This window comes from Atopococcus tabaci DSM 17538 (assembly GCF_000429585.1).
In the GTDB taxonomy this organism is placed as follows: domain Bacteria; phylum Bacillota; class Bacilli; order Lactobacillales; family Carnobacteriaceae_A; genus Atopococcus; species Atopococcus tabaci.
Map to the genome: position 1 here is coordinate 1 of NZ_AUCD01000012.1, position 41,527 is coordinate 41,527.

The window sequence follows — 41,527 nt, forward strand, 5'->3', positions numbered from 1 at the left end:
CAAATACATACTTCCGCTTGGTATAATACGGCGTAGCTCTTTCCCATAGAAACATCTAATGCCAGTACATAGGTCATTTGGGTTCCTCTCTTTCTTCTTCACATTGAAAGACCCTCACTGCTTCATTTCGTATCCCATTTCCTTTACCCGGACTCATGGTCCCACATACTTAAACCTAATTGAGAAATGACAGTGAAGGAGCTCTGTTTTTGTTTTGGACTCGTGGTCCTCGAGAGCTTGTTCGAGCTTCCTTTCACCCTTACTATACTTCTATAAAAGAAAAATAGTAGGCAGAAACCCCCGTCGAGGTTTCTACCTACTAATTTTAGTATGTTTTTATTTATTTTTACTGTCAACGAGGACCGTCACCGGACCGTCATTGATAAGAGAGATTTGCATGTCTGCACCGAACTCTCCTGTTTCCACTTTGAATCCTTCTTTTCGCAAACCTTCATTCAGCGACTCGTATAACGGAATCGCTTTTTCAGGTCTAGCAGCATTGATGAAGCTGGGGCGGTTCCCTTTTTTCGTGTCCGCATGGAGGGTGAATTGTGAAATTGACAATATCTCCCCGTCCACTTCTTTCAAAGACAAGTTCATCTTTCCTTCATCGTCTTCAAAAATGCGCATTTTGGCCACTTTTCGAACAAGGTAATCTACATCGGGTTGTTCATCGTCTTCGCCGATTCCAACCAACAACACAAATCCCTTGTTTATCTCGCCGACCGTTTCTCCACTAATTTTTACACTTGCTTCACTGACTCGCTGGATAACAACACGCAAAACTATCGCTCCTCTGACTGTTGATTCAAGATGTCACTCTCTTCACGCTGTAGACATCCGGAATAGATTTTATTTTATCGACGATTTTTTCCAACTCATCCAAGTTTTGGATGCCAATGGTCAAGCGAACCGTCGCAATTTGATTGTGATCCACTTTCCCGTTCACGTTACTCAACTTTTTCGTTTGGTTACTGAAAACTTGAAGGATTTCATTTAATAGACCAGAACGATCATAGCCTTCAATTTGAAGTTCAGCGTCATACTCTTTGTGTGCTGTTTGATCTGTTTCCCATTCCACTTCAATCAGGCGGTTTTCAGGATCATCTGCTGACTGCACATTCGGACAATCTTTTCGGTGGATGGAAATGCCTCGTCCACGAGTGATATACCCGATGATTTCATCCCCTGGAACGGGACTGCAACAACGGCTCAACCGAATCAACATATTGCCGGAACCTTGTACAACAACACCGCCTTCATGACGAATTTTCATTTTTTCCGGTTCTTTTTTCTTCATTTCCAACTGTTGGATATCCGATTGGATGATTTCTTTCTCTTTTTCTTGTTCTCTTTCACGGCGTGCTTTTTCCGTCAAGCGGTTCGCAACCGTGTATAGTTTGACTTCGCCATAGCCAATAGCGGCATAGAGATCGTCTTCATGTTGGAAATTGAATCGTTCCGAAAGTTTCTTCAAATTTTCCTTCGTGAGCATTTCTTTCGGAGAAAATTCCATAGCTTTCAGTTGCTGTTCCAGCATTTGACGCCCTTTTTCAATGTTTTGTTCTTTGTCCTGTGTTTTGAAGAACCGTTTGATTCTATTGCGGGCTTTGCTCGTGTTGACGTACTTCAACCAATCTTGGCTCGGTCCAAACGAAGAAGGAGACGTCAACATTTCCACAATGTCCCCTGTTTTCAATTTATAGTTCAACGGAACAATCTTTCCATTGACTTTGGCGCCGGTGGATTTATTGCCTACTTCTGTGTGTACATGATAGGCGAAATCCAATGTACTGGAACCGGCAGGAAGTTCCATGACATCCCCTTTAGGCGTAAAGACGTATACTTTGTCTTTTAAAATATCTTCTTTGATGCTGTCCATGAAGTCAGACGCATCACTGGATTCGGTTTGATATTCCAAAATGTCGCGGAACCAGGAGAGATGCTCATTCAATTCATCGCCTTGGATTTGTTTCGTGATGCCTTCTTTGTATGCCCAGTGTGCAGCAACCCCGTATTCAGCAATTTCATGCATTTCCTGCGTACGTATCTGCACTTCCAGCGGTGTCGCATTTGGTCCTAGAACCGTTGTGTGCAACGATTGGTACATGTTGGCTTTAGGCATGGCAATATAGTCTTTGAACCGCCCCGGCATCGGTTTCCAACGTGTGTGGATAGCACCCAACACCGCGTAACAATCTTTGAGGGATTCAACGATAATGCGGATAGCCAACAAATCATAAATCTCATTGAATTGTTTCTTCTGGTCGCGCATTTTTCGGTAAATGGAATAAATGTGCTTCGGTCTACCGGTGATATTCGCTGTGATTCCCAACTCTTCGATGGAGGTTTCGATGATGCCGATTGCGTCTGCAATATATTTTTCCCGTTCGTCTCTTCGGGAATTCATCAAATGAACAATGCGGTAGTATTGTTGGGGATTCAAATACCGCAATGCAGTGTCTTCCAGCTCCCATTTGACTCGGCTGATCCCCAACCGGTCTGCCAATGGAGCGTAAATTTCCAACGTTTCCATGGAAATGGTCCGCTGTTTTTCCGGACGGTGAAAGCGCAAGGTGCGCATGTTATGAAGGCGGTCGGCCAATTTCACTAAGATGACACGAATGTCTTTCGCCATCGCCAGCAACATTTTACGGTGGTTTTCCGCTTGTTGTTCTTGTTTGGATTTAAATTTGATTTTACCTAATTTGGTTACCCCGTCCACCAACTCTGCAACTTCAGGAGAAAATTCCTCACTCAACTGCTCGAATGTCACGGACGTGTCTTCCACTACGTCATGCAGGAAGCCTGTCGCTACAGTGACCGGATCCATTTTCAGCTCAGCCAGGATACCTGCCACTTGGATTGGATGGACAATGAACGGTTCTCCGGATTTCCGGTACTGATCTTTATGGGCTTCAGCAGCAAGATCGTAGGCCTTTTTTATAAATGCTACATGGGAAGTATTCATATAGGTCAGGCATAAAGCCATCACTTCTTGTGCTGTATAGTCTCTTTTAGCGGCCATTCTTGCCACCTTCTTTCTTTGGAGTGCTCTTTTAATATTGGGATACATCTCGATGAAAATTAACTTTTCATAACATGCAGACATAATTTCAAAAACGAGGCTGAAATTTCTCTCAGCCTCTGACATGTATATTTGATTCGATGTCCCTTGACGAAGCGGTTAGAAACAAATGACTTTCATACCATCCGTCTGCGAAACTCACCTTAATCGAAGTCGTTACTATTCTGTATTAGTATAAGGTTTTCTATGCCAAATAGCAATACCTCGGACCCCTTTAGGATTATTCTCCCAAAAGCGCAATACCATTGGAGGTGCCTATGCGTGTCGCGCCTGCTTCGATGAAATCCAGCGCTTCTTGGTAAGTGCGGACACCGCCGCTGGCTTTCACGCCCATATCAGGACCCACTGCTGCACGCATTAATTTTACGTCTTCAATGGTTGCACCGCCTGTTGAAAAACCGGTTGAAGTTTTTACGTAATCTGCGCCTGCTTCCTTGGCTAATTCACATGCTTTCAATTTTTCATCTTTTTCCAACAAGGATGTTTCAATAATGACTTTCACCAATGCTTTGTCTTTGGAAGCATCCACTACAGCTTGGATGTCTTCTTTTACAACGTCGTACAATCCGCTCTTCAACGCCCCGATATTAATCACCATATCAACTTCAGTAGCGCCTTTTTCAATCGCATCTTTTGCTTCAAATGCTTTTGTCTCAGGGGTGGAAGCACCTAGTGGGAATCCGATAACCGTACATACCTTTGTCGGTGCACCTTCCAATAATTGTGCGCTTGTCTGAACCCATGCCGGATTGACACACACAGACATAAATTCGTGTTCTCTCGCTTCTTCACAAAGTTTTTCGATTTGTTCTTTCGTTGCTTCTGGTTTCAATAAAGTGTGATCGATATATGTTTTCATATCTTTTGTCATTGTGTTATCCTTCTTTCAATACTTAATTATCTTCTGGTTTTTGTGCAATAATGGCAATCCAGTCTTTCATTTGCAAAACTTGCTGGATGTCAAAGCCTTGTTCTTTCAGCTGATCTAAAATGAGCGTTTTTTTCTCTTCGATGATTCCAGAAGAGACAAACAATCCACCCTCTTTCAACACACGCCATGCATCCGGAATCAACGGTGTGATGATTTCAGCCAAAATATTGGCGACCACTACATCGGCCTCCAAATCAATGCCTTTCAATAAATCATTGGCCTGTACTTGAATCTCGGCATCCAGTTGATTTAACTGGATGTTGTCTTTTGCAGATTTTACCGCCACGTCGTCCAAATCAAAGGCGTGGATGGATTGCGCTCCCAACAAAGCACTGGCAATGGTTAATACTCCTGAACCTGTTCCGACGTCCACCACTGTTTCTCCGCCTTTAAGAACGGTTTCCAATGCTTGGATACACAAACGGGTGGTCGGGTGTGTTCCCGTTCCAAATGCGAGACCCGGATCCAATTGAATCAGTTTTTCATCGCCGGACTCCGGCTCGTATTCTTCCCAATCGGGCACCACCGTCATGAAACGGGTGATCCGTACTGGATGGTAGTACTTCTTCCAGGCAGTTGCCCAGTTTTCTTCATCCATGGAATGGGCTGTCACAGTATACGGGCCCAACTCGAAACCGAAATCTTTCAATTGTTCGATTTTTTCTTTAAGATTCGCAATCATTTCCTCTTCATCCACATTGACGGAAAAGTACCCTTTCACCACAATTCCATCCGCTGGGAAATCTTTTTCGTCCAATGCCCATAAAGTATCAAATCCATATTCAGGCAAATTCAAAAAATCTGCCCGATCAGAAATAGACACTCCTTGCGATCCGGCCTCTATAAAAATATTGGATACCGCTTCAGATACTTCGCGGTTAATCTGGATGCTATATTCTTTCCACTGAGTCACTTTCGTCCTCCTTCTTGATTTTATCGATAAAGCTTTCTTCTTTTTCATCCGCAAATTTCAAATAAGTGCGGTCGTAGCGGTTCGTCGCTTTCATCGTTTTCAAGGTCCCGTTAAAATTGCGTTCACTCCATTGAAGGTCAAACTGCCCTATTGTATCGTCTTCCGCAAAATCACGCAGCTGTGCAGAGCCTTGAGTCGCAACGATATTCAACTGTTTCAATATGGCATCTACATACCCTTTTTCAATTCCTATGCGGAAGTTCATTTCAAACGCCTGCAAATAATGTTGCGGAGAGGCATGTGAAATGGCGGGATCGTAAAAAGCGATGGCATCTTCGAATTGGATGACACCCGGTTCGTTCAACTTCCCTTCTGAATCTTGCACTTGGACATCTTTATCGACATCCACTTTAAATGTAAAGAATACTTCCACGATGTGTTGTTCACTATTCTGGACAACTTTCCATTGGAAATTCGGCTGCATTTCCGTCAATGCCTGCTGAATATATTCTGATAACTGTCTGGTCTTCATGATTTTCCCCCTCACAATTATGACTCTTTCGATGCGTTCACTGCACTCAGCCATCCTTTGTCCACGGAATCTTCTGCCTTTCTTCTGCGGGAAACGAATGGATTGCCTTTCACTGTGTACCGCAAAGGAGCTTCTGTCCATTCCCCTTTGTTCGGGATACCGATACGGGGTGATGTGACAATTTCTCTCGGCACTCTTTTCTTTTCCAAATCAATATATAGAGGTGGTTCGCTTATGTCTGTTCCATCATCCGCTTTGGTGACATCCAAGGCTCTTGTCAATTTTCCAGGTCCGTCTGTCAATTCTGTTATCGGCCGGTTACGTCGGTCCAACATTAAATGTATGCCGTCTTCCGGTTCCAGTGCTCGAATCAGTATCGCCTCAGGTATGTCTTTTTCCTGTACCACCAGGTTCAACATATAATGAGTGTGCATTTGATAAATATAGATCGTCCCAGGCTTTTGATACATGGAATGCAGACGGGGGGTTTGTTTGCGTTGGTAGCTGTGCGCTGCCCTGTCGATTTCCCCTAAATAAGCTTCCGTCTCCACAATCCAACCGGAAGCAATGCCCTCCGGTGTTTCTTTCACGATGAGACAGCCTAAGAGTTCTTCAGCAATTTCTTGAGTTGGTTTATGAGTATCTTCCCAAAAACGCATAAAACCTCCTGATTATTTTTATTCGTTGGTTTCTACTCTTTTTATTCACTCTTTTAGTATACAACAGATTTGACGCTTTACACACATAATTCGCCAAAATTGTTTATAAAAGAAGCCCACCAAAGAATTCGGTGGGCTTCTCGTTTATTCGATAGCTAGTTCTTCGTTTTGTTCCATGGGAGTATAATCTACCCGTACTTGGAGCACACGCCTGTTGCGAACGTACACAACGGTCACTGTCATGTTTTCATAGGTAAATGTATCGCCTTCTTCAGGAACGCGCCCCAATTGTTCGATAACAAATCCACTGACAGAATTGGAAATGAACACATCGTCATTGTCGATGCTGTACAATTGAAAAAGTTTCTCCAAACTGGTTGTTCCCAAGATTTGATAGCTTTGGTCTTCTAAGGGGACAATCTCTTCTTCAATGATATCACTTTCATCCCAAATTTCCCCGACTAGTTCTTCCAGAACGTCTTCCATTGTCACAATCCCAATGGTTCCTCCGTATTCATCGGTGACCACAGCCATATGCATTTTCTTTTGCTGCATATCTTTTAGTACCTTTGTCAGCTTCATGACTGGAGGGATAAACATGATTTCTTTGACACAATCCAAGATAGGCAACTCTGCTTCAGATTCCATCTTCTTCTGCATATAGCGGTTGAAGTCTTTTTCATGCAAGAAACCATAAATGTTATCAATTGAATCGTCGTACATCAATATGCGCGAATAATTGTGTTCGTAAAAGATTTTTCGAATGGCTTCATCCGAATCATCGATATCAGCAGCAATAACATCTACACGCGGGGTAAGAATGCTGCTGACTTCAAGATCATTGAATTCAATTGCCGAACGGATCAGTTGGTGGTCATGATTCTCCAGACCGCCGCCCAGTTCTGCTTCCTCCACAAGCGAAAGCAGTTCTTCTTCGCTGATCAAGTTGCTTTTGGTGGATTTGAAGTATCGAGTAATGAGACTGGTCCATTTTCCAAATAGCCATGTTAAGGGTTTGAGAACCACGACCAATAAGCGTAAAAAAGGAGCCGAAAGTTTCGATAAGTCTTCTGAACGTTCACGGGCAATGATTTTCGGAGTGATTTCTCCAAAAATCAATACCGCAATTGTCATAACGACAGTAGCAACAGCGGGTCCATAAGTAGGAAAAAACGACACAAAAAAGAGTGTAGCGATGGAAGACGAGGCAATATTGACAATGTTGTTCCCAATCAAAATAGTAGAAAGAAGACTGTCATAATCCTCCGACAATTCCAAAACTTGTTTCGCTCTCTTGTCCCCTTTGTCTGCTTCCGTCCGCAAACGAATTCGATTTGCAGAAGTAAAGGCGGTCTCCGCAGATGAAAAATAAGCGGAGAGCAGGATTAACGCAATTAACCCCACTATCGCCGATATACTGTCACTGTCCATATATTAGGTATTCCTCCCAGAAAATAAATTGTTTTAAATAGAATAGCATGTTAATCGATTCACGACAAGAGAGAGTTTGGTGTTCTTTAGTCGATGTCTTTCCGATAATTGTCCAATTCAGATAAAACTGAAGAGATGGAACGTTCAAATGCCAAATCTACTTTCCTGGAGGTAGTTACAGCTGTCTTGTTGATTAATACCAAGCGGTCTCCTTCATAGTAATTGATTAATCCGGCTGCTGGATACACAACCAAAGATGTGCCTGCGACAATCACCATATCTGCCTTCATCAATGCGTCGATACTTTCCACTAATGTCTGTTGGTCCAACGACTCACCGTACAAGACAACGTCGGGACGGACAATCCCCTCATCATGCGCACACCGTGGAATGCCTTCACTGTCCCGCTGCAATTCCTCTAAACGGTATGGTTCTCCACATTTCAAGCAGTAATTTTGCAGTGTCGTTCCGTGCAGTTCCAATACCCGACTGCTGCCGGCTTTTTGATGAAGTCCGTCAATATTTTGCGTGACCACCGTAACATTCTTGCCTTGTTTTTCTAAATCGGCCAAAAAAGTATGTGCGACATTGGGGTTTGCTTCTGGATAGACCAAATTATTGAAATAATAGTCGAAAAAAGCTTTAGGATAACGCCGCAAAAAGTCACCACTGACCGCTTCTTCCGGTGAGACAAGTCCTCTGACTTCTTGCATATACAATCCCTTTGAAGAACGAAAATCGGGTATGCCGCTTTCCGTAGAGACACCTGCTCCGCCAAAAAAGACAATATTTTGACTTTGTTCCAATATTTCGTTTAATCGCGCAATCGACTGATTCATTGCAATCCTCCTTCAAAACGTTTTCAACGAGTACTAAAGAAAGAGAAAAGAAAGTGCACCTGTATGCACTTCTTTTCTCTTAATCATTAATCCTCGTCCAAGTTCAAAACAGACATGAAAGCTTCTTGAGGAATTTCTACATTCCCTACGTTCTTCATCCGCTTCTTACCTTCTTTTTGTTTCTTCAATAGTTTTTGACGGCGTGTGACGTCACCACCGTACAATTTAGCCGTAACATCTTTACGGTAAGCTTTAATAGTGGAACGGGCCACAATCTTATGCCCGACAGCTGCTTGAACCGGAATCTCAAACATTTGTCTTGGTATGGTTTCCTTCAGCTGTTCTACAACTGCCTTACCACGGTTGTAAGAGAAGTCGCGGTGAACAATGAAACTCAATGCGTCTACTTTTTCTCCGTGGATTAAGATGTCCATCTTCACCAAATTGCTCTCGCGGTACCCGCTGATTTCGTAATCCAAAGAAGCGTATCCTTTTGTGCTTGATTTCAAGCGGTCAAAGAAGTCGTACACAATCTCCGACAAAGGAATGTCGTATACAACATTGACCCGGATATCATCCAAGTATTCCATAGTGACGAATTCACCGCGTTTGCGCTGGCAAATTTCCATTACGGCCCCTACATAATCATTCGGTACAGTGATCGTCGCCCTCACATATGGTTCTTCCACTGATTGGATTTCAGTTGGTTCAGGCATTTCAGATGGATTAGACACTTCCACCTGAGTGCCGTCTGTTTTATTGACGTGATAAATAACGGATGGTGCGGTTGTGATCAAGTCTAAATTGAATTCTCTCTCTAAACGTTCTTGGACCACATCCATATGAAGCATGCCCAAGAATCCACAACGGAAACCGAAACCAAGAGCTTGTGATGTTTCAGCTTCATACTGGAGTGCAGCATCGTTCAACTGTAGACGTTCCAGAGCCTCACGCAAATCTTCGTAACGAGAGGAATCTGTCGGGTACATTCCGCAAAAGACCATTGGAACCATTTTACGGTATCCCGGCAAAGCTTCCTCTGTAGGGTTGTCCGCCAGCGTAATGGTGTCACCGACACGTGTGTCCTGGATTGTTTTGATGTTGGCAGTCACGTAGCCCACATCTCCCACCATCAAGTAATCCCGCTGAATTGGCTGCGGAGAGAAGACTCCCACTTCTGTGACTTCAAATTTCTTGCCGTTGCTCATCATTTGGATGGTGTCACCCGGCTTGAGAATCCCATCCATCAAGCGGATGTTCAATACTACACCGCGGTAAGCATCATAAGCTGAGTCGAAAATCAACGCTTTTAACGGATTGTCGATGCTGCCTTGAGGAGCCGGAACTTTTTCAACGATCTGTTCAAGGATTTCTTCAATTCCGATTCCTGCTTTAGCGCTGGCCAAGACAGCTTCGCTGGCGTCAATTCCGATGATGTCTTCGACTTCTGTGCGAACGCGTTCAGGGTCAGCGGCCGGCAAGTCAATTTTATTGATGACCGGAAGAATCTCCAGGTCGTTGTCAATCGCCAAATACACGTTTGCCAAAGTTTGAGCTTCCACGCCTTGTGCGGCATCCACAACCAAAATGGCCCCTTCACATGCTGCCAAGCTGCGTGAGACTTCGTAAGTGAAGTCGACGTGTCCTGGAGTGTCAATGAGGTGGAGGGTATACGTTTCGCCGTTTTTAGCTGTGTACTGCAATTCGACAGCATTCAGCTTGATGGTGATTCCGCGTTCTCTTTCCAAGTCCATGGAATCCAAGTACTGGTTTTGCATTTTACGGTCGGCTACTGTGTGAGTGACTTGTAAGATACGATCGGCCAAGGTGGATTTTCCATGGTCGATATGTGCAATAATAGAAAAGTTGCGGATATTTTTCTGCCTTTGTTCCATTTCTTTTCTGTTCATTTAATCCCACTTTCTTCCCTAATACATAGGAAATAGTTCTTTCATTATAATAGCAAGCACGGAGGGATTTGACAATACAAGTGTCAAAGGGTCCTCAAAAAGAAAACCCAAGCATTCGCTCAGGTTTCTTTTGCGTCTATTTCTTTCCTTTGTCTCTAAGGAAGGCATCTTTCATTTTACCAAAAAAAGAATCGTCTCCTTGTTCCTGTACTTCATAACCGTCGAGCGTAGCGAACTCCCTCAATAAATCAGCCTGTTCTTGGGACAGTTTGTCAGGAATAACAACTTTGATTCGAATATGCTGGTCTCCGTTCCCTGTGCCTCTCAACTTAGGAGCACCCTTTCCTTTCAAGCGGAAAGTCGTACCCGGTTGGGTGCCAGCTGGAATTTTGAACCGTACTTTCCCGTGGACAGTCGGAACTTCAATTTCATCCCCAAGTGTTGCTTGGACGAAGTTGATTGGAAGTTCATAATAAATTTCGGAGCCTCTTCGGTCAAAGATTTCACTTGGGCGTACACGGAAAATGATATACAAATCTCCATACGGTCCGCCGTTTTTCCCTGCATCTCCTTGTCCTTGCAGACGCATTTGGTTGCCGTCCTCCACACCTGCTGGAACAGTGACTTTTACAGAGTGCCGTTCTTTGACTTGGCCGGTACCGTGGCACGTGTCACATTTTTCTTTGATTTCTTGACCGGTTCCTTGGCATACATCACATACTTGACGAGTCATCACGCGGCCAAGTGGTGTTTGACGTTCAGCCTGGATGGAACCTGCTCCATGACACTTGGAGCACGTAACTGGTTGAGTGCCTGGTTTTGCACCGTCTCCGTCACATGTGCCACAGACTTCTTGGCGGTTGTAACGAATGGTCGTTTCTTTGCCGAATATCGCTTCTTCAAAATCCAAATCCATGGTGTATTGCAAATCATCGCCTTGACGGGGAGCGTTCGGGTTGTATGCCCGTCGGCCGCCTCCGCCAAAGAATTGTTCGAAGATATCGTCAAACCCGCCAAAGCCACCACTGAATCCGCCTTGGCCGAACCCACCAAAGCCGCCGGCTCCGAAGTTGGGATCGGTGCTGGCGTGCCCGTATTGGTCATAAGCAGCCCGTTTATTTTCATCACTCAACACTTCATACGCTTCGGTGATTTGTTTGAATTTTTCTTCAGCATCCGGTTCTTTGTTGATATCAGGATGGTATTTTTTGGACAGTTTACGGTACGCTTTTTTTATTTCATCTGTTGACGCACTTTTGGAAACACCCAGTAGGTCATAGTAATCTTCTTTTGTCGCCATAGTTTCCCTCCATCGTGCACATCGAACAAAGACAGCTGTGCCTTGTACAATGCATATTCAGAAGAAAAAGCCAAAAGCACTGTGCTTTGGCTTTTTCTGCAAATTATTTAAGTCATTCCTATTATTCGTCGTCCACTTCTTCGAAATCAGCATCGACAACATTGTCGTCCGTGTTGGTGTCAGTTGTTTGTGCACCAGTATCGTCTCCTGCGGCCTGCTGCTGTTGAGCTGCTTGTTCGTACAGCTTCACAGTCAAGTTTTGGACCACTTCGCTCAAGGCATCGCGTTTGGATTTGATTTCTTCCAAATCGTCTTTCTCAAGCGCAGACTTCAATTCGTCGCGTGCATCTTCCGCTTTTTTCACTTCGTCTGCATCGACTTTTCCTTCCAAGTCTTTCAATGTTTTGTCCACTTGGAAGACCAGTTGATCTGCTTCGTTGCGCAGTTCTACTTCTTCTTTGCGTTTTTTGTCTGCTTCCGCGTTTTCTTCTGCTTCACGGACCATGCGGTCAATTTCTTCGTCGCTCAAACCGGAAGAAGATTTGATAGTGATTTTTTGTTCTTTGCCGGTACCTAAGTCTTTTGCACTGACGTTTACAATACCGTTTTTGTCGATGTCAAATGTAACTTCGATTTGAGGCACGCCACGTGGTGCAGGCGGAATATCGGTCAATTGGAAGCGTCCAAGTGTTTTATTGTCTTTAGCCATTGGGCGTTCCCCTTGCAAGACATGGACATCAACTGCCGGCTGGTTGTCAGCAGCTGTGGAGAACACTTGAGATTTGCTTGTTGGGATGGTTGTGTTGCGTTCAATCAGTTTCGTGAACACGCCGCCCATCGTTTCAATACCTAGAGACAATGGAGTAACGTCCAACAGGACAATGTCTTTCACGTCTCCGCTGATGACTCCACCTTGGATCGCTGCACCCATCGCTACCACTTCATCCGGGTTCACGGAACGGTTTGGATCTTGTCCAGTTTCGTTTTTCACAGCTTCTACAACAGCTGGAATACGTGTAGAACCACCAACCAAGATTACTTGGTCAATCTCGGACTTGCTCAAGCCGGCATCCTGCAATGCTTGACGTACCGGTCCTTTTGTCCGTTCAACCAAGTCATGGGTCAATTCATCGAATTTCGCACGTGTCAAGGTCATTTCCAAGTGCAATGGACCTGCATCGCCGGCAGTGATGAACGGCAGGCTGATTTGAGCGGAAGAAACTCCGGACAAATCTTTTTTCGCTTTTTCAGCTGCATCTTTCAAGCGCTGCATCGCCATTTTGTCTTTAGATAAGTCAATGCCGTTTTCTTTTTTGAATTCTGAAACCATGTGGTCGATGATTTTGTTGTCGAAGTCATCTCCACCAAGGTTGTTGTCTCCAGCTGTAGACAATACATCGAATACACCGTCACCCAATTCCAGGATAGAAACGTCGAATGTACCTCCACCCAAATCGAAGACCAAGATTTTCTCGTCGGTTTCTACTTTGTCCAATCCGTATGCCAAGGAAGCAGCCGTTGGTTCATTGACGATACGTTCAACTTCCAAACCGGCGATGGTTCCGGCATCTTTCGTTGCTTGACGCTGGGAGTCGTTGAAGTAAGCTGGTACAGTGATGACTGCTTTTGTCACTGGTTCGCCTAAGTAGTCTTCTGCATAGCTCTTCAAGTACTGCAAAATAAATGCAGAAATCTCTTGTGGAGTGTACTCTTTTCCTTCTATCTCCACTTTGTAGCCAGCCTCTCCAATGTGACGTTTGATGGAGCTGACTGTGTGGGGGTTTGTAATTGCTTGGCGTTTTGCCACTTCTCCAACTTGGATTTCACCGTTTTTGAAAGCAACGACAGATGGAGTCGTGCGGTTTCCTTCCGGGTTAGGGATGATGTTTGCTTCTCCGCCTTCCAATACTGCTACTGCGGAGTTTGTTGTTCCTAAGTCAATACCAATAATTTTGCTCATAATGCACTCACCTTTTCTCTTGATTTATTGCTTCAATAATTCCCGCTGCAAGTCATATAGCACTTACAGAGGAATGCATACGTCAGTAAAAGCTGTTTTATTGCACAACAGCCACTTTTGCCGCGCGTAACACACGACCGTGTAAAGTGTAGCCTTTTTCAAAGACTTGGGCAACTGTTCCGGATTCTTGACCTTCTTCAGCTGGAACAGCAGTATACGCTTCGTGGAATTGTGGATCAAATGGTTCACCCACTGGATCGAGGGTTTCGATGCCTTCTTTGGATAGAGCCTGCTCAAAGCTGGCCAAGACCATTTCAATTCCTTTTTTCAAGCTTTTGCCTTGTTCATCGGTCACTTCAATCGTCAGTGCCCGTTCCAAGTTATCTATGACTGGAAGGAGCTCTGTCGCTAAAGATTGAGAGCGATAACGCGCCGCCTCTTCTTTTTCTTTTTGGTTTCTTCTGAGGGTGTTTTGCAACTCAGCTTGCAGACGCAGGTAACGTTCTTCGCATTCTTCCAATTCTTTCTTTGCCTGTTCTAATTCTTCATGGATAGACTCGTCGATTCCGGAAGCCTGGTCCTCGAAAAACTCTTCAGCTGCTTCTGATTCCTGCGTGTTTTGAGTTTCCTCCACAGGTTCTTCTTGTGTCATAGTTCTTTTGTTTGTTTCTTGTTCTGCCACACTAATCCCTCGTTTCTTCTCACTCATAAATGATTCACGCGTTTCAACTCTTCTTGATTAAGATAGAATCGCAAGACAATTTCCGGAAGTTCTTTTCGAAACGTGTTCAGGACGCGGATAATTTTTTTATAAGACATGTTCGTTGGTCCGAGTACCGCCAGCGCGCCTTCTCCGTACCCGATGATTTGATAATTGGCAGTCACCAAACTGAAATCAGAAAACAAATCATTTTTCAGTTCTTCTCCAATTTTGATGTCAATATCTCCATTTTCTCTGGTGAGAAGCGAAGCAACATTCATCCCGTCTTCCATCAGTTCATACATGGATTTCACTTGTTGAATATCCATGTGTTCCGTAAATTCCAACAAATTGGTTTTTCCACTGATATACAGCCGTTCTGTCGGCGCTTGTTCGAACACACTCAACAAATCATGAAGAATGATTTCTGCACTTCTCGCGTATTTGCGGATAAGAACTGGAATGTCTGTCTGCAATTTTTGATAGACGTCTGTCAGCATTTTTCCAACAAGGACGTCTTCGATGATGCGGACCATTTTTTCCATATCTGCGTACTCCACATTTTCCGCTAGTGGAAACACCATGTTTTCCACCCCGCCGGTATCCGTCAACAAAATGGCCATTGCTTGGCCTCCGCTCAACGGAACCAACTGGAATCCGGTTAATCTGCTTGAGGTGGCTTCCGGACCAGACACAATAGCGGTGTAACTGGTCAATTTGGACAACACATCCGCAGAATGGTGCATGAGGTCATCCATTTTTTGGAATTGATGACTCAGAGCGTTTTGAATATAGCTGGATTGGTCTTCTTTTGTTCCTTCTTTCTGGTTGATCATGTGATCAACGTAAAAACGGTATCCCTTTAATGATGGAATGCGTCCGGATGAAGTATGAGTTTTTTCAATCAATCCAAGCTCTTCTAAACGACTCATCTCATTTCGTATCGTTGCCGAACTGAATTTCATGTCCGTTTTCTGCAATAATGTTTTGGAACCAACCGGTTGGCCATCCTTCGAATACAGTTCAATAATTGCTTTAAAGATAGAAAGCTGTCTCTCAGTCAACATGAGCGATCCCCTCTTTCAAAAAGACGGACTAGAGAAACTCACGTATAGTTTCAGGTGACGATATTTTAGCACTTGCCACCTTCGAGTGCTAACACATGTATAATTTATCAAAGAACAACTGGTCTGTCAACGAAAAGAAAGGAAAATTTCCATCTCTCCCTTGTTTCTCGGTTCAAGAAAGACAGGGCTAGATGAATTTTTCCTTATTTACATTCACATCTGACAGAATTCCACGCGACTGCCGTTCATCTATTTCCAATTGCTCAATCAATTGTTCTGCTGAAGCAAATTTTACTTCTTCGCGTAGAAAAGAAACCCATTTGACTCGAATGTGTTCGCCGTATATTTCTTCATTAAAATCAAAGATATGCACCTCGACAGAATAGTTTTTTCTTTTCTCAAAGGTCACGTTGTACCCAATGGAGGCCATTCCGTCGTACCACACACCGTTTACCCATACTTTTACTGCGTACACGCCTCTTTTAGGAAGGATGATAAACGGTTCAGGATACATGTTTGCTGTTGGGTAACCGAGGGTTCTTCCTCTTGCATCTCCATGAATCACAACTCCCGGAACTTCATAGATGTACCCTAACAACTCGTTGGCTTCCTCCACTCTGCCTTCTTTCAAAACTTTTCGAATCCGCGTGGAACTGATTTTTGCTCCATGGTCGGATTTTTGCTGGACTGTCACGACTTCAAATCTTCCATTCGCGTAACCAGGCAAGTGATCCATAGAGGCGACGGTTTTCTTCCCGTATGTGTAGTCGAAACCGGCTACGGCCGCTACAGCATTCAATCCGACAATGTACTGGTCGACAAATTCTTGTGGGGACAACGATCCCAAACGAGAAGTGAAATCGACCTCATACAAGATGTCCACTCCCAACGACTCCATCAACTCTTCTTTGCGTGTCAATGTAGTCAAATACTGATGCTCGTATGGGTCGAACTTGGAATAAACGATTGCGGGATGTTGGTTAAAGGTCATCACAGCGCATTTCACATTTTTTTCTTTCGCTTTTTCAATTCCTCTTTTGATCACTCTCTGGTGACCTTTATGCACGCCGTCAAAAAAACCGAGTACCAAAACAATTTCTTTCGGGTAAAGGGCATCCTTGTCGTACGGGTGGTGCAATTTGATAATTTCCATGGAACATTCACCTCTACAGAGAATTTCTTAACATTTTCATCGGTTTGATTACACCTTCTTTAGAAGGGTGCTCCTGGTAAATTCCGACTGCGGTTTTTTCTTTATAAAACACGACGGGATACGGACCTGAGTAGTCCAGTTCTGTTTGATGCAATAGAGCGCCGTCTTTCACTCGAAGCCACAAATCTTCTGACAATTCAAAGCGTGGAAAAGCTGTCAAAGCCCGTTCAATCGACAAGAGAATCTCTTCTACCGTCTGTGCTTCTGCATGCTTTGCCACCTGCTCGAGAGTCACACACTCTTCGGCTTTGAATCCACCGCTCCCCGTCCGGGTTAAGTCTGACATATGTGCCGGATACCCCAACAATTTACCGGTGTCAACCGCCAATGTACGGACATATGTTCCTTTTCCGCAAAGAACCCGGAACCGCCAACTCAGTGTTTGAGTCTCAAAATCATATGTGGGCTCGGATGTCCGTTCAAACGATTCGATATGCGCTTGTCGTTTTGGCCGTTCAACCGTTTCACCCTGACGCGCATAATCGTATAACCGGCGTCCATTCACTTTCACTGCGGAATACATCGGTGGTATTTGGACAATGTCTCCAGTCATCTGGTTCATCGCTTCATCTATTGCCGCTTCATCTAATTGAGGAACAGGCTTTTGTTCGACGATTTCACCGCTTTTGTCTTCAGTGGTCGTGGATATGCCTAAAGTGATTTCTCCCATGTACTCTTTTCCTGATTCCATGAGGTACTCGATAACTTTGGTCGCTTTTCCGATACAAAGTGGAAGCACTCCGTCCACATCGGGATCCAGGGTACCTGTGTGTCCTATTTTTTTTGTTTTTAGTATTTTCCGTGCTTTCATAACGCAATCATGACTGGTCATGCCGCGTTCTTTCCACAAAGGGAGTATTCCTTCCAAATCGAAACCTCCTAACGCATTTTTGCAACTTCCCTATTATACCATAACTGCCAGAGGGGCTTCCATGAATGCAGCCGTTTTTCTTCATTCCTTTTCCTGTTCTCACCTACCAAGACGTTGCATCCTCAATGTAAGATATCTTTTTTCATCGATTTTTGCTATCCTTATTGTATTAGTTCATTCATTTTGTGATGAACAGTCAAACTTCGTTTCTTGGAGGAGGAAAAAATGCTTAAAATTGTTACTGATTCAACTGTGCAGTTGTCACAAGAAGAGATTGACCGCTACGGTATCACAATCGTTCCTTTGTCTGTCATGATAGACGGAACTGTCTATTCCGATAATGTGACAATCACAAAAGAAGAATTTTTAGAAAAAATGGGTACGAGCACAGCGCTTCCAACCACATCCCAACCTTCTATTGGAAGTTACCTTGAGTTGTACGATCAACTGGGAGCGGACGGGAGCCAGGTTCTTTCCATCCATGTCTCAGGTGATTTGAGCGGAACGTATTCCGCTGCTGTTCAAGCATCCCAGTTGACAAAAACGGATGTCACCGTGTGGGACAGCAAGTTTGTCGACCGACCGTTGGCTTTCCAAGTCATCACAGCAGCTGAAATGGCTCAGGAAGGAGCAGATGTGGACAGCATCCTTCAGCAGTTGGAAGTGGTGCGGAATGAGTGTGTCTTTTATGTCGGCATCGTCACTTTAGAGAACCTGGTTAAAGGGGGACGCGTCAGCAATACTTTGGGTAAAATTTCTGCTTTCTTCAATCTAAAGCTTATGTTGAAGATGACAGCAGCTGAGGGACTGGCAGTTGATACAAAGGGTCGTGGTATGAAATCGTTGACCAAGCAGATTGACCGTATTATGGATGACATCGATTCCGTTTCTTCTCTTCGCGAAATTTCCGTCACCCATGTCGGTTTGACTGAATACACCCAACAACTCATCGATAGATTAAAACAACAGTTTCCACAAATGCCCATAACCATCAACCAAGCGAGCCCTGTGTTGATGACGCACGCTGGAAAAGGTGCATTCGCCATCAGTTACTTCAAGGGCTAAACATTAAAAAACCCGCCAAGCAGAATTCTGCTTGGCGGGTTTTCATATGCTTTAGAAAAGCGGCTGAACTCAGCTTACTCTTCTTCGTCTTCTTGTTTGATTTGATTGAGCAATTCTTCGATACGATTCCCGTATGCCAGGGATTCATCTCTCTGGAATGTCAATTCAGGAGTGCGGTAAAGCGTCAACCGGCTGCCGAGTTCTTTACGAATCAAACCGGTTGCCTTTTCCAACCCTTTTTGCGTATCTTCGATTGTTTCAGGATCTTCCGATAAAGTGCTGTACAAGACAGTTGCTTGCTGCAAATCTCCTGTCACGTCCACCTCAGTGATGGTCACACCTTCTACACGCGGATCTCTGATACGTTTGCGTAAGATGTCATTGACTTCGCGTTGGATCTCTTGGGCTACGCGCCCTACTCGATAATTTGGCATTTTATACCACCTATCTTGTTTCGTTTATTTTTCTACTTCAACCATTTCGTACGCTTCAATGGTGTCATCCACTTTGATGTCGTTATAGTCTTTGATGGTGATACCACATTCGTATCCATTTCTCACTTCACGTACATCATCCTTGAATCGTTTCAAACTGGACAATTCGCCTTCGTGGACAACGACTCCGTTACGGACTAAACGAATGCTGCTGCTGCGTTTGACGACTCCGTCAGTAACGAAACATCCAGCAATGGTCCCGACTTTGGAGACATTGTAAATCTCACGGACAATAAGGGTACCAGTAACTTTTTCTTCATACTCTGGATCAAGCATCCCTTTCATGGCTGCTTCGATTTCATCAATAGCATTATAGATAACACGGTGAGTCCGTATGCTGACGCCTTCCCGATCAGCCAACTCTTTGGCCTGCGGAGTTGGACGAACGTTGAACCCTACAATAATCGCCGCACTGGCGGTTGCAAGTGACACGTCGCTTTCATTGATGGCTCCGACGCCTGTGTGGATGATGTTCACCCGCACGCCTTCCACATCAATTTTTTGCAAGCTTGCCGCCAAAGCTTCAACAGAACCTTGAACGTCTGCTTTAATGATGATGTTTACTTCTTTCAGTTCGCCTTCTTGAAGACTTTCAAACAAGTTGTCCAACGTTACGCGGTTGGTTTGTCTGCGCTGAGCTACTGTTGCTTGTTCAGCACGAGCTTCCCCGACTTGACGGGCAGTTTTCTCGTCTTCAAACACAACAAATTGATCGCCGGCATTCGGCGTATCGTTCAATCCAGTGATTTCGACCGGTGTAGAAGGTCCAGCTTCTTGTACGCGGCGTCCACGGTCGTTTGCCATCACACGTACACGTCCGTAAGTGTTTCCGACAACAATCGGATCGCCTACGCGCAGTGTTCCTTCTTGAACAAGAAGTGTGGCAATCGGTCCTTTGCTCTTGTCCAAACGAGCTTCAATGACCGTTCCGATAGCACGGCGTGTTGGGTCGGCTTTCAATTCTTGAACTTCCGCCACCAACAAGATCATTTCCAACAATTCTTCAACGTTTTGGCCGAACAATGCAGAAAGTTGAACAAAAATCGTGTCTCCGCCCCATGATTCAGGAATCAATTCGTATTCTGTCAATTCCTGCATGACACGGTCTGGGTTGGCGGTTGGTTTGTCCACTTTGTTTACCGCTACGATGATTGGAACATCTGCTGCTTTCGCGTGGTTGATAGCTTCCACGGTTTGCGGCATGACTCCGTCATCTGCTGCAACAACAATCACTGCGATATCGGTGACATCTGCTCCACGCGCACGCATGGTTGTAAAGGCCGCGTGTCCAGGTGTATCCAAGAAGGTGATCAATTTTCCATCTACATCCACTTGGTATGCTCCAATATGCTGAGTGATCCCGCCGGCCTCTCCTTCGCTGACATTCGCATTGCGGAGAGTATCCAACAAAGTGGTTTTTCCGTGGTCAACGTGTCCCATGATCGTGACTGTCGGTGGACGGGTAACCAAGTTTTCTTCATTCTTCTCTTCTTCAAAGAACGTAGAGAAGTCTGTCAAGTCCACTTCTATTTTCTCTTCTGCCCCGATACCGTAGTCAGCAGCCAATAATTCGATAGCGTCTTTTGACAACGATTGGTTTTGGTTGGCGACGACGCCCATCATGAAGAGTTTTTTCACGATCTCTGCTGGTTCTCTGTGCAGTTTTTTCGCGATTTCAGCGACTGTCATGCCGTCTGTATACACCAACACTTCCGGCAACTCTCTGTGTTTACGTGGAGTTGGAGGTGTGGTTGATTTGTTGGCCTGCTTATTTTTCCCTTTGCGGCGACGAGGGCCGCCGTGAGTGCCTTGGAAACCACGGTTGTTGCGTTTGTTTCGTTTAGCTGGATTATTTCCAGAAGGATTGGATTGGGAAGCTGCAGGTTCATTGGTTCGTTTATTGTTGCGGTTGCCCTCTCCTGATTGTTTTTGAGGAGAAGCACTGCGTTTGGTGCGGTCTTGACGTGAACGTTCACTGCGTCCTTTTTCCGCTACCGTTTCCGCTTTGTCCGCAGGCTTGATGCGCTGCTCGGAAGCGGCTTTTCCACTTCCTGTTGATCCGAAAGCGTCGGATAATTTTGCGACTTCTTGATCTTCCATGGAAGACATGTGGCTGTTGTACTCAATCCCTAGTTCCGCAGCCTTTTCAATCACTGTTTTACTAGGCAAGTCCTTTTCTTTTGCGAATTCATATACTCTCTTTTTTCCCATGCAATCATCCTCCATTTATTTCTAAGAGTTCTTGGAAGCGTCCGCTAAATCCTTCGTCCGTCACCGCACAGATCGTTCGCTGCTTGCCGATTGCATGGCTCAGTTCTTCTTTCGTGAACTTGATAGCGATTGGCACTTCGTAGTGCCGACACTTATCCAAGAATTTCTTCTTTGTATTGCTGCTTGCATCCGCAGCGATGAAAACCAACTTTGCTTGTCCTTTTCGTATATCCGTCAATACCTGCTGTTCGCCTGCAGTCAGTTTCCCAGCCCGCATCGCCAGTCCTAAAAGGTTTAAAATGCGCTGTTCGGTCTTCATAGATTTTCACGTGCTTTTTGGTGCTGCACATATTGTAACAATTCTTCATAAAATGCATCTTCCAATTTGATGGATAACACACGATCCAGTGTACGTTTTTCCCAACCTTCTTTGACAACTTCAGGGTCCATCGTGACATAAGCCCCTCTGCCGTTCATTTTTCCGGATGGGTCGATGGCGACTTCGCCTTCTTTGTTTTTCACCACACGGATCATTTCTTTTTTCGGTTTCATCTCATTGGTGACAACACATTTTCTCATGGGGATTTTACGTGTGCGCATCTAAAACCCTCCTTATTCTTCCATGTCGTTCCGTTCTTCAGCGGATTCAATCATGTCTTCCATATCTTCAGAGGACAGTTCGCCTTCTTCATAGTCGGTGTCAAATACCGGCTCTCCGGGTTGGTCCATGTCTTCAGACACTTCCTCAGCCAACAAGCTGACTTCTGCGCTCTCTTCCATATCTGCAATGTCTTCCACCGCTTCAGTGAGCGTATCTGCAGATTCCGGTTCGAGAATTTCCGATTCAACTGCCACCTCATCCACGTCTTTCATCTCTGACTCAGATTTGATGTCGATTTTGTAACCTGTCAACTTCGCAGCCAAACGGACATTCTGTCCTCTTTTACCGATTGCCAAAGACAGTTGGTAATCCGGTACGATGACCAGACAGCTGTTGGAGTCTTTATTGAATTGCACATCCAGCACTTGTGCCGGGTTCAATGCATTCGCGATGAAGACTTCCGGGTTTTCGTTCCATTCGACGATGTCCATGTTTTCTCCATGTAATTCATTCACAATGGATTGCACACGCTGACCGCGCGGACCCACACAGGTTCCTACCGGATCAATGTTTTCTTCTCTGGATGTCACGGCAATTTTTGACCGGTCTCCAGCTTCGCGAGCGATGGAAATGACTTCAACTGTACCGTCATAAACTTCCGGCACTTCTTGCTCAAATAGACGTTTGATCATATTTGGATGAGTGCGGCTGACAAATACTTGAGGGCCCTTTGTCGTATTTTCCACTTTGCTGACGTATACTTTGATACGATCATGCGGCTGATAGGTCTCGTTTGGCATTTGGTCCTGCTTGGACAAGACAGCTTCGATTTTTCCTAAGTTAACATAGATGTAGCGGCTGTCCATACGTTCAACGATCCCCTGCATCAAGTCATCTTCGTATTGGATGTACTCGTTGTAAATGATGTTGCGCTCTTCTTCACGAACACGCTGCATAATCACTTGTTTCGCTGTTTGGGCAGCGATGCGTCCAAAGTTTTTTGGTGTCACTTCAAATCGGATTTTATCTCCTACTTCATAGGCGGTGTTCATCTTCAAGGCTTCTTCCAACGCCACTTCCAATGTGGAGTCATAGACTTCTTCCACTACTTCTTTGACAGAATAAACCGTGATGGTTCCTTCTTGTCCGTCAAAAACCACTTCAACGTTTTGCGCTTGTCCGTAATTTCGTTTATAAGCAGAGACCAAAGCAGCTTCAATCGCTTCTCTAATCACTTCTTTAGAAATTCCTTTTTCTTTTTCAAGTATCTCCAAGGCGCTTAATAATTCCTTGCTCATCTTTTTCTCTCCTTAACCGTTACACTCTAACTTAAAATTGAACTGCCAGCCGTGCTTTTGCAATGTGTTCTTTCGGAAGGGTTATTTGTTTCGAACGAGTTTTAATTCGGATGGTCATAATCAACGAGTCTTCTGTCACTTCATCCAGCGTTCCTTCGTAGATGCTCTCACCTTCAACGGTTTGATGCAGTGTGACGTGGATGTATTTGCCGACTGCTCGTTGGAAGTCCTTTTCGTTCTTCAATGGTCGTTCGGCTCCCGGTGATGATACCTCCAGATAATACGCGTGAGGGATCGGATCTGGGTCTTGTGCATCGAGCGTTTCACTCATTTTTTCACTGAAAAAGGCACAATCGTCCAAATCGATTCCTTCCGGTTTATCGATGTACAGACGCAAGAACCATGTTTTCCCTTCTTTTGTGTATTCTACGTCGACCAATTCATAACCTAATTCCTCAGCAACTGGTACAGCTAGCTGAGTGACGGTTTCTACAGTATTGCTCAATGCACAGTCCTCCTTTTTTTATATGTTCGTCCCGCAAACTAAGGTCAATTTGAACGCTTCTTTTCTTACCCTAGTCCATAAAAAGAGTGAGCGTTGCCGCTCACTCAAACGAAATATCTCCATCAACTCATAGATGATGGTAACACAAACTCCTTCATAACGCAACTTGTTGCACTCATTTCAGCTTTTGGAACGAGTCGGTTTACAATGAGTCGAACAGGGAGAGCTGGTTCTCTTCCGGCAGGCCATTCAACACACCGTTGGCATCCATGTATTCAATCACTGTTTTCGACACTTTCCCTCTTCTGGACAAATCTTCTTTTGAAAGGAAAGGTTGTTCTTTTCTGGCCGCGACAATTTGTTTTGCCACGTTCTCACCCAATGATGGAACGGCTCGGAATGGGGCAATCAACGAATCGCCTTCAATGATGAAGTCACTCGCCTCTGATTTTTCCAAATCCACCATCTTGAAGGTGAATCCGCGTTCCAACATCTCGTTTGCCAATTCCAACACCGTCAACAAGTTTTTCTCTTTCACACTCGCGTCCATGCCCTTGTCAGTGATTTCTTTCATCGCTGCTTTGACAGCTGTTTTTCCTTGCGCCATCGCCTGCAGGTCAAAATCCGATGCCCGGACAGAGAAATACGCCGCATAGTAATAAATCGGGTGGTGCACTTTGAAGTATGCCACCCGCAGTGCCATCAATACGTAAGCAGCCGCGTGAGCTTTCGGGAACATGTACTTGATTTTCAAACATGAATCAATGTACCACTCCGGAACGTTATGCGCCCGCATTTCTGCCTGCCACTCGTCTGGAATCCCTCTTCCTTTACGGACAAACTCCATGATTTTGAAGGCCAGGCTGTCATCCAGTCCTTTATGCTGCAAGTACACCATGATGTCATCCCGACAGCCGATCACTTCCGACAACGGGATGTTCTTTTCACGGATCAGTTCTTCCGCATTCCCCAAGTATACATCCGTCCCGTGTGAAAGGCCTGAAATTTGAAGCAGCTCCGCAAAGGTTTTTGGTTTTGTCTGCTCCAACATGCCCCGCACGAACCGTGTTCCAAATTCCGGCACTCCCAACGTTCCGACTTCCGAATTGATTTGTTCTGGGGTGACACCCAATACCTCTGTACCTTCGAACAGTTTCATGACTTCCGGGTCATCAGCCGGAATGGTCGTCGGGTCAATACCGGACAAATCTTGAAGTTTCCGGATCATGGTTGGATCATCGTGTCCCAGGATATCCAGTTTCAAGACGTTTTCGTCAATGGAGTGGAAATCAAAGTGCGTGGTCTTCCATTCGGCATTCTGATCATCGGCCGGATATTGAACCGGAGTGAAGTCATACACATCCATGTAATCAGGAATAACGATGATTCCGCCCGGGTGCTGCCCGGTGGTCCGTTTAACCCCCGTCAGCCCCTTCGCCAATCGATCGATTTCCGCTCCCCGATAATGCAGGTCGTTGTCCCGCTCATATGCTTTCACATACCCGAAAGCAGTCCTGTCGGCAATGGTACCGATTGTTCCCGCACGATAGACGTAATCTTCTCCGAACAACACTTTAGTATAATGGTGTGCTTTTGCCTGGTATTCACCTGAGAAGTTCAAATCGATATCCGGTACTTTATCGCCATTAAAGCCTAAGAACGTTTCAAATGGAATATCGTGTCCATCTTTTGCTAAGTTGGCTCCACATTTCGGACAGTCTTTTTCTGGCAAGTCATACCCCGATCCGATGGAACCGTCTGTGAAGAATTCGGAATATTGGCAGTCTGGACAACGGTAATGCGGCTGGAGCGGATTAACTTCTGTAATACCCGTCATCGTCGCTACGAAACTGGAGCCGACAGACCCCCGGGAACCAACCAAATAGCCATCTTCTAAACTTTTCTGCACTAATTTTTGAGAAATCAGATAAATAACCGAGAAGTTGTTCCCAATGATACTATCCAATTCTTTTTCCAGTCGTTTCTCGACAATTTCCGGTAACGGGTTCCCATACAACCGATGAGCCTCCCCATAACTCAAGTTACGGATTTCATCTTCGGAACCTTCAATCTTTGGTGCATACAGATCTTTTTTCACCGGAGAAATGCCGTCTTCAATCATGTCCACAACTTTCAGTGGATTGTCGACCACCACTTTTTCAGCACGTTCTTCGCCTAAAAAGCTGAACTCTTCCAACATTTCATTCGTCGTCCGCAAATGAGCTTCCGGAAGTCTGCCCTTTCTATAACTGTTGGACTTTTGAGTCTCCAACAGTATCTTTCTATAAACTGCATCTTCCGGATTCAAGTAATGGACATTTCCGGTGGCGACTACCGGTTTATCCAATTCTTCTCCAATTTTTACCAAGTTGGAAAGAATGTCTTCCAAATCTTTTTCGTTTTTCACCATTTCATTGTCCAACAATGGTAGGTAAACCGGCTTTGGCATGATTTCAATATAGTCATAATTTTTGGCGCGTTTTTTCGCTTCTTCGTAACCTTTTTGCATGATGGCCTCAAAGACTTCCCCTTCGCTGCAGGCTGTGCCGAGCAGCAGGCCTTTTCTGTGTTTGTTCAATTCAGAACGCGGAATGCGCGGGGTGCGGAAAAAGTATTGGACCGAAGAAAGAGAAATCAGTTTAAACAGGTTCTTCAGCCCTTCCTGCGTTTGGGCAAGAATCGTCGCATGGAAAGGACGGGCACGTTTGTATGCATCTCCTTCGCCCATGTAATCATTTAATTGTTCGTGGTTCGTGATTCCATATTCTTCTTCCGCTTCTTTCAAGAAAATCCAACACAAATGCGCCGTCGTTTCCGAGTCATAAATCGCCCGGTGGTGCTGTTCCAAGTGCACGCCGTACTTCTTCGCCAACGTATTCAAACGGTGGGATTTGTACTGGGGATGCAAGAACCGAGACAACTCCAAGGTATCGATGACCGGATTCGTGGACTCCGGCATCCCGTTCCGGGTCAACGCTTTGTTCAAGAACCCCATGTCGAAACTGGCATTGTGGGCAACCAGTATGGTTCCTTCTGCAAATTCCATGAATTCTTTCAGTACTTCTTTTTCAGGTTTCGATCCTCTTACCATATCGTCCGTGATACCGGTGAGGTTGATGGTTGTTTGAGAAAGGGGGTGTCCTGGATCGATGAATTCTTCAAACGTTCCAACGACGTTCCCTTTGTACATCTTCACACCGGCCAACTCAATGATTTTGTCATATATTGCCGACAATCCGGTTGTCTCCACGTCGAACACAACATACTCCGCATCGCTCAAGTCAATTGATGCAGGGTTGTATGCAATCGGCACCCCGTCGTCTACTACATATGCTTCCAAGCCGTACAGAATTTTTATGTCGTGTTTTTTCCCGGCTTGGTGGGCTTCCGGAAACGATTGAGCCGCTGCATGATCGGTGATGGCAAACGCCTTGTGTCCCCATTTGGCCGCTTGCGCAATCAGATCAGATGCAGAGTTGGTGGCATCCAGTTGACTCATGTTTGTGTGGGCGTGTAGTTCCACCCTTTTTTTCTCATTGATGCCGGTGTCTTTTCGTGTTTCGTGGGCCCATTCCATAATATCCTGGGCGTTGACGACCAAATCACGCATAAAGGAATCTTCCTGTACACTCCCGCGGACACGTACCCACATCCCTTTTTGAATGGCTCCAAAGGCTGCTTCGTCTTCTTGGTTATTGGAAAACTTTTTCACAGAAAAAGAAGAGGTATAGTCAGTTATTTTCATGATCAACAGCTTCCGTCCGGAACGCAGCTCGCGGATTTCCACATCGAATACATAGCCTTCCAACGTGACGCGCCGTTCTTCTTCCACGATGTCACGCATGCGCTTGACTTCTTCGGAAGCAGAAATCGAACGCCCGATAGCAACCGGACCTGAGTGGACCGCATCCTCTTTTTCTTTCCTGTCTTGCTCTGCTTTTTTCATGTTCTCCATTGCTCGTTGGGCAATCAATGCGTCTGCTTCTTCTTTTTTAGCTTGGAATTCTTTCAATCGTTTTTCATTAGCTTCTTCATCCACCATCGGTTGAATTCGGAATGGCGGGAAACCCATGTCTTGGTACGCTTGTTCCACAGCCGGGAAATACTGTTCTTGGAACGGCTGTTTCATGACCTCATTCTCTACGTAGAAGAGCACTTTGCCGTCTTTAAAAAACGGAAACTGTTCATTGAACGCTTTGTCACAAACCGGGGAAGTTACGCCGCTTTTCGCCACGGCTTTCGGCCAGTAACGCTCCAACTTTTCGGGTGTGAGAGAAGGGTTATCCGTCAACACCTGCAGGCTGACGTCTGCGATCGATTTAAATGAACGACGCATAGAGTCCTCCATCGTTTGATACAACTGAAATGGCAAAATATCTTCGAACCGCAGCGCAAAATGCCATCTTTTCGATTGCTTGTGTACAGTGACTGATTCGACTCTTCCCTTTTCTAGATAGGGTTGGATTTCCGGATCACGGTCTAATCCAATCTGTTCCATCAATTTCTGAAACAATTCCTCTTTGTTTAAGCTCATCCGAAATATCCTTTCTTGCTTATGATGAATAAAAAGGAGAACCGCAATGCAAATAAATCACATGCTGAACTCCTCTCTGCCTGGTTGCTTTATTCTTCCGCTGTGTTTAGTTTATTGGTTGTCCAATAGAAAACGAAGCGTGTTGATCAATTCATCTTTACGAACTTCCAACGTTTCGCCTGTTTTACGCAGAGTCACTTCCACAATGCCTTCTGCCGCTTTTTTCCCGATGGTCACCCGGATTGGCAGTCCCATCAAATCTGCATCGGCAAATTTGACCCCAGCCCGTTCGTTACGGTCATCCATCAATACGGTGAATTTATTGTCCTGCAAGGTGGAGTAAAGTTCTTCCGCCAATGCGCGTTGGTCTTCTTTTTTCATCTGAATCGGAACGAGGTGAATGTCGTACGGTGCAATGTCTTTTGGCCAGACAAGTCCTTTTTCATCTGCGTACTGTTCTGCAAGTGCAGACAACAGACGGCTGACGCCGATTCCGTAACTTCCCATGACCATCGGCACAGCTTTTCCATTTTGGTCAAGGATTGTCGCATTCATGGATTCGCTGTAGCGCGTACCCAATTTAAAGATGTGTCCAATTTCGATTCCGCGCGTGAAACGCAAGGTTCCTTTTCCGTCCGGAGAAGGTTCGCCTTCTTGGACGAATCGGATATCTTCAAAACTTTCAACCGTCATGTCTCGGTTCAAGTTCGCATTCACAAAGTGAGCATCTTTTTCGTTGGCTCCCGCCACCATGTTCTTCATGTCTTGGACATACAAGTCAGCTATCACACGAACATTTTCAGGTGCGCCTACTGGACTGATGTATCCCGGCTCTGTTTTCATGTATTCCACGGTTTCTTCGTCTGTCGCCATTTCGAGGGTTTCTGCTCCAAGGTAGTTGCGCAGTTTCACTTCGTTGACGTCATGATCCCCGCGTACAACGGCCAGAACCGGCTGTTCGTCTGCGATGAACAAAATGCTCTTCAAGATGTTGGACGCGTCAACTCCAAGGAAGTCTGCCACTTGGTCGATGGTTTTTGTGTCTGGAGTGGAAACTTTCTCCAATTCTTTTTCCGGATCATCACTTTTTTGTGGCGTATAAAGGCTGGTCGCCATTTCCAAGTTCGCGGCATAGTCGCTTTCATCAGAATAAACGACGGTGTCTTCTCCTGATTCGGACAAAGCCATAAATTCTTTGGAATCTTGACCGCCCATTGCCCCAGCATCTCCGATGATGGCACGGAACTCCAAATGAAGACGTTGGAAGATGTTTGTGTAGGCCTGTTCGAACTTTTTGTACGACACATCCAAATTCTCGTAACTGTCATCGAAAGAATACGCATCTTTCATCAAGAACTCGCGGCTCCGCATCAAGCCGAAGCGGGGACGTTTTTCGTCACGGAATTTTGTTTGGAATTGATACAAAATCAACGGCAAACGTTTATAAGAAGTGACCTCATTGCGAAGTAAGTTTGTGAACGCTTCTTCGTGAGTCGGTCCCAAAATGAAGTCTCGTCCGTGACGGTCTTTCAACTTGATCAATTCGGGTCCGTATGTTTCATACCGGCCGGATTCCAACCATAAGTCGGTTGGCAGCAACGTTGGCATCAACATTTCCACTGCATCAATCTTCTCGTGTTCTTCACGAATCACTGTTTTGATATTCTCCATGACGCGGGTCGCCAACGGCAAGTAAGTGTATACCCCACTGGTGACTTGGCGGATATATCCCGCCCGCAACAACAGCTGATGGCTTAGGATGTCCGCATCGCTAGGTGTTTCTCGTAAAGTCGGTGCAAAAAGTTTCGTTTGTCTCATTCTGTAGCTACTCCTTTATAGTCCATATGCATAACGATCACTCTTTTTTATCTTAGGAAAAATCGCTGAATGTCGTTCCAAGTGACAACCACCATCAACAGGAACAACAACCCTACGCCGATCAGCGTGATGATTCCTTCTTTTTCTTCGCTTAGGGGTTTTCCTCTTATTCCTTCAATGACGTTCAACAAAAGTTTCCCGCCATCCAAAGCAGGAACCGGCAGCAGATTGATGATACCCAGGTTGATGCTCAATACCGCCAACCAATTGAGTATGCCTGCTGCACCGGTCTGAACAACGGCCTCCGTGGTGGCGTAAATGGCCACCGGACCGCCAAACATGTCGACCGAAAATCCGCCTGTCACCATAGAAAGGAGAACAGAACCGATTTGTGTGATGATATTCCATGTTTGCGTGAATCCATAGCTGATTTTCGCAATAATGGAGGTTTCCATAGAGGCATTGACCCCAATCAATCCATACGTCTGCCCATCTTCCGTTGTATCGGCTTCCGGCACGACTGTCAATGTTTCAGTGGCCCCTTCTGGTTTTTGGACCTCCAAAGTCAGCTCTTCCTCCGGGTGCTCCTGGATGGTCAACACCATTTCTACCCAACTGTCCATTTTTTCTCCATCAATGGTCCGTATCAAGTCGCCCTCTTCCAGTCCTGCTGCTTCAGCGGGACTTCCGGGTTCCACTTTTCCAGCGCGCGGTTCATTGCTGATGATCCCCCCCTGAAGAAAAGCAATCAATATGAAGGTCACGATGGCCAACAATAAATTGTTTAAAGGCCCTGCAAAGTTTGTGAGCATCCTTTGAATCAATGGAGCCGATTGAAACTGACGGTCAATCGGCGCAATTTGAACCGTTGTTCCATCTTGCTCGATAACCAGCGCATCCCGATTGACTGGATAGCGTACGGTTTGATCAATTTCACTTCTTTGACGGCCTTCAATGAAGAGCTCTCTTTCTAAATCAAAAGACGTTACTTCCAAAGGAACAGCATCTGCCAATTGTTTTTTACTGTACAAGTTGATGACGGACACATGTCCTGCATCATCCAGCTTAACTGTGACCGGCATTCCGGGACGGATGTCGGTTTCTTCTTCGTAGCCAGCCATCCGCACGTATCCACCTAAAGGGAGCAAACGAATAGTATATGTCGTCTCGCCTTTTCGGTGAGCAAAAATTTTCGGTCCAAATCCCACTGAAAATTCGCGAACCAAGATTCCCGCTTTCTTCGCAAAATAATAATGTCCCAATTCATGAATCACGACCAGTGTACCGAATACTGCTATGAAAGTTAGTATCGTTGTCAGAAGAGGTTCCTCCTTTTCATAAGAACAACGAAACAAGCATACTGGAACCTGCAAACAAAGTACATGTTTGCAGGACAATGCTCGTTACGTCAAGTTTCTCTCAAGAATGGTGCTGTTTAGACCACGTTGATTACCGATATTAAGACCATGACAAAAATTAAACTGTCAAACCGGTCCAAAATTCCTCCGTGTCCGGGGAGCAGGCTGCCCGAGTCTTTTACGCCGTAGTGACGTTTGATGGCAGATTCCACCAAGTCGCCCAGTTGACCAGCAACGGATACAACAGCCGCCAGTGCCAGCATTGTCCAAAACGGCAACCCTGTGTTCACTAAAGTCAAGTAAAGAGCTGCCACCAGCATCGCAACTGCAACGCCGCCCAACGATCCCTCCACTGTCTTATTCGGGCTGATGGCAGGAGCCAATTTCTTCTTTCCAATTTTTCTGCCTATCAAATAAGCGCCCGAGTCGGTTGCCCAGATGACAAACAAAATTAAAAAGAGCAAGTGAATATTCCGCTCTCTAAGTAACGTAAATGCATGGAAGCCTGTGCCAACATACAACATGCCCATCAAAGAGACAGAAACGTCTTCCACATCATAGTCTTGCTTGGAAAAAAGCAGATAAACAAATAAAAGCAACACTATTCCAAGAACCCCATCGTACAACGACCAGTGGTCTGAAACCATCGGGAACAAGCGATGAGAAAACACAATCATCGCAACACCCAAGTAAGAAAGGAGTGCCCCGAGAGAATACGGTTGAATGGATTTTATTTTTATTAGTTCGTACATACCTATAATTGCCAGCACAGCCAGTAATATTTCCAGTGGCCACGAGCCGATAAGCAAAAAAGGGATGAAAAAGAGTAACGCAAAAACGGTAGTGATAATACGCTGATTCATTTTTCTCCTCCTGTCACGCTTCCGTTATAATCCGCCAAATCGCCGGCTCCTCTGTTGGAAGCTGCTCAAGGCTTCATCAAACACATCGCCATTAAACTCAGGCCATGCCAAGTTTGAAAAATAAAACTCACTGTAAGCGTTCTGCCATAATAAAAAGTTACTGAGCCGTTGTTCTCCGCTGCTTCGGATCATCAAATCCACTTCCTGATAGGGCGTAACAGAAGATGCTGTCAACAAATGGTCCTCAAATGTAGCCTCATCAATATCTGACACGTTTAAGCGGCCACTTTTTACCAACTGGGCAATTTCTTTGGTGGCATTCACAATTTCCGCTCTTCCGCCGTAGTTCAACGCGAAATTTAAAATCATCCCATCGTTGTCTTTCGTTTGTTCAACCGCTTTTTCAACGGCTTTCCGTGTGGGTCCAGGTATTTTCCCTTTGAATCCTGTAACCGTGACACGGATGTTGTTCTTCAATAGTTCCGGCATGAACACATCAAAAAAATCAATCGGCAGTTTCATGAGAAAACGGATCTCATCCAACGGCCTTTTCCAGTTTTCAGTGGAAAAGGCAAACAGTGTTAATACTTTGACGCCTCTTTCACTGGCACGGACAGCCACTCTTCTGACTGCCTCCATGCCTTCTTTATGTCCTTCTGTTCTGGGAAGGTTTCTCTTTTGTGCCCATCTCCCGTTTCCGTCCATAATGACAGCCACGTGTTTGGGAATCGGTCCTTCCATAGATACAGGTGTTCGTTCGTCGTTCACTTTATAACCCCCGTTACTGAGTCTGCACTTCTCTCATTGTAGCAAAAAACCATGAGAATGCCTATACGAAATCTTTATTTTGGTGAAGGAGGAAGTGAAGCCTTTTGCACTACTTTCTCCCTTTATGTACCCGTCAATCCGCAAGCGTTCCATTCCTGCTCCCCGAAATACCTATGTTATAATAAAATTCATAAGAAAGTCTTAGGAAGGAGGATATCAGTATGAAAAGAAGAATCAAACGATACATTATCGGTCTTATTGTCACAGCCATTGTAACCAAAGTGGTCAATATGCTCTTTGGAGAAGATGAACAGACCGCTTAATAACCGAATCATTCCCATAAAAAAGCGAAGGACTTGCGGCCGTTGCCGGGGTCCTTCGCTTTTTTAATCTAATTCGATTAAATGTCCAAAATTTCTTTTTCTTTCTCTTCGGCGATTTTATCAATGTTTGCAACGCTGTCGTCCGTCAATTTCTGAACATCTTTTTCATAGCGGCGCAAATCATCTTCTGTGATTTCTCCGCTTTTTTCTTCTTTCTTCAATTGGTCCATCGCATCCCGGCGGATGTTACGAACAGCAATTTTTGCGTTTTCAGCTTCTTTGCCTACTTGTTTCGCAATTTCTTTTCTGCGTTCTTCTGTCAATGGAGGAATCGCCAAACGAATGACACTTCCGTCGTTTGCTGGAGTAATGCCCAAATCGCTTCTTTGGATCGCTTTTTCAATTTCAGAGATGGAGCTCTTGTCGTATGGAGTAACCATCAACAAACGCGCTTCCGGCACAGAGATTTGCGCCAATTGGTTCAATGGCGTCATGACTCCGTAATACTCTACATCGATGCGGTTCAACAAACTAGGGTTGGCGTTTCCGGCACGGATTCCTGCCAATTCGCGTCTCAACGCTTGTTCCGCTTTCTCCATTTTTGTTTTTGTGTCTTTTAACAATGCATCACTCATATTTTTTCCCCCTCACTGTAGTTCCAATCACTTCACCCATTGCCACACGCTTGATGTTTCCGGATTGATTGAGATTAAATACGACCAACGGGATGTCGTTGTCCATACTCAATGAACTGGCTGTCGTATCCATGACCCGCAATCCTTTACTGATAAGGTCCAAATGAGTCAATTCGTCGAATTTAACTGCGTTGGTGTCTAGCTTCGGATCTGCTGAGTATACACCATCTACATTGTTTTTAGCCATCATGATGACATCTGCTTCAATCTCAGCTGCACGCAAAGCTGCAGTGGTATCCGTAGAGAAGTACGGGTTCCCGGTTCCGCCGGCAAAAATGACTACACGTCCTTTTTCCAAGTGACGGACAGCTTTTCTGCGAATATACGGTTCTGCGATTTGGCGCATTTCGATGGAAGTTTGAACTCGGGTCGGCACATCTATGTTCTCCAAGCAGTCTTGCAACGCAAGTGCATTCATCACCGTTGCGAGCATACCCATGTAATCAGCTTGTGCCCGCTCCATGCCCATCTCAGAGCCGACCTGGCCTCTCCAGATGTTTCCTCCACCGACGACAATAGCGATTTCTATTCCCAATCCATGAACTTCTTTGATTTCATCACAGATTTTTTTGATCGTTGGTGGATGGATTCCAAATCCACCTTCACCTGCTAGAGCTTCGCCGCTCAATTTCAATACGACGCGCTTATATTTTGGTTGAGTCATTTTTTCCCTCCATCAATCCATTACAGTCTCAGTTTATCATATTCCTAAAAAAAAGGAACGCATCTTACTGCGTTCCTGATTCCGTTTCTGGCGGAACTTATTTTTTCAATTGGTTTTGTACTTCTTCTGCGAAGTTTTCTTGGCGTTTTTCGATTCCTTCGCCCACTTCGTAACGAGTGAATGCTTTGATGGAAGCACCGTTTTCTTTCAAGTATTGACCAACTGTTACATCAGGGTTCTTAACGTATGGTTGGTCTACCAAGCTGATTTCAGCCAACCATTTGTTCAAGCGGCCTTGAACCATTTTTTCGATGATTTTTTCAGGCTTGCCTTCGTTTTTCGCTTGTTCTTTCAAGATTTCCAACTCATGGTCAAGTTCTTCTTGAGGAACTTCGTCACGAGTGATGTAACGAGGGTTGATGGCAGCGATGTGCATTGCAACGTTACGTGCAATTTCTACATCTTCTGTTCCGTCAAGAACAGTAAGAACCGCAATACGTCCGCCCATGTGTTTGTAATCACCAAATACTTGGTTGTCTTCTTTTTCAACAATCAAGAAACGACGCAAAGTGATTTTTTCACCGATGGTTGTAGTCGCTTCTGTGATTTCAGAAGCAATTGTTCCATCGTTCATTTTAACATCGTTTGCAGCTTCAACATCCGCAGGTTTTTCAGTTGCGATTGCTTTAGTGATGTCTTGTACCAATGTTTGGAATTGTTTGTTTTTCGCTACAAAGTCAGTTTCAGCATTGATTTCTGCGATAACTGCAGTGTTTCCGTTCACGTGGATGTCAGCCAAACCTTCTGCAGCGATACGGTCAGCTTTTTTAGCCGCTTTGGATACGCCTTTTTCTCTCAAAAAGTCGACTGCCGCGTCCATGTCCCCGTCTGTTTCAACAAGAGCTTTTTTCGCGTCCATCATTCCCACGCCTGTTTTGTCGCGCAATTCTTTTACTTGTGCAGCTGAAATTTTAGCCATTTTGTTTCCTCCTATAGGTATAATGTAGAACACTTTATTGCTTAAGAAAAACGTTCTGCGCAAGAGCACGTAAAAAACTGAAACGTCCTTTTCTTACGCGTTGAACAGATTTTACAATTTCTTATATTCTATAGAAAAAGCTGCCTCGTTAACGGAGGCATAAGACCGGAGCATCAGAATGTTCAGCCTGTTCCGCCATCTTCAAGACAGCCTAATAGTTTTATTATTCTTCGTTGTCGCCTTCAACAACTTCAACGATTTCTTCAAGGGATTCAGATTGAGCTGCTTCTTCGTTATCTGCGCCTTGGTTTCCTTCGATGAATGCGTCAGCCATTTTAGAAGTCAACAATTTGACTGCACGAATAGCGTCGTCGTTTGATGGGATGATGACATCAACTTCGTCTGGGTCGCAGTTTGTGTCAACCATTGCAACGATTGGAATGTTCAATTTTTGTGCTTCTTTAATTGCGATACGTTCTTTACGAGGGTCTACCACAAACATAACATCTGGAATACCAGGCATGTCTTTGATTCCGCCCAAGAATTTTTCTAAACGGTCGCGTTCTTTGATCAAAAGACCTACTTCTTTTTTAGGAAGAACTTCGAAAGTTCCGTCTTCTTCCATTTTCTCGATTTGTTTCAAACGAGAAATACGTTTTTGGATTGTGTCCCAGTTTGTCAAAGTACCGCCCAACCAACGGTGGTTTACGTAGTACTGACCAGAACGAATTGCTTCTTCTTTGATGGATTCTTGTGCTTGTTTTTTCGTACCTACAAACAAGACTGTTCCACCGTTTGCTGCGATATCACGCATGTATTTGTATGCTTGGTCGATCATACGAACGGTTTTTTGCAAGTCGATGATGTAAATACCGTTCCGTTCTGTAAAGATATAAGGTTTCATTTTCGGGTTCCAACGACGTGTTTGGTGTCCGAAATGTACACCTGACTCAAGCAATTGCTTCATTGTTACTACTGCCATTTTTCTTTCCTCCAATTTGGTTTTTATTTTCCCTCCCCTGATTTCTGCTGTATGGAAACTTGCACCTTGCAAGCACCGTCCATTACATCCATCAAGGTGTGAAATAAGTGCTCTTCGCACCGTTTGTAATTATACAGAAGGTTTTCGACAATTGCAAGAACAAAACATCAAAAAATTCTTATTGAAAAAGAAAAACTGTTGCCAAAAAGTTTACGTTGCCGCATACTATTACATGATGAAGCAAGGAAAATCTTCTCTTATCCGCTTCATTCATAAACGTCAAACTGCTGAACGATGTTGAAGAATCAATACTTCGTTAAGCGATGTGGAGGGTAATAACGTGTTTTATTCTATTGTCAGAGGGATTATTCGAATATTTGTCTATATCCTGAATGGAAAACCTGAAGTTCAAAACAGAGAAGTGGTACCAAAAGATGAGAATTACATCTTGGCCTCCCCTCACCGGACTTGGTTGGATCCGGTCTTTCTAGCTTTGGCCGCCAGCCCGGAACAATTCAGTTTTATGGCAAAAAAAGAGCTATTTAAAAATCCTCTTTTGCGTCGGCTGATCATGAAGATGAACGCTTTTCCAGTTGACCGGAAGAATCCGGGACCAAGCGCCATTAAAACACCAGTAAAAATTTTGAAAGAAGGAAAACTGGGTCTGGTTATTTTCCCAACCGGCTCCCGTCATTCTTCCGAATTGAAAGGCGGCACATTGACCATTGCCAAATTGAGCGGCAAACCGATTGTACCCGCTGTTTACTCGGGACCTAAGACATTCAAAGAACTGCTTCAGCGAAAAAAAGCAGTGGTCAGATTCGGTGAACCGCTGGTGGTTGAACGGAAAACGCGTTTGAACGATGAAACAGCCAAACAATACGGGGACTTACTGCAGTCACGTTTTGACACCATCGATAAAGAACTTGGCCAACAGTAAAAAAACGCCTCACAGAAAAAATCTGTGAGGCGTTTTTTTAACTGTATGACGGTTCAGGGTCTCCTGTTTGGAGTCCCAGATTTTGCAGCTCATACATATCTTTGTAGACGCCGCCTTTTCCAATCAATTCGTCATGCGTGCCGCGTTCGATGATTTTCCCTTTATCCAGAACCAGAATCAAATCAGCGTCCCGGATAGTGGACAAACGGTGTGCGATGGCGATCGTTGTCCGGCCTCTCCGCATTTTTGCCAATCCAGCCTGAATCAGTGCTTCAGTTTCTGTATCGATGTTTGCTGTCGCTTCATCCAAAATCAAAATCTTCGGATCTTTTACGATAGTCCTAGCAAATGAAATCAACTGCTTTTGCCCGCTTGAATAACCCGCTCCCCTTTCAACGACACGCGCATCATATTTATCCGGAAGCTGTTCAATGAATTGATCCGCTTGAACAAAACGAGCGGCGTCCACGATTTCTTTGTCTGAAATGGAATCGTCTTTCAAACGAATGTTGTCTTTGATGGTCCCGTAAAACAAAAAGGAATCTTGCAGGACGAGTCCCATCTTTGTGCGCAGCTCTTCGATCGGATACTCCCGTATGGATTTTCCATCGATCAACACATCGCCTTTTTGGAATTCGTAAAAGCGCATCAGCACATTAATGATGGAGCTCTTTCCACTTCCTGTATGCCCCACCAGAGCGACTGTTTCTCCTGGCTCAGCGGTGAAACTGATATCATCCAAGACGTTGTTTTCTCCATCGTAAGAAAACGACACATTCTTAAATTCGATTTTTCCGTTTTGAATGGTTGCGTCTTCCACATTATGTTGTTCCGGAACATATTCTTCCGTATCCAACACTTTCAAGATGCGCGCGCTGGAAATCAACCCGTCTTGGAACAAGCTGAGGCTGTCCATCAGTCGAGTCAAGGGACGGAAGAAGTTGTTGGCATACGAAGTAAAGGCGTAAATGACCCCCACTTCCACTGGACCGACCAGTGCCTCCCGCCCGAAAATCCATAGAATCACCACAATGGACAATGTATAAAGCATATTGATAATCGGACTTAATAACAATGCATTAATTTTTGTCATCGAAAAATGCGCGTCGAAATACTCTTGGTTGGTTTTTTCAAATTCTTTTTGCAACCGTCTTTCCTGCCTGAACTGCTGAATGACGGACATGCCGTTGATGGACTCAGCGAGCTTTGAGTTCAATTGGCTGTTCTTCTCTTTCATTTCTTGATATGTCCGTGAGCTGTATATTTGATAGATGTTTGTCACGATGACCAAGACCGGAACAAACAGCAATATCCACAACGTCACTTCAATGTCCAGCAGGAACATCGCTCCCAAAGAAGTGATGAGACCGAATGCGCTTTGAAGAATCGTCAAAAACACATTCCAGAAGTCTTTCATCGCTTCTGTGTCATTCGTCACCCGCGTGACAATCCATCCCGCAGAAGTTTGGTCAAAGAAGCGCATGCCCAGTTGATGGATTTTTGTGAAAATATGTTCACGGATATTTTGGACGGTCTTTTCAGAAGCCATATTAAACAAATACAAGTTGAAGTACCACACAATTCCTTTAACGATGGTTCCTGCCAAGTACAGTGAAGCAAACAATATTAAAATGCCGGTGGTTGCTTCCCGTGGTGTCAAATAGTCATCGATGAACACTTGGATAATTCTTGGCAAAACGGCGTTAATCACTGCCAACAGGATACCGAAAAAGATACCCCAGAAAAATTGCCATTTGTAAGGACCGGAAAAAGAAATGATTCTTTTGAGGACCGTTGCCTGTTCTTTCAAAGGAATCGAATGATAGTTTGTTTGTTTTTGTTCCATCTTCATTCAACTCCTTTCAATTTGCGTTCAAGCTGTTGCTGTTCATACATGTCTTTATACCAACCGTCGTTTTCCAGCAGTTCGGCATGTGTCCCTCGTTCCACAATCCGTCCTTCATCGAGTACAATGATTTCTTCCGCATGCATCACACTGCTGATGCGGTGGGCAGCGATAATGGTTGTTTGATCCTCCCGTTCCCTCTTCAAACCGGATAAAATGGCTTCTTCTGTTTCGGCATCCACCGCCGAAAGGGAATCGTCTAAAATAAGCAATTCAGGATTTACAATCAAAGCCCGCGCAATGGAAATCCGTTGTTTTTGACCACCGGACAACGACACGCCGCGTTCTCCAACGGCTGTATCATAGCCATCCGGGAAAGCAAGTATATCGTCATGGATGGCGGTCAGTTTCGCTGCGTGCTCCACTTCTTCTTGACTCAAATCGGGATTCGCGAAACGGATATTTTCTCTGATAGTGGTAGAGAACAAGTAGTTGTCCTGTGGAACATAGCCGACTTGTTTCAGCAGTCCATCCAGCGTGTATTCCCGGATATCCTGCCCTCCGATTTTGATCACTCCGTCGTAATTGTCATATTCTCTCAACAGCAGCCTGAACAGTGTCGTTTTACCGGCGCCTGTTTTTCCGACTACACCAAGCGTATGCCCTTTTTTCAAGTTGAACACGATGTCTGAGAGCGCAGGTGTTTCGCTTTCTGGATAACGGAACTCCTTGACAGCGTATTGAATATCTCCTTCAGCCGCTTTATCCGTTGCTCCTTGGATTTCCACAATCGAAGTCTCTTCTTTCATCAATTGTTCGATACGGTCATAACTTGCGCTTCCTCTTTCCAGAATATTAAACAACCGTCCTACCGCCATCATCGGCCATACAAGCATGGTGATGTAGTTGATGAATGTAACAAAATCCCCGATAGTGATTTCATTTGCCGTTACCAACGCCCCTCCGACCAAGATAGACAGAACGTAGGATAAACCGATAATCAGCGTGATAGCCGGGTCGAACAATGAATCAATTTTATAAACCCGGTTGTTTTCTTTTACAACATGATTGGTTTGTTCATTGAATTCTTCAATGTCTTCTTTTTCTTGTCCAAAGGTTTTGATCACTTTGACACCTTGGATGCTCTCTTGCACTTTATCGTTCAGCGAAGAAAATGCGGCCTGTGCGCTTCGGAAACGGGAATGCAGTTGCTTTCCCAATATTCTGGAGACAATCGCTAAAAACGGCATCGGCAAGATTGCCACAAGAGTCAAGCGCCAATCCACCACAAAAACCATCGCTAAAATGGTCGTTATGCCGACACTCAGCGTATCTGCAATCATCAAGATGCCTCCGCCCGCCACCATCCGTAACCCTCTTAAGTCGTTGGTGGCATGAGCCATCAAATCACCTGTCCGGTACTTTTGGAAAAATTCGTTGTCCATTTTTGTAAAGTGGTTAAATAGACGCTGACGGACAATCTTTTCCAACCGTGCAGCATTTCCCCAAATTCGTACGCGCCACACGTACCGCAGCAAATATTGACTGATTGCTACTGCTGCAAGCAATCCCAGCCACATCATCAATGAGCGGCTGGTAAGTATTCCTGTTTCAATTTCATCCACAACAATCCCAATGATACGAGGGGGTATCAAATTGAGCAATGCTACGATAAATAATGTAATCACTCCGATAATATATGATTTCTTTTCTTGTTTAAAAAACCATCCAAGTTTCTTAAATATTCCCATTGCTCTTCTCTCACCCACATTCTTTATATAAAAAAGCGGCCTAAACTTTTACCGCTCATCGTTCTTGTTTATTTCGTTTGTCAAATTAAGCTAGAAATAATTTAAACCTGATACATTCTCCAGAAAGACCTCCAACGGGGTCTTATAGTTTAAAGATTTTCTAGGTATTTTATTCCTTCGGATTGCGACAGAAGAAATAAATTGTTGATCGACTTCGTTGAAGCCCATTTGTTTAGGTAACCCATCTTTACGTAAGAGACCGTTTGAATGTTCATTTAGTCCGCGTTGAGAGGGACAGCCTGGATCCGCAAAGAAAATAGAAATATCTTGTTGATTACTTAAGTTTTTCCAATTGGAAAATTCCTTGCCACAATCAAATGTAATCGACTTAAATATATTCTTTGGTAGCTGCTTAAAC

At 44.7% G+C, this 41,527-nt stretch carries 35 protein-coding genes; 2 read left to right on the top strand and 33 right to left on the bottom strand.

The annotated features are described in order from the left end of the window. Nucleotides 1-336: 336 nt before the first annotated feature. The 15 genes from dtd to truB form a co-directional block, all read right to left on the bottom strand. The gene (dtd, locus tag G470_RS0103180; RefSeq protein ID WP_028273566.1) at nucleotides 337-783 is read right to left on the bottom strand and encodes a D-aminoacyl-tRNA deacylase; all 447 of its coding nucleotides are present in this window, start codon (nucleotides 781-783) and stop codon (nucleotides 337-339) included. 25 nt (nucleotides 784-808) lie between these two features. Then, complete coding sequence (locus G470_RS0103185; protein WP_028273567.1) at nucleotides 809-3,028, bottom strand: RelA/SpoT family protein; 2,220 nt, start codon at nucleotides 3,026-3,028, stop codon at nucleotides 809-811. A gap of 280 nt (nucleotides 3,029-3,308) precedes the next feature. Then, nucleotides 3,309-3,959, bottom strand: a complete 651-nt coding sequence (deoC, locus tag G470_RS0103190) for a deoxyribose-phosphate aldolase (RefSeq protein ID WP_028273568.1) — start codon at nucleotides 3,957-3,959, stop codon at nucleotides 3,309-3,311. Nucleotides 3,960-3,981: 22 nt separating this feature from the next. Then, on the bottom strand, nucleotides 3,982-4,932 hold the full coding sequence (gene prmA, locus G470_RS0103195) for a 50S ribosomal protein L11 methyltransferase (protein WP_240470637.1): 951 nt from the start codon (nucleotides 4,930-4,932) through the stop codon (nucleotides 3,982-3,984). After that, the gene (locus tag G470_RS12560; protein ID WP_051258395.1) at nucleotides 4,910-5,464 is read right to left on the bottom strand and encodes a DUF3013 family protein; all 555 of its coding nucleotides are present in this window, start codon (nucleotides 5,462-5,464) and stop codon (nucleotides 4,910-4,912) included. The genes prmA and G470_RS12560 overlap by 23 nt, the downstream gene beginning before the upstream one ends. Before the next feature lie 17 nt (nucleotides 5,465-5,481). Further along, nucleotides 5,482-6,123, bottom strand: coding sequence for a DNA-3-methyladenine glycosylase (locus G470_RS0103205; protein ID WP_028273570.1), 642 nt, complete (start codon nucleotides 6,121-6,123; stop codon nucleotides 5,482-5,484). Between the two features lie 144 nt (nucleotides 6,124-6,267). Further along, complete coding sequence (locus G470_RS0103210) at nucleotides 6,268-7,554, bottom strand: HlyC/CorC family transporter (RefSeq protein ID WP_028273571.1); 1,287 nt, start codon at nucleotides 7,552-7,554, stop codon at nucleotides 6,268-6,270. A gap of 86 nt (nucleotides 7,555-7,640) precedes the next feature. Beyond that, nucleotides 7,641-8,393: an NAD-dependent protein deacylase gene (locus G470_RS0103215; RefSeq protein ID WP_028273572.1), complete on the bottom strand. Its 753-nt coding sequence runs from the start codon at nucleotides 8,391-8,393 to the stop codon at nucleotides 7,641-7,643. Nucleotides 8,394-8,479: 86 nt separating this feature from the next. Beyond that, nucleotides 8,480-10,303, bottom strand: a complete 1,824-nt coding sequence (gene lepA, locus G470_RS0103220) for a translation elongation factor 4 (protein ID WP_028273573.1) — start codon at nucleotides 10,301-10,303, stop codon at nucleotides 8,480-8,482. 136 nt (nucleotides 10,304-10,439) lie between these two features. Then, complete coding sequence (dnaJ, locus tag G470_RS0103225; protein WP_028273574.1) at nucleotides 10,440-11,603, bottom strand: molecular chaperone DnaJ; 1,164 nt, start codon at nucleotides 11,601-11,603, stop codon at nucleotides 10,440-10,442. A gap of 121 nt (nucleotides 11,604-11,724) precedes the next feature. Then, nucleotides 11,725-13,563, bottom strand: a complete 1,839-nt coding sequence (gene dnaK / locus G470_RS0103230) for a molecular chaperone DnaK (protein ID WP_028273575.1) — start codon at nucleotides 13,561-13,563, stop codon at nucleotides 11,725-11,727. A gap of 97 nt (nucleotides 13,564-13,660) precedes the next feature. Continuing rightward, nucleotides 13,661-14,245: a nucleotide exchange factor GrpE gene (gene grpE, locus G470_RS0103235; protein ID WP_240470638.1), complete on the bottom strand. Its 585-nt coding sequence runs from the start codon at nucleotides 14,243-14,245 to the stop codon at nucleotides 13,661-13,663. Nucleotides 14,246-14,268: 23 nt separating this feature from the next. Further along, nucleotides 14,269-15,330, bottom strand: coding sequence for a heat-inducible transcriptional repressor HrcA (gene hrcA, locus G470_RS0103240; protein WP_028273577.1), 1,062 nt, complete (start codon nucleotides 15,328-15,330; stop codon nucleotides 14,269-14,271). Between the two features lie 187 nt (nucleotides 15,331-15,517). Further along, nucleotides 15,518-16,483, bottom strand: coding sequence for a bifunctional riboflavin kinase/FAD synthetase (locus tag G470_RS0103245; protein WP_028273578.1), 966 nt, complete (start codon nucleotides 16,481-16,483; stop codon nucleotides 15,518-15,520). A gap of 13 nt (nucleotides 16,484-16,496) precedes the next feature. Continuing rightward, nucleotides 16,497-17,411, bottom strand: a complete 915-nt coding sequence (truB, locus tag G470_RS0103250) for a tRNA pseudouridine(55) synthase TruB (RefSeq protein WP_028273579.1) — start codon at nucleotides 17,409-17,411, stop codon at nucleotides 16,497-16,499. A 228-nt stretch (nucleotides 17,412-17,639) separates the two neighbouring features. Here truB and G470_RS0103255 point away from each other — a divergent pair, with 228 nt between their 5' ends. Continuing rightward, nucleotides 17,640-18,479 carry a DegV family protein gene (locus G470_RS0103255; protein ID WP_035444980.1) on the top strand — a complete coding sequence of 280 codons (840 nt, stop codon included), beginning with the start codon at nucleotides 17,640-17,642 and terminating at the stop codon, nucleotides 18,477-18,479. Between the two features lie 74 nt (nucleotides 18,480-18,553). On the opposite strand, the gene rbfA is transcribed toward G470_RS0103255, so the two are convergent. From rbfA to rpsB, 15 genes are all read right to left on the bottom strand, one after another. Further along, nucleotides 18,554-18,913, bottom strand: coding sequence for a 30S ribosome-binding factor RbfA (gene rbfA, locus G470_RS0103260; RefSeq protein ID WP_028273581.1), 360 nt, complete (start codon nucleotides 18,911-18,913; stop codon nucleotides 18,554-18,556). 24 nt (nucleotides 18,914-18,937) lie between these two features. Further along, the gene (infB, locus tag G470_RS0103265; protein ID WP_028273582.1) at nucleotides 18,938-21,184 is read right to left on the bottom strand and encodes a translation initiation factor IF-2; all 2,247 of its coding nucleotides are present in this window, start codon (nucleotides 21,182-21,184) and stop codon (nucleotides 18,938-18,940) included. Between the two features lie 4 nt (nucleotides 21,185-21,188). Then, nucleotides 21,189-21,503, bottom strand: a complete 315-nt coding sequence (locus tag G470_RS0103270; protein WP_028273583.1) for a YlxQ-related RNA-binding protein — start codon at nucleotides 21,501-21,503, stop codon at nucleotides 21,189-21,191. Further along, nucleotides 21,500-21,784 carry an RNase P modulator RnpM gene (rnpM, locus tag G470_RS0103275; RefSeq protein WP_028273584.1) on the bottom strand — a complete coding sequence of 95 codons (285 nt, stop codon included), beginning with the start codon at nucleotides 21,782-21,784 and terminating at the stop codon, nucleotides 21,500-21,502. Before rnpM ends, G470_RS0103270 begins: the two co-directional genes overlap by 4 nt. A gap of 12 nt (nucleotides 21,785-21,796) precedes the next feature. Beyond that, nucleotides 21,797-23,083: a transcription termination factor NusA gene (gene nusA / locus G470_RS0103280; protein WP_028273585.1), complete on the bottom strand. Its 1,287-nt coding sequence runs from the start codon at nucleotides 23,081-23,083 to the stop codon at nucleotides 21,797-21,799. 31 nt (nucleotides 23,084-23,114) lie between these two features. Further along, the gene (gene rimP, locus G470_RS0103285; RefSeq protein WP_028273586.1) at nucleotides 23,115-23,588 is read right to left on the bottom strand and encodes a ribosome maturation factor RimP; all 474 of its coding nucleotides are present in this window, start codon (nucleotides 23,586-23,588) and stop codon (nucleotides 23,115-23,117) included. A 202-nt stretch (nucleotides 23,589-23,790) separates the two neighbouring features. Beyond that, the gene (locus tag G470_RS0103290) at nucleotides 23,791-28,122 is read right to left on the bottom strand and encodes a PolC-type DNA polymerase III (RefSeq protein ID WP_028273587.1); all 4,332 of its coding nucleotides are present in this window, start codon (nucleotides 28,120-28,122) and stop codon (nucleotides 23,791-23,793) included. Between the two features lie 111 nt (nucleotides 28,123-28,233). Further along, nucleotides 28,234-29,940, bottom strand: a complete 1,707-nt coding sequence (locus G470_RS0103295) for a proline--tRNA ligase (RefSeq protein ID WP_028273588.1) — start codon at nucleotides 29,938-29,940, stop codon at nucleotides 28,234-28,236. Nucleotides 29,941-29,987: 47 nt separating this feature from the next. Beyond that, entirely contained in the window at nucleotides 29,988-31,259 is a 1,272-nt protein-coding gene (gene rseP / locus G470_RS0103300) for an RIP metalloprotease RseP (RefSeq protein ID WP_028273589.1), read from the bottom strand. A gap of 116 nt (nucleotides 31,260-31,375) precedes the next feature. Then, a complete protein-coding gene (locus tag G470_RS0103305; protein ID WP_028273590.1) occupies nucleotides 31,376-32,161 on the bottom strand; it encodes a phosphatidate cytidylyltransferase in 786 nt (261 codons plus the stop codon). Nucleotides 32,162-32,185: 24 nt separating this feature from the next. After that, on the bottom strand, nucleotides 32,186-32,902 hold the full coding sequence (locus G470_RS0103310) for an isoprenyl transferase (protein WP_051258396.1): 717 nt from the start codon (nucleotides 32,900-32,902) through the stop codon (nucleotides 32,186-32,188). A 427-nt stretch (nucleotides 32,903-33,329) separates the two neighbouring features. Further along, complete coding sequence (frr, locus tag G470_RS0103320) at nucleotides 33,330-33,887, bottom strand: ribosome recycling factor (protein ID WP_028273592.1); 558 nt, start codon at nucleotides 33,885-33,887, stop codon at nucleotides 33,330-33,332. After that, nucleotides 33,880-34,611, bottom strand: coding sequence for a UMP kinase (gene pyrH, locus G470_RS0103325; protein WP_028273593.1), 732 nt, complete (start codon nucleotides 34,609-34,611; stop codon nucleotides 33,880-33,882). Before pyrH ends, frr begins: the two co-directional genes overlap by 8 nt. Nucleotides 34,612-34,708: 97 nt before the next feature. Then, on the bottom strand, nucleotides 34,709-35,590 hold the full coding sequence (gene tsf / locus G470_RS0103330; protein ID WP_028273594.1) for a translation elongation factor Ts: 882 nt from the start codon (nucleotides 35,588-35,590) through the stop codon (nucleotides 34,709-34,711). A 223-nt stretch (nucleotides 35,591-35,813) separates the two neighbouring features. Beyond that, nucleotides 35,814-36,572, bottom strand: a complete 759-nt coding sequence (rpsB, locus tag G470_RS0103335; RefSeq protein WP_028273595.1) for a 30S ribosomal protein S2 — start codon at nucleotides 36,570-36,572, stop codon at nucleotides 35,814-35,816. Nucleotides 36,573-36,912: 340 nt separating this feature from the next. Between rpsB and G470_RS0103345 the strand changes: the two genes are divergently transcribed. Beyond that, a complete protein-coding gene (locus tag G470_RS0103345; protein WP_028273596.1) occupies nucleotides 36,913-37,512 on the top strand; it encodes a lysophospholipid acyltransferase family protein in 600 nt (199 codons plus the stop codon). A gap of 37 nt (nucleotides 37,513-37,549) precedes the next feature. On the opposite strand, the gene G470_RS0103350 is transcribed toward G470_RS0103345, so the two are convergent. The 3 genes from G470_RS0103350 to G470_RS0103360 form a co-directional block, all read right to left on the bottom strand. Then, nucleotides 37,550-39,358: an ABC transporter ATP-binding protein gene (locus G470_RS0103350; RefSeq protein WP_028273597.1), complete on the bottom strand. Its 1,809-nt coding sequence runs from the start codon at nucleotides 39,356-39,358 to the stop codon at nucleotides 37,550-37,552. A gap of 2 nt (nucleotides 39,359-39,360) precedes the next feature. Then, the gene (locus G470_RS0103355) at nucleotides 39,361-41,109 is read right to left on the bottom strand and encodes an ABC transporter ATP-binding protein (protein ID WP_028273598.1); all 1,749 of its coding nucleotides are present in this window, start codon (nucleotides 41,107-41,109) and stop codon (nucleotides 39,361-39,363) included. A 90-nt stretch (nucleotides 41,110-41,199) separates the two neighbouring features. Then, on the bottom strand, nucleotides 41,200-41,527 hold a 328-nt coding region (locus G470_RS0103360), incomplete at its 5' end, for an IS30 family transposase (protein WP_028273599.1).

Bases quoted from the DNA above. Each gene is read 5' to 3' on its own strand.
- G470_RS0103185 (WP_028273567.1), bottom strand. From the start codon at position 3,028: ATGGCCGCTAAAAGAGACTATACAGCACAAGAAGTGATGGCTTTATGC.
- deoC (WP_028273568.1), bottom strand. From the start codon at position 3,959: ATGACAAAAGATATGAAAACATATATCGATCACACTTTATTGAAACCA.
- G470_RS12560 (WP_051258395.1), bottom strand. From the start codon at position 5,464: ATGAAGACCAGACAGTTATCAGAATATATTCAGCAGGCATTGACGGAA.
- G470_RS0103205 (WP_028273570.1), bottom strand. From the start codon at position 6,123: ATGCGTTTTTGGGAAGATACTCATAAACCAACTCAAGAAATTGCTGAA.
- G470_RS0103210 (WP_028273571.1), bottom strand. From the start codon at position 7,554: ATGGACAGTGACAGTATATCGGCGATAGTGGGGTTAATTGCGTTAATC.
- G470_RS0103215 (WP_028273572.1), bottom strand. From the start codon at position 8,393: ATGAATCAGTCGATTGCGCGATTAAACGAAATATTGGAACAAAGTCAA.
- lepA (WP_028273573.1), bottom strand. From the start codon at position 10,303: ATGAACAGAAAAGAAATGGAACAAAGGCAGAAAAATATCCGCAACTTT.
- dnaJ (WP_028273574.1), bottom strand. From the start codon at position 11,603: ATGGCGACAAAAGAAGATTACTATGACCTACTGGGTGTTTCCAAAAGT.
- dnaK (WP_028273575.1), bottom strand. From the start codon at position 13,563: ATGAGCAAAATTATTGGTATTGACTTAGGAACAACAAACTCCGCAGTA.
- hrcA (WP_028273577.1), bottom strand. From the start codon at position 15,330: ATGTTGACTGAGAGACAGCTTTCTATCTTTAAAGCAATTATTGAACTG.
- G470_RS0103245 (WP_028273578.1), bottom strand. From the start codon at position 16,483: ATGGAAATTATCAAATTGCACCACCCGTACGACAAGGATGCCCTTTAC.
- G470_RS0103255 (WP_035444980.1), top strand. From the start codon at position 17,640: ATGCTTAAAATTGTTACTGATTCAACTGTGCAGTTGTCACAAGAAGAG.
- rbfA (WP_028273581.1), bottom strand. From the start codon at position 18,913: ATGCCAAATTATCGAGTAGGGCGCGTAGCCCAAGAGATCCAACGCGAA.
- infB (WP_028273582.1), bottom strand. From the start codon at position 21,184: ATGGGAAAAAAGAGAGTATATGAATTCGCAAAAGAAAAGGACTTGCCT.
- G470_RS0103270 (WP_028273583.1), bottom strand. From the start codon at position 21,503: ATGAAGACCGAACAGCGCATTTTAAACCTTTTAGGACTGGCGATGCGG.
- rnpM (WP_028273584.1), bottom strand. From the start codon at position 21,784: ATGCGCACACGTAAAATCCCCATGAGAAAATGTGTTGTCACCAATGAG.
- nusA (WP_028273585.1), bottom strand. From the start codon at position 23,083: ATGAGCAAGGAATTATTAAGCGCCTTGGAGATACTTGAAAAAGAAAAA.
- G470_RS0103290 (WP_028273587.1), bottom strand. From the start codon at position 28,122: ATGAGCTTAAACAAAGAGGAATTGTTTCAGAAATTGATGGAACAGATT.
- G470_RS0103295 (WP_028273588.1), bottom strand. From the start codon at position 29,940: ATGAGACAAACGAAACTTTTTGCACCGACTTTACGAGAAACACCTAGC.
- G470_RS0103305 (WP_028273590.1), bottom strand. From the start codon at position 32,161: ATGAATCAGCGTATTATCACTACCGTTTTTGCGTTACTCTTTTTCATC.
- G470_RS0103310 (WP_051258396.1), bottom strand. From the start codon at position 32,902: ATGGAAGGACCGATTCCCAAACACGTGGCTGTCATTATGGACGGAAAC.
- frr (WP_028273592.1), bottom strand. From the start codon at position 33,887: ATGAGTGATGCATTGTTAAAAGACACAAAAACAAAAATGGAGAAAGCG.
- pyrH (WP_028273593.1), bottom strand. From the start codon at position 34,611: ATGACTCAACCAAAATATAAGCGCGTCGTATTGAAATTGAGCGGCGAA.
- tsf (WP_028273594.1), bottom strand. From the start codon at position 35,590: ATGGCTAAAATTTCAGCTGCACAAGTAAAAGAATTGCGCGACAAAACA.
- rpsB (WP_028273595.1), bottom strand. From the start codon at position 36,572: ATGGCAGTAGTAACAATGAAGCAATTGCTTGAGTCAGGTGTACATTTC.
- G470_RS0103350 (WP_028273597.1), bottom strand. From the start codon at position 39,358: ATGGAACAAAAACAAACAAACTATCATTCGATTCCTTTGAAAGAACAG.
- G470_RS0103355 (WP_028273598.1), bottom strand. From the start codon at position 41,109: ATGGGAATATTTAAGAAACTTGGATGGTTTTTTAAACAAGAAAAGAAA.